Raw genomic sequence first — 47,040 nt, 5'->3', positions numbered from 1 at the left:
CGGGCGGACAGCCTTTGGGAGGGGTTTCGGGCCTGTCTTGGGGCGCGTCAGGGGGCTGCCAAAGACCGCGGCGGCCTTTGGCAGCGGTAGATTATCCCTCGATGCGGGTGAAGTCGGCGATCTGGCGGCCGGCGTCGCGGATGCGCGAGAGCAGGTTGAGGCGGTTGCGGCGCAGGATCTGGCTGTCGGTGTTGACCTGCACGGCCTCGAAGAAGGCATCGATGGGGGTGCGCAGGGCAGCGATGGCGGACATGGCGGCGGGGAAATCCTGTGCTGCCATGGCCGTGCGGATCGCCGGGCCGGCGGTGTCCAACGCGGTGAAGAGGGCGCGTTCCTCGTCCGTCTCGGCGAACTTGACGTCGGCGCCGAAGCTGTATTCGACGCCGTCTTTTTCCTCGGCCTGGGTCAGGATGTTGCCGGCGCGCTTGAGGCCCTGGGTGAGGTTTTTTCCGTCCTCGGTCCTGAGCATGTCGTTGAGGGCGGTGGCACTGTTCACCACCTGCACGAGGTCGTCATTGCCCTCCTGCGCGAGGACGGCGTCGATGATGTCGTGACGGACGCCCTGATCGCGGAGATGGACCTTGAGGCGGTCGTGGAGGAAGGCGAGGAGGTCGGCTGGCGCGTCAGTGAGCCACATTATCGTCGCATCGCGATGCGACACCGCGTCCGCTAGCTCCTTCTCCAGCGAAGATAGTTTCTCGATACATTCTTCCCGCGTTCTTCCCTCGCTGCTCAATAGCGTGGGGCGCCAGCTTTGATCAGCTAACTTAGTCTTTAGGTCCGTGACAGCTGACTCCTCATCCTTCCCAAGGTCACGGGCCAATAGGACAAAATGGTTCTCAAAGTAGTCTTCGACGAACTTCAGCAAAGGTAGCGGGATTTTGTTGTCAATTAACAACTTGATGGCACCGATACCTGCACGACGAAGAGCATATGGATCTTTAGAGCCTGTCGGCTTCTCATTAACGGCCCAAAAACCCATCAAGATGAACAGCTTGTCGGCCAGCGCCACCGCCACCGACACGGGTGCGGTCGGCACCGCATCCGAAGGCCCAAGCGGCGCGTAATGGTCGCGGGCGGCGTTGGCCACGGCTTCGGGCTCTCCGGCCTCCAGCGCGTAGTAGCGGCCCATGGTGCCTTGCAGCTCGGGGAATTCGCCGACCATGGCGGAGCGCAGGTCCAGCTTGGCCAGACGCGCGGCGCGTTCAGCTTGGGTCGCGTCGGCGCCGACCAGCGGGGCGATCTCGCGGGCCAAGGCCGCGATGCGCTCGATGCGGTCGGCTTGCGAGCCCAGCTTGTTGTGGAAGGTCACCGAAGACAGCCCCTCGGCCCACGCCTTCATGCCCGACTTCGCCTCGCGCAGGTCGTTGTCCCAGAAGAAGGCGGCATCCGACAGGCGGGCGGCCAGCACGCGCTGGTTGCCGGCCAGGATGGTGGCGCCGTCATCGGGGGTCGCGATATTGGCGACGGTGACAAAACCCTCAATCCGGCCGGTGCGGGGATTGCGGGCCGAGAAGAATTTCTGATGTTCCTTCATCGAGGTCTGCAGAACCTCGGGGGGCAGGGACAGGAAACGGTCCTCGATCACGCCCATCAGGGGGACGGGCCATTCGACAAGGCCCGCGACCTCGGCCAGCAGCGCCTCGTCGGGGACGATCTGCCAGCCGCGCGCAAAGGCCAGATTGTCGGCCTGCGACCGGATTTCAGAGGCGCGTTCCTCGGCATCCAGCATGACATGGGCGCGGCGCAGTTTCGCGGCGTAATCGTCAAAGCCCGAGACGGTGAAGGCGTCGGGGGCCATGAAGCGGTGGCCGCGCGTGACATTGCCCGCCGCGATGCCATCGACGCTCACGGGGACAATCTCGGCCCCGGCCTCATCCGAAAGGATGCACAGGATCGAATGCAGCGGGCGCACCCAACGCAGGGTGCCCGCACCCCAACGCATGGATTTGGGCCAGGGGAAATTGCGGATCGTGGTTTCCAGCACCTCGGCGACGATGGCGCTGGCGGGGCGACCGGGATGGGTGATCGTGGCGAACCAGACCTGACCCTTCTTGTCGTCGCGGGCCTGCAACTGATCGCGGGTCAGGCCGGTCGAGCGCAAGAACCCCTCCAGCGCCTTTTCGGGGGCGTCCGTGCGGGGGCCCTTTCGCTCCTCGGTCGTGGTGGGGCTGTTGGGGGTCAGTCCCTCGATGGTCAGGGTCAGGCGGCGCGGGGTCGAGAAGGCCCCGGCGCCGGCATAGGTCAGGCCGGCCTGCACCAGCCCCTCGGTCACAAGGCGCCGCAGATCCTCGCGCGCGCGGGCCTGCATGCGGGCGGGGATTTCCTCGGAAAACAGTTCGATCAGCAGGTCGGGCATCAGTCCATCACTCCGCGTTCCGGGGTCTTGTCAACATATTGGTGCCAGCCATAGACGCGGCCATCGGGATAGACGGCCAGCACCCGGTCCACATCGGGGCGGATGTCGCTGACCGACAGGACGGCGCGGGCGGTGCCATCCGCCAGATCGGCGCCGATCCGGGCCGCGTCGAAGCAGGCGAACCAGCGCGGGCCGACCAGCGGCGTGGCGCCCTCGAAGGGCAGGGCGTCGGCGGGCATGCCCGCGACCGTGGCACAGGCGCGCCAGCGCAGCGGAGAGCTGTCCGCGTCGATCCCCTCGAACCCGGTCAGGGTCAGGGGCGTCTCGCCTGCGGGGGTGGTCACCGACAGGGCGGCGCCGGGGCCGTTCGGGTCGATGGGGTCGTAATAGCCGTATTCCTGCGCATACCACATGCCCCCACCCGCAGCCAGCGCGCTGCCCAGCAGGGCCAGCGCGGCGATCCTGCCCCAGTTCATGCGGCGACCCCGCCCGCCGCATCCGTGGTCAGGAACAGATCGGCGCAGCCCTTGGCCAGCGCCCGCACCCGTCCGATATAGGCCTGACGTTCGGTCACGCTGATGACGCCGCGCGCATCCAGCAGGTTGAAGATGTGGCTGGCCTTGATCGCCTGATCATAGGCGGGATGGGCCATCGGGATGGTGCGACCGGCGCTGTCGGTCGGATCGGCGGTCAGGATGCGGGCGCATTCGGCCTCGGCATCCTTGAAATGCTGGAACAGCATGTCCGTGTCGGCCTGATCGAAATTCCAGCGGCTGTATTCCTGTTCGGTCTGGCGAAAGATGTCGCCATAGCTCAGCGGGATGGGCGCGTCGGGGGCGTTGAAGGGCATGTCCATGACATGTTCGGCCCCCAGCACATACATGGCCAGCCGTTCCAGCCCATAGGTCAGCTCTCCGCTGACGGGTTTGCAATCATGGCCGCCGACCTGCTGGAAATAGGTGAACTGGCTGACCTCCATCCCGTCGCACCAGACCTCCCATCCCAGGCCCCATGCGCCAAGCGTGGGGGATTCCCAGTCATCCTCAACAAAGCGGACGTCATGGACCATCGGGTCCAGCCCGATGGCGCGCAGGCTGCCCAGATACAGATCCTGCAGATCGGGCGGGGAGGGTTTGATGATCACCTGAAACTGATAGTAATGCTGCAACCGGTTGGGGTTCTCGCCATAGCGCCCGTCGGTCGGACGGCGCGAGGGCTGGACATAGGCCGCAGCCCAGGACCGGCCCCCAAGGGCGCGCAGCGTGGTCGCCGGGTGAAACGTGCCCGCGCCGACCTCCATGTCATAGGGTTGCAGGATGGCGCAGCCCTGTGCCGCCCAATAGGTCTGGAGGCGCAGGATGACCTCCTGAAAGCTGCGGGGTCGGTTGGGGCTGGTCATCGGGGCATCCTTTTGCGTAGATCGGGGGCAGGGCGCCCGCGTCTTCTAGGCGCGCGGTGGGACAGGGTCAATAAAGGCCGGGCAGCGGGCAGCGATCCCGCGACCAACGGGGGGCAGGGGCAGATGACGGGCAGGACGATCGCGATGGGGCGCGTGGCGGCGGTGCTTTTGGCCGGGCTCCTGGCGGGTGCAATGCCGGGCGCGGCGCTGGCGCAGGATGCGCTGATCCGGCTGGAGGCCAGGCGCGGCCCCGAGGCGGCTGCGGCGGCGCAGGGATGGGCCGAACGGTTCGACGATGTGGTGACGCTGGCGCTGCCGGGCGGCTGGACCGGCATCGCGCTTGGGCCGCTGGACGCGGCCGGGGCCGAGGCGCGGCTGCGGCAGTTGCGCGCGGCGGGTCAGGTGCCTGCCGACAGTTTTGTCAGCGTGCCCCCGGCGGGCACCGCGCTGACGCCTGTGGGCGACGGTGGCGGGGCGCTACGGCCCGCGATGGATACGGCAGGCGCGCCCGACGTTGCCCCCCCGGCGCCGCCCGCCCCGTCCGGCTTTCTGCGGCTGGAATCCTTTGCCGAGCGGGCCGAGGCTGAGGCCGCCCTGACCCGCACGCGCGAGGAGTTCCCCGAAGCCGGGCTGTGGGCCCTGCCCGATGGCTGGTTCGCCGTGGCGCTTGGCCCGGTCAGCGATGCGGCCGGGCAGGCCTGGTTGCCGGTGTTGTCGCGGGCCGACCTGATCCCCGACGATGCGATGCTGGTCGATGCCGCCGATCTGGGACAAGCGCTGGATGCGGGTCAGGCCCCCGGCCTGTCCGATCCCGACGGCCCCCAACCCTTGCCGCCGCTGGACGAGGTGCAGCGCGCCCTGCGATGGGCGGGCCATTATGCCGGAGAGATCGACGGCACCGACGGCCCCATGACCCGGGCCGCCATTCAGGCGCAGATCGCGCAAGGCCGCGCCTCGACCGATCCGGGCACGGCGCTGCGGCTGCTGATCGAACATCGCAGCGCATGGCAGGCCGAGATGGGGTTGCAGAGCCTGCCCGACAGACCCACCGGCCTGACGGTCACCGCGCCCATGCAGGCGCTACAATTCGACCGGGCGGAACGGGCGCTGTCGATCTATGGGCCGCGCGACGGTTCCGGGGCGGCGATGATCCTGTTCAGCCAGCCGGGCGGGCAACAGGAATTGCTGGATCTGGCCGGGCTGGTCACGGCGCTTGGCTGGGTGCCCGCACCCGAACGCAGCATCCGGCGGGGCCATGTCACCCTGCGCGGCACGAATGATGTCCATATCGGCGCCGCCGAGGGCTGGGTCCGCGATGGCCGGGCCGAGGGCTTTGTGCTGATCTGGCCCGCCTCGGATCCCGCCACCCAGACCCGCATTCTGGCCGAGATCAGCGACAGCCTGACCCGCCACGCACCCGGCGTGAACGAGGCCGCCCCGGCGCCCGCCGCTGCCGTGCCCGGATCGGCGACGCCCACCCCGGACGCGCCTGCCTCTGACGCACCATTGATGCCTTAGGCCCGCCAGAACCGCGGCAGCAGCAGGACCAGCACCGACACCAGCTCCAACCGGCCCAGAAACATGCCAAAGGTCATCAGCCATTTGGCCGAGGTCGGGAATTCGGCGATCGAGCCGTTTCTGGTGATCTCGGGGCCCCAGACCGGGCCGATATTGGCGATGGCGGTCCATGCGGCGGTCAGGGCCGTGCGCGGATGCAGCCCGGTCAGCGACAGCCCGACGATCAGCAGGCCAAAGGTCAGAAAGAACAGCGTGAAAAACGCCATGACCGAATCGACCACGTCCTGATCCAGCGGCTGGCCGTCATAGCGCAGCGGATAGACGCGGTGGGGCGAATGCATGCGGCGGATCTGGGCGCGGACGGCCTCGAACAACACCAGATAGCGAAAGACCTTGACCGAACAGCCCGTCGATCCGGTGCAGCCGCCGATCAGCCCGCAGATGATCAGCACCGTCAGCGACAGATGCCCCCAGCCCGTCATGTCGGTCGAGGCAAAGCCGGTGCCGGAAAAAGTCGAGATGGTGTTGAATACGGTCTCTCGTAAAATTTCCTCGGGGTGGCCGGTCTGGCCCAGCCACAGCATCCGATACGCGAGGATGATGATGCAGGCATAGGCGATCCAGCGCAGATAGGCCCGCACCTGCGTGTCGCGCCACAAGGGACGCGCCTGCCCGCGCATCAGCTGCACCATCCGGATGAACGGGATCGAGGCCAGGATCATGAACACGCAGGCCGCCCATTCCGCAGGCCCCAGAAACGCGCCGAAGCTGGCGTCGTAATTCGAGAACCCGCCGGTCGAAACGGTGCTGAAGGCCTGCACGACGGCGTCGAACCCGGTCATTCCCAGCAGCAGATAGGTGACGATGCAGGCCCCTGTCAGAATCAGATACAGCTGGGTCATCTGGCCCGCGATCTCTCCGGCGCGGGGCAGAACCTTGCCAAGCGTGTCGAAGCCTTCCGACCGGAAGAACTGCATCCCGCCGACCTTCATGACCGGCAGAAAGACCATCGCGACGACGACGATCCCAAGGCCCCCGGCCCAATGCAGGATCGCGCGCCACAGATGGATGCCGCGCGCCAGATCGTCCAGCTGCGGAAAGACCGTCGTGCCGGTGGTTGTAAAGCCCGACATCGATTCGAACATCGCATCGGTAAAGCTGGCATCGGGTGCGCCCAGCATGAAGGGCAGCGATCCGAACAGGGGCAGGACCAGCCAGATCCCCGAGGTCAGCAGGAAGGCCTGATGCAGGCTCAGATGGTCATACCGCCCCGCCGTCGCGGTCGAGATCATCACGCCCGTGACCACCGTCAGCATGCCGGATTCCAGAAAGACCACCCAATGCGGGTCGCCGGCCCACCAGTCCACCGCCATCGGCGCCAGCATGAACAGCCCGAGAACGGTCAGGATCCTTCCGATCGGGTGGGCTACGGGGCGGATGTCGATCATCGAACCTGCTTGCCGCGCCGTTGCGGTGCCGTCAAGCGGGACCGCACGGGGTGGATCGCGGCCCCCTTGGGCGGGGTGTGCGCGATGGTGCGACCACCGCCGCCCCTTGAACGGCGCCCCCGGGCAGGTTACCTTTTGTGCAACTTGTCATCGGAGGGCGTGTGTCATGACGCCCAAGCGTCCTGCGGGTGCGGACGCGGTCCCGAGAAATACGGTCGAACCGTCGGGCACCCGACATCCCGGGGAAGGGCCGCTTTATGCTGCGCTGGACCTTGGGACCAATTCTTGCCGGATGCTGATTGCCCGTCCGACGGGCAGTCAGTTTCAGGTCATCGACAGCTTCTCCAAGCCGGTTCAGCTTGGTCAGGGGCTGGAGGCTTCGGGTCGGCTGTCACGCAGTTCGATGGCCCGGACCGTGCATGCGCTGCAGGTCTGCAAGCGCAAGCTGGACCAGCACAAGGTCGTCAACATGCGTCTGGTGGCCACCGAGGCCTGCCGGCGGGCGCGCAACAGCCGCGATTTCCTGCGCACCATCCGGCGCGAGACCGGCCTGCCGATCGAGATTATCGGCTCCGAGGAAGAGGCGCAGCTGGCGGTGATCAGCTGTGCGCCTCTGGTCAGCCAGAAGACCGAGACGCTGATGGTCGTCGATATCGGCGGCGGCTCGACCGAGCTGGTCTGGATCGATCTGGAGGATGTCGAGCCCAAGGAACGGCCGCGCGCGATCATGCGGCTGTCCGAGGGGTTCGGCAATCCGCAGCCCGGCGGCGCGCGGGTCGTGGACTGGATCAGCGTGCCTTTGGGCGTGGCGACGCTGCGCGACCAGTTTTCCGATGTCGAGGACGATCAGGGCCGGTTCGCGCTGATGAGCTGGTTCTTTGAAGAGGCGCTGGCCAATTTCACCCCCTATGCCGACGGATCGCCCGATGAGGGGTTCCAGATCATCGGCACTTCGGGGACGGTCACCACGGTCGCGGCCAGTTTTCTGGGCCTGCGCCGTTATGACCGGACCAAGGTGGACGGGTTGGAGATGACCAGCGATCAGATCGACCGGGTGATCCATTCCTATCTGCAGCTTGGCCCCGAAGGTCGGCGCACGGATCCACGCATCGGGCGCGAACGCCATGCGCTGATCATGTCGGGGGCGGCGATTTTGCAGACTTTGATGCGCGTCTGGCCCACCAATAAGCTGTCCGTGGCCGATCGCGGCCTGCGAGAGGGGTTGCTTTACGCCCAGATGGTGCGCGATGGGGTGCTGACGCCGGACGGCCTGAACGGAGTGGCATGAGATGACGAAGACACCGACAAGCCGGGACGGCAAGACCAGCGGGCGGGGCGCCCGCGATCTGCGGGTGCGGGTGAAATCGGCCAAGGGGCGGAAACTGTCGTCCACCCTGTGGCTGGAACGGCAGCTGAACGACCCCTATGTGGTGCGCGCCAAGCGCGAGGGCTATCGCGGGCGGGCGGCCTACAAGATCCTGGAACTGGACGACAAGTACCGCTTTCTGGTGCCCGGCGCCCGCGTCGTCGATCTGGGCTGCGCACCGGGCGGCTGGTGTCAGGTCGCCGTGGCGCGGGTGAACGCACTTGGCGAGAAATCGGGCAAGAAAGTCGGTCGGGTGCTGGGGCTGGATCTGCAGGAGGTCGATCCCATCGCGGGCGCCGAGATCCATGTGCTGGATTTCCTGTCCGAAGGCGCCGACGATCTGGTCAAGGGCTGGCTGGGCGGGCCCGCCGATGTGGTGATGTCGGATATGGCGGCCTCATCCTCGGGGCATAAGGGCACCGACCATATCCGCATCGTGGCTCTGGTCGAGGCGGCGGCGCAGCTGGCCTTCGATGTGCTGGAGCCGGGCGGCACTTTCGTCGCCAAGGTTCTGGCGGGCGGCGCCGAGGTCGAGATGCAGACCCTGCTGAAAAAGCGGTTCACCAAGGTCGTGAACGTCAAGCCCCCCGCCAGCCGCAGCGATTCATCCGAGAAGTTCGTGGTGGCGACGGGGTTCAAGGGACGCGAGGCGTTGGGCGAGGATCTGGGCGGGGCGTTCGGCGAGGACTGACGCCGGGGTGCTTGCGTCCCGCGACGGCAGGGGGACTTTGCGTCCCCCCCAGCCCGCGCGCGGGCGTTCGGCGCTGAAAAAGGTCCACCGGACCTTTTTCCGGGCGCGCCTCACCCCCTGCAGGATATTTTCGTGAAGAAGAAGGGGCGGGGCTTTTCGGGATCAGGATGTGCGCATCTGGGTGCGGAAGGCCTCGGGCGTCCGGCCGGTGGCGGTGACGAAGGCGCGGGTGAAATGGGTGTGGCTGGCATAGCCCAGATCCTGCGCGATGCGCGCGGTCGGGCGGTCGGTGTGGCGCAGCAGTTCAGCGGCGCGTTCCAGACGCAGCTCGTGCAGCAATTCGACCGCGCGGCGGCCCCGGGCCTGATGGCAGGCGCGGTCCAGCTGGGTCAGGGTCGTGTCCAGATCCTGCGCCAGATCGGCCAGCGTGCGCCATGTCCCCATCTCGATCGCGGCCAGCGCCAGAAAGCGCTCGACCAGCGGTCGGTCGGGTGGGGATTGTGGCGTCCCGGGGCAATGGTCGCGTTCGGGCTCCAGCCGTGACAGGCGCAGCGACAGCAGGTTCAGATGGCAGCTCAGCGCGGCGCGATCGGGCCTGCGCGCGGCCTCGTCCACCAGATCGCGCAGGGTGACCAGAAACGCGGTGGCGCCAGCGCCGACGCAGCCTGCGATCATGGTCCGGGGCAAAGCCGGGTCCAGATCGGCGGTCAGTTCCGGCGCGATCATCAGCACATGCCCCCCGGCGCCCGACAGAGGCCGGGCGGTGAAGGCGGTGCCCGCCGGGATATAGCGCACATCGCCCGGCCCCAGCACCACGTCCCGGCGCGGGAATTGCAGGCGCATCCGCCCCGACGCCACCCAGATCAGCACATGATCGGGCCGGGTGCGGGGCAGGGCGGGGCTGCCGCGCAGATCGGCCGGACCACCCCATGCAAAAGCCTCGAGCGGGATCAGCCGCAGGCTGGCACGGCGGGGCGCGAAACGGCGCGAGGCGGGGGCCACCCGCACGGTCAGCGCGTCGGGCACCACCACCCGGCCCAAAGGCGCGATGCCCGCGCGCCAAGGCAGCGGGGCGATGCCATCGTCGGGGATGGTGGCGGCGGTTACGGCCTGACCGGTCGCTGTCGCACGGCCCGGGCCGTATGGCCTGAGGCGCGTCGGAGAGAAGGGAAATCCCCCCTTCCAGTCGGTGCGATCCCAAAGCGACATAGGTTCCGGGTCCGATCGGCGTTGCGGGTGACGGGCGCAGGAAGACACCCCATGCGCGAACTATTGCGACACAAGGTTAAAACACAATTAATGGTTGTCAGGTTTCGCGATCAGGGCGCGCGATGCAATCCAAAGTTGCTTGTCTGCCACATCTGCCAGTCCCGCATGCGGATCCGGAACCATTTCCGCTGCGCCCTTGCATATTGGCGCGAGGCGATGACGGCCCGGTCGCGGGCATCGGCCAAGCTGAGATCGCCCTGCAGATGGGCGATCAGTTCGGGCGCACCGATGGCCTTGGCCCATTGGGCGCCGGGAACCCAGAGGGACAGCATCGCGCGAGCCTCGTCCAGCGCGCCTTGCGCCAGCATCGTGTCGAAGCGGCTGGCAATGCGGGTTGCCAGCCAGTCGCGGTCGCTGGTGATCACGATGCGCTGGCAATCGGCGGCGGCCAGCAGCGGGGGCGGCGTCTCGGCCTGCCAATCGGCGATGCCGCGCCCGGTGGCGCGCCAGACCTCCCATGCGCGCTGGACGCGGACGGGGTTTTGCAGGTCGATCTGCGCGCGGGTGGGCGCGTCCAGTTCGGCCACCATCGCGGCCAGCCCGCCCGGCATCCGCAGTCGCGCATCGGCCTGCAGACGCAGGTCGGCGGGCGTGGCGGGGATCTGGGCCAGCCCCTGGGTCAGGGCGGTCAGATAAAGGCCGGTGCCGCCCACGACGATCAGCCGCTGCCCGGTCAGGCCCGCCACCTGACGCAGCCAGTCGCCCACCGAATAGGTCTGTCCCGGCGTGACATGACCGTACAGCGCATGCGGCGCCACAGCCTGATCGGCCGCCGTCGGACGGGCGGTCAGCACCTGCCAGCAGGACCAGACCTGCAATGCATCGGCATTGACCACCAGCCCGCCCTGTGCCTGCGCGACCGCCAGCGCCAGCGCCGATTTGCCACTGGCCGTCGGTCCCGCGATCAGCAGGTGGCGCGTGGCGTCGATCTGTGTCAGGTCGGGGTCCAGCATGGGGCATCCGGGCAGTTGATCCGGCCGCCCTTTTGCGACATTTAACGGCGCGATGAAAGCGACCGGCGACAGGAGCCCCCAATGACCACCGAGACCCCCCGTCAATATGGCCGCGTGATGCTGAAAATCTCGGGCGAGGCGCTGATGGGCGATCAGGGCTATGGCCTGCATCCGCCCACCGTCGCCCGCATCGCCAGCGAGGTCGAGGCCGTGCAGGCGATGGGCGTCGAGGTCTGCATGGTCATCGGCGGCGGCAACATCTTTCGCGGCCTGCAAGGCAGCGCGCAGGGGATGGAACGCACCACCGCCGATTACATGGGGATGCTGGCCACGGTGATGAACGCGCTGGCCATGCAATCCGCGCTGGAAGGCCGGGGCCTGCATTGCCGCGTGATCAGCGCGATCCGCATGGACGAGGTCTGCGAGCCCTATATCCGCCGCCGCGCCATCCGCCATCTTGAAAAGAAGCGCATCGTGATCTTTGCCGCAGGCACCGGAAACCCCTATTTCACCACCGACACGGCGGCGACGCTGCGCGCCTCGGAAATGACCTGCGAGGCGATCTTCAAGGGCACCAAGGTGGACGGCGTCTATGACAAGGATCCGAACAAATTTTCGGATGCCAAGCGCTATGACACGGTTAGCTATGACGAGGCCCTGCAGAAACATCTGGGGGTGATGGACGCTTCGGCGATTGCACTGGCGCGGGACAACAAGCTGCCGATCATCGTCTTTTCGCTGGATGCGCCCGGCGGCTTCCGGTCGATTCTGGAAGGTCGCGGCATCTATACCCGCGTCCATCACTGAGGCCACCCCAATGACCCTGCGCGCGCGCGTCGACGCCACCATTCACGGACCCCGTGTCCAGGCCTTCATCATGGGCGTCATCCTGTTCAATGCCCTGATTCTGGGGCTGGAGACATCGCGCACGGTCATGGCGTCATTCGGTTCGCTGATCCTGATGCTGGATGCGCTGTGCCTGACAATTTTCGTGGTCGAGATCGGGCTGAAGCTGTTCGCACGCGGGCCGCGATTCTTTCGCGACGGCTGGAACATCTTCGATCTGGTGGTGGTGGGCATCGCGCTGGCACCGGCGACGCAGGGGTTGTCTGTGCTGCGCGCGCTGCGCATCCTGCGGCTGCTCAGGATCGTGTCGGTCACGCCCCGCCTGCGCCGGGTGGTCGAGGGGTTCCTGTCGGCCCTGCCGGGCATGGCGTCGGTGTTCCTGCTGATGGGGATCATCTTCTATATCTTCGCGGTGATGGCGACCAAGCTGTTTGCCGGCGCCTTTCCCGACTGGTTCGGCGATCTGGGCAACTCGGCCTATTCGCTGTTTCAGATCATGACGCTGGAAAGCTGGTCGATGGGCATCGTGCGCCCGGTGATGGAGGTCTATCCGCAGGCGTGGATCTTTTTCGTGCCCTTCATTCTGGTCACGACCTTCGCAGTAATGAACCTTGTGGTCGGTCTGATCGTGAATTCGATGCAGGAGGCCCATCAGGAAGAGGAAACCGCCGCGACCGAGGCCTATCGCGATCAGGTTCTGGCGCGTCTGACGGCGATCGAGGAACGGATGGCCGCGACCGATGACCGGGCGGCAGGCGACGAACACAGGGCCGGGGGCAGGCGCGACGCATCCTAGGCAAACGTCTGCGTCATCGGGTTGCCGAATGTGCAGGCAAAGGCTTTGCCAAGCTGCGGCATTGTGGTTACAAGCGAAAAAAATTCAAATCAGAGGCGGTCCGGCATGGCTGAGGACATCGAAATCGACATCGACGATCTGGAACGGCGCATGAAAGGCGCGATGGACAGCCTGCGCGGCGAATTTTCCAGCCTGCGGACGGGCCGGGCCTCGGCCTCGATGATCGACCCGGTGCAGGTCGATGCCTATGGGCAGATGACGCCCATCAACCAGCTGGGCACCGTCAACGTGCCCGAGCCGCGCATGGTCACCATCAACATCTGGGACAAGGCGATGGTCGGCAAGGTCGAAAAGGCCCTGCGCGAAAGCGGGCTGGGGATCAATCCGCAGCTGAACGGCACGATCATCATGCTGCCCATTCCCGAGCTGAACGAGGAACGGCGCCGCGAGCTGACCAAGGTCGCCGCCCAATATGCCGAAAGCGCCCGCGTGTCCGTCAGGAACGTGCGCCGCGACGGCATGGATCAGGTCAAGAAGGGCAAGGCCAATGGCATGCCCGAGGATGACCAGAAGCTGTACGAGACCGAGATCCAGTCCCTGACCGATCGCATGATCGCGTCGGTCGACGAGGCGCTGGCGGCCAAGCAGGCCGAAATCATGCAGGTCTGAGGGGCATGGCACTGGCTCGGGGCGCAACGGCGGTATCGGGGACCACAACCAGTCCCCGTCATGTCGCCATCATCATGGATGGCAATGGTCGTTGGGCGACCGAACGCGGCTGGCCGCGTCTGGTCGGGCACCGCCGGGGCGCCGAACGGGTCAAGCAGATCGTCCGTGCCTGCCCCGAACTGGGGGTCGACTGGCTGACCGTCTATGCTTTCTCTACCGAGAACTGGAGGCGTTCGACCGAGGAAGTCCTTGGTCTGATGAAGATTTTCCGCCGCTATATCCGATACGAGGCGGAAGGCATGGCCGCCGAGGGCGTGCGTCTGCGCTTTATCGGCGGGCGCGATCGGCTGGACAGCAAGCTACAGGATCTGATGGCCTCGATCGAGGCGCGGACGTCAGGGAATACGCGCCTGAACCTGACCGTCGCGATCAATTATGGCGGGCGGGACGAATTGCTGCGCGCCTCGCGCAGGCTGGCCGAACGTATTGCGCAGGGCGAGATCCAGACCCCGACGCAGGCCGATCTGGAGGCCTGTCTGGACACCGCGGGCCAGCCCGATCCCGATCTGGTCATCCGCACCTCGGGCGAGACGCGGACCTCGAATTTCCTGCCCTGGCAGGCGGCCTATGCCGAATATGAATTCACCCCGACGCTGTGGCCGGATTTCACGCCCGATCATCTGGGCGCGATTCTGGATCGTTTCGGCATGCGCGAGCGGCGCTTCGGCGGCACATGAGCGAGGGACGGATCACCCGCGGCGCCGGACCCGGCAAATGGTCCGATCTGTCGCGGCGCGTGGCCTCGACGCTGGTGCTCTTGGGCATCGGCGTGATGCTGGCCGTGGCGCAGGGGATCTGGCTGCGGCTGGCGATGGCGGTGATCTCCGCGATCACCTTCTGGGAACTGGCGGCGATGACCGGCTGGAAGAACCCGGCCCGCCATGTGACCCTGTTCGGCCGGTCCCGCCCGATTGCGCTGGCCGCCATCGCGGGCGTGTCGCAGGCGCTGGCACTGACCGAATTTCACCCGCTGGCATGGCTGGCCCTGCTGCTGCCGATCCTGCTGGGTCTGCCAGGCGCCAAGGCGCAGGACCGGATCACCTATGCCCTGTTCGGCACCGCCATCCTGCTGGTCGCCTATGAGCTGGTGGTGTTCCGCGAGGCCTTCGGGCTGAATTTCGTGCTGTGGTTGATGGGGGTGATCATCATCTCGGACACGTTCGGCTATTTCTTTGGTCGGATGCTGGGGGGGCCGAAATTCTGGCCCTCGCTCAGCCCGAAAAAGACCTGGTCGGGTACGGTGGCGGGCTGGATCGGGGCCTGCCTGCTGGGCGCGGCCCTGTGGATGGCGGGGCAGGGCGATGCCTCGCTGATCTGGGTGTCGCCGCTGGTTTGTTTCGCCGGGCAGATGGGCGATATCGCCGAAAGCTGGCTGAAGCGCCGGGCCGGGGTCAAGGACAGTTCGAACCTGATCCCCGGGCATGGCGGTTTCATGGATCGTTTTGACGCAGTGACGGGCGCGGTGCTTGCCACCATGGTGATCGGGATTGTGACCAGCCTGCCCGTGGTGAACTGACCGATGCGACGCATTTCCATTTTCGGCGCGACCGGTTCGGTCGGCGCGAACGGCGTCGATCTGATCCGTCATGCGGGGGGCGCCGGGGCCTATCACCCCGTCGCCCTGACCGGCGGGCGCAACATCCCGCGTCTGGCGCAGATGGCCCGCGATCTGCGCGCCGAGATCGCCGTCACCGCATATGAGGATCTGCTGGACGACCTGCGCGCAGCCCTTGCGGGCAGCGGAGTCGAGGCTGCCGCAGGCGAGGCTGCGCTGATCGAGGCTGCCGCCCGCCCCGTCGACTGGACGCTGTCGGCCATCGTCGGCGCGGCGGGGCTGGCGCCGGGTCTGGCGGCGCTGGCGCAGGGCGGGGTTCTGGCGCTGGCCAACAAGGAATCGCTGGTCTGCGCGGGCGCGCTGCTGCGTCGGACGGGGGCGCGGGCGGGGGCCACGATCCTGCCGGTGGACAGCGAACATTCCGCTTTGTTTCAGGCGCTTGGCAATGAAACCCTCGACAGTGTCAAGGATGTGACGATCACCGCCTCGGGTGGGGCCTTCCGCGACTGGTCGCTGGAACGGCTGGCAGCGGCGACGGTGGCCCAGGCCTCGACCCATCCCAACTGGGCGATGGGGCAGCGGATCACCATCGACAGCGCCTCAATGTTCAACAAAGCCATGGAAGTCATCGAAGCGAAAGAGTTTTTTGGTCTGGACGCGGCGCGGATCAAGGTGCTGGTCCATCCCGAATCGATCATTCACGCCATGGTCACCCATCATGACGGCGGCACCATCGCCCATCTGGGCGCGCCCGACATGCGCCATGCCATCGGTTATGCGCTGCACTGGCCCGAACGTCGCCCCCTGCCGGTCGATCTGCTGGATCTGGCCGCCATCGGCAGCCTGACATTCCGCACCCCCGACGAAGGCCGCTGGCCCGCGCTGCGTCTGGCGCGCGAGGTCATGGCGGCAGGCGGTGCGGCGGGTGCGGTCTTCAACGCCGCCAAGGAACAGGCGCTGGATGATTTCATCGCGGGCCGCATCGGATTCACCGACATGGCCCCCCGGGTCGAGGCCACCCTGACCGCCCTGTCGGGCGAGGCGGGCTTTGGCCATGACCCCGACGATCTGCCGACCGTTCTCTATTGGGACGGTCTTGCCCGACGAAAGGCCGCCCGATGATCGACATGATCGCCCAGACCACAAGCACGCTCTGGACATTGGCGGCCTTTGTGGTCGCGCTGGCCGTGATCGTGACGGTCCATGAATATGGACATTACATCGTCGGACGCTGGTCCGGCATCCGGGCCGAGGTGTTCTCGGTCGGCTTCGGGCCGCGGCTGTTTTCGCGCTGCGACCGACGGGGAACCGTCTGGCAGGTCGCGGCACTGCCTTTGGGCGGCTATGTGCGGTTCTTCGGCGATGACAATGCCGCCAGCGCCGGGCCGGGCAGGGCCGTCGATCCGGCGCTGCGGCGCCAGACGTTGCAGGGCGCCCCGCTTTGGGCGCGGTTCGCGACGCTTCTGGCCGGGCCGGTCTTCAATTTCGTGCTGTCGATCATCGTCTTTGGCGGCTTTGCCATCGTGCAGGGCGTGGCCTTGGACGAGGTGCGCGTCGGCACCATCACGGATGCCCCCCCGGGCATCGTGAACGACTTGCAGCCCGGCGACCGGATCGTGGGGCTGGGAACTGCGCCCGTCGAAAGCTGGCGCGATATCGGCGCGGCCATCGACAGCCTGCCCGCTGCCTCGCAGCAGGACTGGCAGGTCGAACGCGACGGCCGGACCCTGACGGTCATCGGTCCCGACCCGATGCCCGCCCGGATCGGCGGCGTCGCGCCGCGCAGTGCGGCGGCCGAGGCCGGGATGCGGGCGGGCGATGTGGTTCTGGCCATCGACGACCAGCCCGTCGCCCGGTTCACCCAGATGCGCGAGGCCGTCGAGGCCGCCGAGGGGGCGCCCCTGTCCCTGCGCCTGTGGCGCGCAGGCAGCGAAGAGCGGGAGGTGACCCTGCGCCCGAAACTGTCCGATCTGCCTGCCGATGGCGGCGGGTTCGAACAGCGCTGGCTGATCGGGGTGACGGGGGGCGAAAGCTATTTCACGCCCCAGACCCGCAGCGCCGGTCCGCTCGAGGCGCTTGGCATCGGCGCCCGCCAGACCTGGGGGATCATCACCTCGTCCCTGACGGGGATGTGGGCGATGATCTCGGGTCAGATCGGCACCTGCAATCTGGGCGGCGCGATCAGCATCGCCGAAAGCACCGGGCAGGCGGCCAGCGCGGGCTGGGCGAATTTCCTGTGGTGGATCGCCGTCCTGTCGGCGGCCATCGGGTTTCTGAACCTGTTGCCGATCCCGGTTCTGGATGGCGGCCACCTGATGTTTTACGCCTACGAGGCCGTGCGGGGACGTCCGCCGTCGGACAAGGCGTTGAACCTGCTGACCGCCATCGGCATGGCGGCGGTGCTGAGCCTGATGATTTTCGGACTCACGAACGATCTTTTCTGCCCGTGATGCGGATGCGCTTTTGACAGGCCCGCCCTGTTCAGGCAAAGAACTAGGCAAAACGACAGCCCGAACAGGGCGCGTGCAGGCCGGAATCAAGAGGGGCTTTCGATGGAACGGAAACTGGGCAAGGGCGCCGTGGCGCTGATGACGGCCTTGGCGATCACGGTGCCGGTCGGGCTGATCCCCGGTCCGGCGCTGGCGGTGGTCTTTGGCGATATCCGGGTCGAGGGCAATCAGCAGATCGAAAGCGGCGCCGTTCTGTCCACGCTGGATCTGCCGACGGGACAGGATGTCAGCCCCGGCCAGATCAACGACGCCCTGCAACGCCTGCAGAATTCGGGCCTGTTCGAGACGGTCGAACTGGTCCCGCAGGGTGGCCAGCTGGTCGTGCGCGTCAGCGAATACCCGATCGTCAACCAGATCAGCTTCGAAGGCAACCGCCGCCTGAACGACGAGCGCCTGGCCGAGATCGTGCGGAGCCAGCCGCGCCGGGTCTATCAGCCCAGCCAGGCCATACAGGACGCGCAGGCCATCGCCCAGACCTATGCCGCCGAGGGGCGGCTGGCCGCCCGCGTCGATCCCCGCATCATCCGCCGTTCGAACAACCGCATCGATCTGGTCTTTGAAATTCAGGAAGGCAACGTCACCGAAATCGAACGAATCGGTTTCGTTGGCAACCGCGCCTTTTCCGACCGCAGGCTGCGCAACGTGCTGGAGACCAAGCAGGCGGGCCTGCTGCGCACCTTCATCCGCCGCGACACCTTTGCCCCCGAACGCATCCCGCTGGATGAACGCCTGCTGACCGATTTCTATCGCTCGCAGGGCTATGCCGATTTCCGCGTTCAGGGCACCGCGTCCGAGGTCGCGCGCGAACGTGATGCGTTCTTCGTGACCTTCAACATCTCGGAAGGGCCGCGTTATCGCTTTGGGCGCGTCGATACCGTGTCGGAAATTCCCGGCGTCGATGCGTCGGCCTTTGCCGAACAGAACCGGGTGCGGCGGGGCGGGGTCTATAACCCCTCGATCATCGACACGTCGATCCGCCGGATGGAAACCATCGCCATCCAGCAGGGCCTGAACTTCGTCAATATTGAACCGCGCATCACCCGCAATCCGCAGAACCAGACGCTGGATCTGACTTTCGCGCTGACCCGTGGCGAACGCGTCTTCGTCGAGCGGATCGATATCGAGGGCAATACCACGACGCTGGATCAGGTGATCCGTCGCCAGTTCAACACGGTCGAGGGCGATCCCTTCAATCCGCGCGAAATCCGCAATTCCGCCGAACGGGTCCGCGCGCTTGGTTATTTCACCGATGCGCAGGTCGAGACGCGGCAGGGCAGCGCCCCCGATCAGGTCATCGTCGGCGTCAATGTCGAGGAACAGCCCACCGGCTCGTTGTCGCTTGGCGCCAGCTATGGCCGGGCCTCGGGTGTCGGCTTCAACATCGGCCTGACCGAGCGGAACTTTCTGGGACGCGGCCAGACGCTTGGTCTGCAGGTCTCCACCGCCAGCGGCGACCGCGCGGCGGGCATCAACTTCATCGAACCGTTCTTTCTGGGCCGCGACCTGCGGTTCGGATTTGCCGCGAACTATAACGAGACCGAAAGCCTCAATTCCGATTTCGACACCCGCACGATCCGCATCCAGCCGTCGATCGAATTCCCCATCTCGGAGAATGCCCGGATCGAGCTGCGCTATCGCATCGGCGAAGACGATCTGAGCAATGTGACCGAGAACAGCTCGACCCTGCTGCAGGCCGAGGAAGGTTCGCGCATTACCTCGGCTTTTGGCTATACCTATAACTGGGACAGCCGCCGGACCGGGCTGGACCCGCTGACCGCCTATCGGTTCCGCTTCTCGCAGGATTTCGCGGGCGCGGGCGGCGATACCAAGACGATCACCACCACCGCACTGGCGGGCGTCGAAAGCACCGCATGGCGCGAAAGCGTGACCCTGCGCGGCGAATTCGAGGCCGGGGCGATCTATAGCTATGGCGATTATTCGACCTGGATTCTGGACCGCTTCCGCACCGGAAACCGTATCCGCGGGTTCGAGCCGAACGGCTTTGGCCCCCGCGATCTGGCAGCCGAGAACCAGGACGGCTTGGGCGGCAACTATTACTGGGCCGCCCGCGCCGAGGCGCAGTTCCCGATCGGCCTGCCCGAGGAATATGGCATTCAGGGCGGTCTGTTCGCCGATGTCGGCTCTCTCTGGGGTCTGGATCAGACCATCGGCACGGATGGCGTGGCGGTCGATGACGCCATGTCGGTGCGCGCCTCGGTCGGCGCCTCGATTTTCTGGACGACGCCCATCGGACCGCTGCGCTTCAACTTCTCGCATGCGCTGCGGCAGGAGGATTACGATATCGAACAGAACTTCGACCTGACGATCCAGACGAATTTCTGATGCCGCTGCGGGCTGTCACGGCTTTCGGGGGCACGTCTGTCTGGGTGCTGATGCTTGCGGCGCTGATCGCGCCGCCAGCCAGCGCGCAGCAGCCCCTGGGCGACGCGCCTGCCGATCTGCCCGGCCCGGGGATCGTGCCCATCGCCCCCGGTCCGGCCCTGCCGAATGGCACCATCGCCACGCCGGATGCGGCAGGGGAACGGGCGCCGATTCTGACGCTGGATCTGGATCTGCTCTATCTGTCCTCGGCCTGGGGGCTGCGCGCCCAGACCCGGCTGGAGGATGAGGGCGAGGGGGTGGCCGCCGAAAACGAGCGTCTGACCCAGTTGCTGTCCACCGAGGAACAACGCCTGACCGAACAGCGCGCGACCCTGCCCGCCGCCGATTTCCGCCGTCTGGCCGAGGATTTCGACCTGCGCGCCACCACGATCCGCCGCGAGCGCGCACAGGCGGTGCAGGATCTGAATGCCTGGGCCGAGGCCGACCGCGCCGCGTTCTTCCGCGAAGCCCTGCCGGTGATGGGTCAGATGATGTCCGACCGCGGCGCCGTCGCGGTGCTGGACCGGCGCACGGTTTTTGTCTCGCTGGATGCCATCGACGTGACCCAACAGCTGATCACGGCGCTGGACGACCGCATCGGCAATGGCGAGGGCGTGGTGCCGCTGCCCGCCTCGCCCCGTGCGGATCAGCCGGATGGGGATCAGCCGGATGGGGGCGCGGCGGCTGAGGGCCAGACGGATGGGGCCCAGCCCGACGCCAGTCAGCCGGATGCCGACGCCTCATCGACCACCCCTGCGCCCCTGCAGCCCTAAGCCGCGCCGGGTCTCAGGGCCAGGCGGGTTTCACGGCAGGCGGGCGATCCTCTCCAGCAGCAGCGCGAACAGCCCGTCGCGATCCACATCCTTCAGGAACAGGGCGTTGGACGCGCGACCGCTGACCCGCCACCAGTCGGCCACCGTCATGCCGGTGGTCCAGCGTCCCTCGGTCTCGATCTCGACATTGATCTCGCGGCCTGAAAACAGCTCTGGCTGCAGCAGCCAGGCGATGGTGCAGGGATCGTGCAGCGGCGCGCCCAGACTGCCATATTTTGCCGTATCGAAGCGTTCGAAGAAATCCGTCCAGCCCGCCACGGCAGGCCCGCAACGCCCCGGCAAGGCGCGCATCGCCTCAATCCAGGACCGGTCGGTCAGCGCCTTGTGGGTCACGTCCAGCGGCATGACGGTCAGGGGGACACCGGCCCCGAACACCGCGGCGGCGGCCTCGGGATCGACAAAGATGTTGAACTCGGCGGCGGGGGTGATGTTGCCCACCTCGAAATAGGCCCCACCCATCAGAACGATGCGTTCCACCCGTGCGACGATGTCGGGCGCGCGGCGAAAGGCCTCGGCGATATTCGTCAGCGGCCCGATCGCCACCAGCGTGACCGTGCCCGCCGCCTCCCGGCGCAGCGTCCCGATGATGAAATCGACCCCATGCTGCGCCTGCAGCGGCAGGTCCGGCGCGGGCAGTTCGATTCCGTCCAGCCCGGTCTTGCCATGCACATGCTCGGCCGTCACCAGCGCGCGGGCCAGCGGCCGGTCGCAGCCGGCAAAGACCGGCACGTCGCGCCGCCCCGACAGTTCGACCACCTTGCGCGCATTCACCTCGGTCAGCGCCAGCGGTACATTCCCGGCCACCGCGACGACGCCCAGAACCTCGATCTCGGGCGAGGCCAGCGCCAGCAGAATGGCCACCGCATCATCCTGTCCGGGATCAGTGTCGATGATGATCTTGCGCGCCATTCTGTGCCTTTTGTCTGCCTCAAGCGCGAATTTGTGCGCCAGCCATGAAAAAGGCGCAAGCCCCCGCCTGCGCCCTTCCTGCCTTTTTCTGAACTCCGCGCCGCCCTTTCATCTTGGCGGAAATATCCCGGGGGGGTCAGTCAGCGGTGCGCCATCGGTTCAAGAACCGCTGGCTGACGGGGGCTGGCCCCCCTCTGCCTTGCCCCCCTGCCGTGCCAGCCCTCAGCCGTCGAAGTTCACCCGCTCGATCAGATCCAGCGCCTGCGGGCGCAGATCCGAGATCTCGGGCAGGCTCAGATCGTCGGGGGTGAACTCGCCCCAGCTGGCGACCAGCTCGGACGGCGCGACGCCCTCTTTCACGGGGAATTCGTTGTTCGTTTCGGCATAGATCTGCTGCGCCTCGTCGCCGACCAGAAACTCCATCAGCTGCAGCGCCGCGTCGCGGTTGGGGGCCGAGGCGGTCATCGCCATACCCGACACGTTCACATGCGTGCCGCCATCCTCGAAGGTCGGGAACACGATGCGCACCGCCTCGGCCCAGTCCTTCTGCTCGTCATCCTTCAGCATCGCGCCCATGTAATAGGTGTTGCCCAGAGAGATGTCGCATTCGCCCGCCCAGATCGATTTGACCTGATCGCGGTCGCCGCCCTCGGGGCGCTTGGCCAGGTTGCCCTTGACGCCTTCCAGCCAGGCGAGGGTTTCTTCCTCGCCGTGATGGGCCAGGAATGCGGCGGTCAGGGCGACGTTGTAATCATTGGTAAAGCTGCGGGTGCAGATTCGGCCTTCCCATTTCGCATCGGCCAGATCCTCATAGGTGGTCACCTCGCCATCGGCCACGCGCTCTTTGCTGGCATAGACGATGCGGGCGCGGGTGGTCAGGGCGAACCACTGGTTGTCGTCATCGCGCAGACCGGCGGGGATCACGTCCAGCGCCTCGTCTTCGACCGCCTGCAGCACGCCCGCGTCCTTGACCTCGCCCAAGCGGGCGACATCCACGGTCAGGACCAGATCGGCGGGGGAACGATCGCCCTCGGCCTGCAGACGCTCGACCATGCCCTTGTCGACAAAGGCCACATTGACGGGGATGCCCGTCTCGGCGGTGAAGGCGTCGATCAGCGGCTGGATCAGCTCGGGCTGACGGTGCGAATAGACGTTCACCTCTTGCGCGAAAGCGGGCAGGGCGGTGGCGCTGAGAAGCGAGGCGAGGATGACGGGACGCATGGTAGACTCCTTTGGTCGGATATTTGGCGTCTTGTCTCAATTCCGACCAAAGCTGTCAATCTTTTGTGCGCCATCAAAAGGCCCGCAAGGCAGCCTTGCGCTGCGACGCATTGACCGCGCGCGGCGGGCGCGCTAGGGCGCGGGCATGGCACGCACACCCCTTTTGCAACTCTCCGAAATCTCGCTGACCTATGGCGGTGATCCCATTTTTGACGGTCTTTCGCTGAACGTCCAGCCAGGAGACCGCGTCGCGCTGGTCGGGCGCAACGGATCGGGCAAATCCACCTTGATGAAGGTCATGGCAGGCTTTGTCGAACCCGACCGGGGCGAGATCGTTTTGTCCGCCGGCGTCTCGACCGGCTATATGGAACAGGATCCCGATCTGGCCGGGTTCGAAACGCTTGGCGATTTCGCCCGCGACGGGCTGGAGCTGGGCGAGGATTACCGCGTCGACATGGCGGCCGAGGGGTTGAAATTCGACCCCGACCGGCCCGTGGCCACCGCATCGGGCGGCGAACGGCGCCGCGCGGCTCTGGCCCGGCTGCTGGCGCAGGCGCCCGAGCTGATGCTGCTGGACGAGCCGACCAACCATCTGGACATCGAGGCGATCGGCTGGCTGGAGGAGCATCTGTCCCAGACCCGCGCCGGTTTCGTGCTGATCAGCCACGACCGGGCCTTTCTGCGCCGCCTGACCAAGGCCACCCTGTGGATCGACCGCGGCGCCGTGCGCCGTCAGGAACGCGGCTTCGAGGGTTTCGAGGAATGGCGCGAGGCCACATGGTCGGCCGAGGATGACGCCCGCCACAAGCTGGACCGCAAGATCAAGGCCGAGGCCCGGTGGGCGGTCGAGGGGATCAGCGCCCGGCGCAAGAGAAATCAGGGCCGCGTCCGCGCGCTGGCGGATCTGCGCGCCGAACGCAGCAGCCAGATCCGCCGTCAGGGCACGGCTGCGATGGCATTCGACAGCGGCACCACCTCGGGCAAGCGGGTTGTCGAGGCGCGGGGGATTTCCAAGGCCTTTGGCGACAAGGTGATCCTGCGGCCCTTCGATCTGCGCATCCAGCGTGGCGACCGCATCGCCTTTGTCGGCCCCAATGGCGCGGGCAAGACGACGCTGATCAAGATGCTGACCGGAGAGATTGCCCCCGACGAGGGCACGGTGCAGATGGGCACCAATCTGGACATCGCGGTCTTTGATCAGGCCCGCGCGGCGCTGAACCCCGACCAGACCCTGTGGGAATCGCTGACCGGCGATCCCGACATGCGTGTCTCGGGGCGGGCCGATCAGGTCATGGTGCGGGGCCAGCCCAAGCATGTCGTGGCCTATCTCAAGGATTTCCTGTTCGACGATGCGCAGGCCCGCGCGCCCGTGCGCAGCCTGTCTGGCGGCGAAAAGGCGCGTCTGCTGCTGGCGCGGCTGATGGCGCGACCCTCGAACCTGCTGGTCATGGACGAACCGACCAACGATCTGGATGTCGAGACGCTGGACCTGTTGCAGGATCTGTTGGGCGAATATGACGGGACCGTGCTGCTGGTCAGCCACGACCGCGACTTTATCGACCGCGTCGCAGACACCACCATCGCCATGGAGGGCGACGGCCGCGCCACCGTCTATGCAGGCGGTTGGAGCGATTATCAGGCGCAACGCGGCGAAACCCCACCCGAAGAGCCTGTGGCCTCTGCTCCACGCGCTGCAGGCGCCGCATCGGCGCCCGCCAAATCCGCCAAGGGCGGTCTGAGCTTTACCGAACGGCACCGGCTGGAGGAACTGCCCGCCCTGATTGCCCGGCTGGAGGCCGAGATCGCCAAGCTGACCGAGTTCATGGCGGATCCGCAGCTGTTCGCCACCTCTCCGGCCAAGTTCAACAAGGCCAGCATGGCGCTGAGCGAGCGTCAGGCGGTCCTGGCGGATGCGGAAGAGGAATGGATGGGGCTGGAGGAGAAGGCGGCGGGCTGAGGCCGCGTCTTCTGCCGGGCCTTGCGCCGGTGGCGTCCTGGGGATGCCTCCGGCGGGGATATTTTTGCCAAGATGAAGCCTGTGCGGTCAGGCGCTGCGCAGTTCGGGTGTGTCGGCGCGGTTCAGGTGGTCGCGCAGCCAGCCATGGGCAAAGGTGATCTTGTGGCGCACCGGCGTGGTCAGAACGAAGGGATAGAGGTCGGTATTGTCCAGCGCGCGGTTGATGTCATTCACCGCGACCGCGACCTCGGCGGCGACGCCCAGAAGGCGGGCCGTGTCGGTTTCCAGATAGGGCCGGAAATCGGCGGGCACGCCCTGCATGGACAGGCCGGCACTGACGAAGCTGTCGGTGAAGTCGACCAGATGCAGCAGATGCGCGACGGTTTCGGCCCAGTCCTCGTGCGGGTGTGCGGTGGCATAGGGGGTGATGTAATCATCGCCCGGGTCATGGGGCTCGGCATAGTGGCGGCGCAGCGCCTCGGCGTAATCGGCGCGTTCGTCGCCGAATAGGGCGCGGAAGGCGGGCGGGAAGTCGGGATTGGATTCCGACAGGCGGTCGAACAGGAAATGCGCCAGTTCGTGACGGAAATGACCGACCATCGAGCGGTATTGTTCGCCCAGATCCAGCTGGCGCTTGAGGCGGATCAGCTCGTCCGCCTCGGTCACGTTGATGGTGATCTCGCCGTTGTCATGGCCCATGATGATCTGCAGCGCGCGGCCGCCCGTATGTTCGGACAGCATCAGGAAATGCGGGCGGCGGCCCGGATCGTCTGGCGTGAACCAGCCCCATTGCGCCAGATTGGCCAGCACCCATCGCTTGGCCCGTTCGGCCCCCGACAAGAGGCGTTCGTTGTCGCCCACATGCAGGCGCGGCACGACCTGCGACATCGCGCAGGAGCGGCAGAACGTGCCCGGCGCGGGCGCTGACCAGTTGCAGCCGATCGTGTCGCGATTGGCGCAATGCGGGTCGACCGTCGACATGGCCATGGCGACGGGATCGAAGCTGAGATCCCGCCCGCAAGGGCATGTGAGATTGTGGAAATAGGCGCGCGTCCCGCAATGGGGACAAGAAAAGCGTTGCATATGGGGAACCGGATCCTGTCTCTGGCTGGGTACAAGCCGGTTTGGGCTGCGAGGGTTCCGCTTTGAGTTGCGCAGGATGCGCGAAAGCGGGTGGCGGGACTTGACTTGGGGCTTTGGATCGGCGAAACGCCTGTCACCGGCCGGGCACCTGCCCGTGGCCGGTCGATTTTATTTCAATGACACCCTTTGACGGGGTGCGCAGTCCGACGGCGGGAATGACCCGGAAACATCTGCCGACGCGGCAGGGGCCACAGGACGCGGATGACAAGGGAAGACGCGATGTTCGCAGTTCTGAAAACGGGCGGCAAGCAATACAAGGTGCAGGCGGGCGACGTCCTGCGCGTTGAAAAGCTGAATGCCGCCGCTGGCGATACGGTCCAGTTCAATGATGTGCTGATGGTCGGATCGACCCTGGGCGCGCCTCTGGTTGTCGGGGCCTGCGTGCAGGCCACCGTGATCGAGCAGATCAAGGCCGACAAGGTCATCACCTATGTCAAGCGCCGCCGCAAGCACAGCTCGCAGCGGACCCGCGGACACCGCCAGCAGCTGACGCTGCTGCGTGTCACCGAGGTGCTGGACGCGGGTGCGGACAAGACCGGCGTGAAAGCCGCCGTCGGCGCCCGCACCAAGGTCGAGGAGGCCCCGGCCCCCGCCCCGGCCAAAGCCAAGAAACCGGCCAAAGACGCCGCAGACGCGTAAGGAGAACGACCCATGGCACATAAAAAAGCAGGCGGTTCCTCCCGCAACGGTCGCGACAGCGCGGGACGCCGTCTTGGCGTCAAGCTGTTCGGCGGCCAGTCCGCAATCGCGGGCAACATCATCGCACGCCAGCGCGGCACCACCTGGTGGCCGGGCGACAATGTCGGCATGGGCCGGGATCACACCCTGTTCGCGCTGACCGATGGTCACGTCACCTTCAAGAAGGGTCTGAAGGGCCGCACCTTTATTTCGGTGATCCCCGCCAGCCTGGAAGCTGCCGAGTAACCCAAGCGTAACATTTCGATGTTAAGGGGGATCGGCGAGAGCCGGTCCCCCAAGCCGTTTCAAGCATCAATTTTTTAAGGATCCGTTTTCCGGGGGAGGAAACATGGTGATGTCTGCACCCATGCGGGAGGGAAGCCGGTTGGATGATCTGAAGCCCGTGATGGCCGGGGCCGCGACACAGGCGGTCATTGAAACCGAGCGGTTCATGCTGCGCCCGCTGCGCGCGTCGGATGCCGGGATGATCGCGCATTATACGGCGGACCGGCGGGTGGCCGAAGGCACGCGGGCGATCCCGCACCCTCTGCCGCGCGGAGCCTCGGAGAGTTTCGTGGCGCGCGCTCTGGCGGCGGACCGGACCGAGGATGTCTGGGCCATCGATGGTTCGGGTTCCAGTCTGGACGAGTTGCTGGGCGTCGTCTCGCTGACCCGGATGGAGGGCGCGCAATCTGAGCTGGGCTTCTGGGTCGGGGCGGGGTTCTGGAATACCGGTTTTGCGACCGAGGCGGTGGCGGCGCTGGTTGCGGCCAATCCGCATGGCGCCCGGACCCTGTTCGCTGAGGCGTTTCAGGACAATCCGGGATCGGCGCGGGTGCTGACCAATTGCGGCTTCGTCTATCTGGGGGATGCTGAAAGCTGGTCGGTGGCGCGGGGTGCGCGGGTGCCGACCTGGACCTATCTGCGCAAGATGGGCTGACGGGATGCGTTGAGGGGGGCGGGGGGCGCTCGCGCCCCCTCTTGGCCGTGCCGGCCAATTCACCCCCTGAGGATATTTCGGGACCAATGCAGGGCGGGGAGGGTCTTCCCGGCATCCGGGGTCATTGCAAAACCGGGCGGGCGGATTAGATGCTGGGGATGACACAGCATCTTCCATATTCCCTTCTCGATCTGTCGCCGGTGCCCGAAGGGTCCACGGCGCAGGACGCCATCCGCAACACCATCGATCTGGCGCAGCGCGCCGAGGGCTGGGGGTATCACCGCTTCTGGCTGGCCGAGCATCACAATATGCCGGGCATTGCCAGTGCGGCGACCGCCGTTCTGATCGGGCTGGTGGCGCAGGCGACGCGGACCATCCGCGTGGGCGCGGGCGGCATCATGCTGCCCAATCATGCGCCCCTGACCGTGGCCGAGGCCTTTGGCACCCTGGCCACCGTTTTTCCCGACCGCATCGATCTGGGGCTGGGCCGGGCGCCCGGCGGTGACGGGGCCGTGGTTCGGGCGCTGCGCCGTGATCCGATGGCCGACAGATTTCCGCAGGATGTGGTCGAGCTGCTGGATTATCTGGGCCCCGAGCGGCCCGGTGCCGCGGTGCGCGCGCTTCCGGGCGAGGGGACGAACCTTCCGGTCTGGATCTTGGGCAGCAGCCTGTTCGGGGCACAGCTGGCCGCGCATCTGGGCCTGCCTTATGCTTTTGCCAGCCATTTCGCCCCGGATGATCTGGAGCGGGCGCTGACCCTTTATCGAGAGCGGTTCCGGCCGTCGCGCTGGAACAGCAAGCCCTATGCCATTCTGGCGGCGAATGTCTTTGCCGCCGACGATCCGGGCGAGGCGGCCTATCTGCGCACGACCATGCAGCTGGCCTTTGCCCGTTTGCGGACTGGCCAGCCCGGAAAGCTGCCGCGTCCGGTGCGCGACATCGATGCCGAGATCGGTGCCGGGATGCGTCAGGCGGTCGATCATTCGCTGCGCATCAGCGCTGTCGGCGGGCGGGACCAGGTGGCCGATCAACTGGGGGCTTTGGTGGACCGCTATCGCCCGGACGAGCTGATCCTGACCGGTCAGATCCATGATCACACCGCCCGTCTGCGCAGCTTCGAGCTGGCGGCAGAGGCGGCCTCGGGGTTGGTGCAGCGGGCTGCGGCCTGACGCATCCGCCTTGGGATCGCGACCATGAAAAAAGGCCCCCGGATCGGGGGCCTTTTCCATGTCGGGGTATCGCGTCGATTATTCGCGGTTGCCCATGAACTGCAGCAGGAACATGAACAGGTTCAGGAAGTCCAGATAGAGGCGCAGCGCCCCCATGATCGCGGATTTGCCGATGAAATCGGCGTCCGATCCGGACATCTGCAGATAGGTGTTCTTGATGTTCTGCGTGTCATAGGCGGTCAGGCCGGCAAAGATCAGCACGCCGATGACCGAGATCGCGAATTGCATGGCCGAGGAGGCAATGAAGATGTTCACGATCGAGGCGACGATCAGACCGATCAGGCCCATCATCAGGAAAGTACCCCAGCCCGACAGGTCTTTCTTGGTCGTATAGCCATAGAGCGACAGACCGGCGAAGGCGATGGCCGTCACCAGGAAGGTCTGCACGATCGAGACCGAGGTATAGACCAGAAAGATCGAGCTGATCGACAGGCCCATCAGCGCGGCGAAGGCATAGAACATGCCGGTCGCTGCCGTCACGGACAGCCGGTTCATCGCAGCGCCGAAGGCAAAGACCATCAGCAGCGGCGCGAACATGATCACCCATTTCAGGGGCGAGGTATAAAGCGCGACGCCAAGGCCGGTCAGCTCGCCCGTGGACGTCACCGCCGCGGTCGAGATGCCGAATGCGGCCACGGCGGTTACACCCATGCCGACCGACATCAGCCCATAAACCTTGTTCATGTAGGCCCGCAGGCCCTGATCGACCACCGCCTGGCGGGTGCCGACGCCCTGCGCGGTACGGTACGTGTTGTAATCTGCCATCGAAGTCTCCCCTTGAGGTCGTGTCGGGACTGGCCCGACTATGCTGGTAATATCGGGGGAAACGTCGTGCATTTCAATGCCGATCCTGTGTCAATCGGTGCCGTTCACAGGGTGATGACCACCTTTCCGATGCTCTGCCTCTGACGCAGCAGGGCGTAGCCTTCGGCGATGCGGTCCAGCGTCAGGGTGTCGCCCGCCACCGGGTCCAGTCGTCCGGCGGCAAAGAGGTCGAACAGCCCCTGCATGCTGGCGCGCAAAGCCTGCGGCGCAAGGCTGCGATAGCCGCCCCAGTAGAAACCGTGGATGGTGATGTTCTTGACCAGAGCGTGGTTCAGCGGCAGGGCGGGGGGACGTCCGGCGGCAAAGCCGATGGACAGGAAATGCCCGCCGGGATGCAGGGCGCGGAACGCCGCCTCGCCCGGTTCGGCGCCGACCGGGTCATAGACGACATCCGCGCCGCCCAGATCACGCAGGGCTGCGCGCAGATCGGGGCAGGCGCTGCTGTCGATCACCTGATGCGCACCCGCCGCCCGCACCGCCGCCAGCTTGGCCGCGCCGCGGGCCACGCCGATGACCTTGGCCCCAAGCGCCGCCCCGATCTGCACCGCCGTCAGCCCGACGCCGCCTGCCGCCCCCAGCACCACCAGCCGCTGCCCTGCGGCCAGCCCCGCCCGCCCGGTCAGCGCCAGATGACTTGTCCCATAAGCCACCTGAAACCCCGCGGCCTGTTCCATGCTCATGGCATCGGGGATGGGCTGCACGGCGCCCGGATCGACGGCGATCACCTGCGCCAGCGTGCCCGGAGCCGACACGACCACCCGCATGCCCGGTGCCAGCCCGCAATCGGGCGGGCAGGCGATCACGGTGCCCGCCCCCTCCAGCCCCGGCACGAAGGGCGGGTCGATCCGTTCCTGATACTGGCCCTGCGCCTGCAGCAGGTCGGCAAAATTGAGCGCGGCGGCGGACATGCGCAGCAACACCTGACCCGGTCCCGTGACGGGCGCGGGGATCGTGACCACATCTGGTTCCTGCCCCAGGGCCAGGATCTGGGCGGCGCGAATCATCTGGCTCATCTGTCCTCCGGGGAAACTGAACTGTAGGGTCGCAGCATGGCCTGCCATGTCAACGGCCCGGCGGGATGGCTTACCGGACAGCGTCCGGACCTGTCCTTTTGGGCAGAAACTGACTGGTCACTCAACTTGACACTCGAAAATTGTGCCCTGCCGGGTTACTGCCGCTCATGATTGCAGGGGGAAGAGTGATGAAGCATAGTGTTGATGTTCATGTTGGCAAGCGTATCCGCCACCGTCGCTGGATGATCGGGATGACCCAGCAGCAGCTGGCCGACAAGGTCGGGATCAAGTTCCAGCAGATCCAGAAATACGAAACCGGGATGAACCGTGTGTCGGCATCGCGCCTGTGGGATATCGCGCAGGCGGTGGACGTTCCGGTCAGCTTCTTCTTTGAAGGTCTGCAGGATGCCGATCTGCAGGGCGTCGTCGAAGGCGACATCTTTGCCGATAAAGAGGCCCTGCAGCTGGTGCGCGCCTATTACGGCATGCCCGAGGCGCAGCGCCGCCAGATCTTTGAACTGGCCCGGGTTCTGTCCGACGCGGCCTGACTGCCACGACCGGCAGGCGGCGACTGACCTTGCTGGCGTCCTGCGACGTGTGACCGTCGGACGACAGCCATTCTGACAGCGCTGGCCCCTTCCTGCCGTCCGGGTTACACCGGCGCGACCGGGACGACAGGGGGCCTCTATGCTGGACCAAGCGCAGATCATCCGCACCGCGCATCAGATGGCCGACGCCGCGCGTCATGCCATTCTGCCGTGGTTCCGCAACGCGGATCTTGCTGCCGACAACAAGCGCCCCGCCGATTTCGACCCGGTGACCCAGGCCGACCGCGCCGCCGAACGCGCCATGCGCGAGGTTCTGGCCGACGCCCGCCCCGATGACGCCATTCTGGGCGAGGAATATGGCGCAACCCCCGGCAGCAGCGGCCTGACATGGATTTTGGACCCGATCGACGGTACGCGCGCCTTTCTGTGCGGCGCGGCCAGCTGGGGGGTGCTGATCGGATTGTCGGACGGGCAGGACATCGTCTATGGCCTGATCGACCAGCCCTATCTGGGCGAGCGGTTCGAGGGCGGGCTGGGCCAGTCCCGGCTGGTCTTTCCGGGCGGCGAGCGTCCGTTGATGGCGCGGGGCGGCGTGACGCTGGACCGCGCCCTGCTGCTGACCACCTTTCCCGAAATCGGCAGCCCGGCCGAGGCTGCGGCCTTTGCCCGCGTGTCCGACCGGGTGCGGCTGACGCGTTACGGGCTGGATTGCTATGCCTATGGCCTGCTGGCGCTTGGGCAGGTCGATCTGGTGATCGAGGCGGGGCTGCAGTCTTACGACATCGCGGGGCCTCTGGCGGTGGTGCAGGCGGCGGGCGGGATCGTCACCGACTGGCAGGGCGGACCCGCCGCGCAGGGCGGACAGGTCATCGCGGCGGGATCGGCGGATCTGCATCGCGCCGCGTTGGACCTGCTGAACGGCTGAGATGCCAGACTGACCATATTCAGCGACAAAGGGGGCAAGATGGCCGAACATCCGCGCAGCGACCAGACGTCCGGTGGGCAGAACCCCGACCGCGACGATGACGATTACGGCCCCGGCGCCGAGCTGCTGGCCCGCATCGACACCGCCATCGACAACGACGATCGCTCCGCGCTGAATGCCGCGCTGGAACCGATGCACGCCGCCGATATCGCCGACCTGATCGAACGTCTGGCCCCCGCCCGGCGCCGTCAGTTCCTGGCAATGTATTCCGACGAGATCGACGGCGAGATCCTGTCCGAGATCGACGAATCGATCCGCGACGAGGTGCTGGAGCTGCTGCCCCGCAGCGTCGTGGCCGAGGCCGTCCGCGAGATGGACAGCGACGATGTCGTCGATCTGGTCGAGGATATGGACGAAGGCGACCGCGCCCAGATCCTGTCGGCGCTGGATGCCAGCGACGCCGCCGCTGTGCGACAGTCGCTGGCCTATCCCGAGTATTCCGCCGGTCGCCTGATGCAATCCGAAGTGGTGACCGCACCCGAACACTGGACCGTCGCCGAGGCCATCGAGTTCATCCGGTCCGAGGACTGGCTGCCCGAACAGTTCTATCACATTGTCCTTGTCGATCCGCGCCGTCATCCGACCGGCTATGTCGCCCTTGGCCGCCTGTTGGCCTCGCGTCGTGACGCCACCCTGCGCGAGTTGACCGAAGACAGTTTCCGCACCGTCAGCGCCTTTGCCGAAGAAGGCGACGTGGCCTATGTCTTCAACCAGTATCACCTGATCTCCGCCCCCGTCGTGGATCGTGACGACCGGCTGGTGGGGGTCATCACCATCGACGATGCCATGGCCGTTCTGGACGAGGAGCATGAAGAGGACATCCTGCGCCTCGCCGGTGTCGGCGACGAAAGCAGCATTTCCGACAGCGTGATGCAGACGGTGCGCCAGCGTGTGCCCTGGCTGGCCACCAATATCGTCACCGCGCTGGCCGCCGCCAGCGTCATCGCCTTTTTTGAAGATGCCATCGCCCAGCTGGTCGCGCTGGCGGTGCTGATGCCCATCGTCGCCTCGATGGGCGGGAATGCGGCGACCCAGACCCTGACGGTGGCGGTGCGGGGTCTGGCGACCCGCGATCTGTCGCGCGCCAACGCCCTGCGCGTCGTGCGCCGCGAGGTCATCGTGGGACTGGCCAACGGCGTCTTGTTCGGCATCGTCATGGCGGCGATCACCTGGGCGTGGTTCCGCGATCCGGGACTGGCGGCGGTGATCGGATCGGCGATGATCATCAACCTGCTGGTGGCGGCGCTGGCGGGCATTCTGGTGCCGCTTGGCCTGAACAAGCTGGGCGCGGACCCGGCACTGGCCTCGGGGACGTTCGTGACGATGATGACCGATGTGGTGGGCTTCATGGCCTTTCTGGGGCTGGCATCCGCGGTTCTTCTGTGACCGACAAGGCGACCCTGCGGGCGCAGGCGCTGGCCGCGCGCGCGGGGGGCGGTGACGATGCCGCGCTGACCCGGCATCTGATCGCGGCGATTGCCCCCTATGCGGGCGCGGTGCTGGCCGGATACTGGCCCATGCGCGGCGAGGCCGATCCCCGCCCCGCGATGGCCGCCCATGACGGCCCGCTGGTCCTGCCGGTGGTGGCGTGCCGGGCGCGCCCGCTGCTGTTTCGTCGGTGGCAGGGGGGCGATCTGGTGCCCGGCGCCTTCGGCACCGCGCATCCGCCCGATTCGGCACCTGAACTGACGCCCCGGGTGCTGATCGTGCCGCTGGCCGGGTTCGACGGGCTGGGAAACCGCTTGGGCTATGGCGGCGGATTCTATGACAGGACACTGGAATTTCTGCGACAAAGCGGACCGGTCACGGCCATCGGTCTGGCTTATGACGTTCAGCGCCTTCCCGCGATCCCGGCAGAGGCTTACGACCAGCCTCTGGACCTGATCGTGACGGATCGGGGCATGCTGACCCCCTTGGGCTGAATCCCGCCGATTGTGACCGTTTTGCATCGGCTGTGCGCAACCGGGGGATGAACGCGGGATAAGCCTGTGGACAAGCGGTGAACCCTTCTTCGCAACGCCTTGCGCGGCCTTCGAAAAACCCCCGGACCTGCCGGTTCGCGTGAACCGGGGCCCCGCCACTGTGCGCGAATCTGTCGGTGCGGCGCAGCGCCCTCTGTCAACGCCCGACCGCATCCCGGCCTGCAAAAAAACCTGTTGATCGCGAAGCAGTCCCCCGTCAGTTTGTGCGATATCGCCGAAATGGCACAAGATGTGGTGGTCTGAACGGGGCCAACCACAGGCTATGTCGCAGCAGTGCCGCTGCCGCCCGCGCCCGGTCATCCGGGCCGGGCCAAGGCGGGCTTGGGGCATCGGGCAGGAACGAAAGACAGGGGCAGGCATGAAGATCGAACGGCGTTTCACAACCCAGACCGGCGGCGCCTATGGCGAGATCGGGTTCACCACCACCCTCAGCGAGATCCGCAACCCGGACGGGACCATCGTGTTCCGCAACGACCGGGTCGAGGTGCCGCAGGGCTGGAGCCAGGTCGCCAGCGACGTCATCGCGCAGAAATATTTCCGCAAGGCGGGCGTGCCCGCGCGGCTGAAACCGGTGCGCGAAAAGGGCGTGCCGGAATTCCTGTGGCGCCATGTCCCCGATGAGGCCGCCTTGGCCCTGCTGGCGCCCGAGGATCGTCTTGTCGGCGAGACCAGCGCCCGGCAGGTGTTCGACCGGCTGGCCGGGGCCTGGACCTATTGGGGCTGGAAGGGCGGCTATTTCACCACCGAGGACGACGCCCGGGCCTATTATGACGAGATGCGCTTCATGCTGGCCCGCCAGATGGCCGCGCCGAACAGCCCGCAATGGTTCAACACGGGGCTGCATTGGGCTTACGGCATCGACGGGCCGGGGCAGGGGCATTTCTATGTCGATCACAAAACCGGCAAGCTGACCGCATCGACCAGCGCCTATGAACATCCCCAGCCCCATGCCTGCTTCATCCAGTCCGTCAGCGACGATCTGGTGAACGATGGCGGCATCATGGACCTGTGGGTGCGCGAGGCGCGGCTTTTCAAATATGGCAGCGGCACCGGCACCAATTTCTCGTCCCTGCGGGGCGAGGGCGAAAAGCTGTCGGGCGGCGGCAAGTCATCCGGCCTGATGGGGTTCCTGAAGATCGGCGACCGGGCTGCGGGCGCGATCAAGTCGGGCGGCACCACGCGGCGCGCGGCCAAGATGGTCATCTGCGATATGGACCATCCCGATATCGAGGCTTTCGTGAACTGGAAGGTCATCGAGGAGCAGAAGGTCGCCAGCCTTGTGGCTGGGTCCAAGCTGCATGAACGCGAGTTGAACGGCATCTTTGCCGCGATCCGGGGCTGGGATGGCGATATCGCGGATGCGACCGATCCGGCCGGCAATGACGCGCTGAAGGCCGCGATCAAATCGGCCAAGCGCGCGATGATCCCCGAAACCTATATCAACCGGGTGCTGCAATATGCGCGGCAGGGTTTCGACAGCATCGAATTTCCGACCTATGACACGGATTGGGACTCCGAGGCCTATGTCAGCGTCTCGGGGCAGAACTCGAACAACTCGGTCCGGGTGACGGATGCGTTCCTGCGCGCCGTGCGCGAAGATGCCCCGTGGGAGCTGATCCGCCGCACCGATGGCAAGGTTGCGAAGACCGTGTCGGCGCGCGATCTGTGGGACCAGATCGGCCATGCCGCATGGGCCTGCGCCGATCCGGGCATCCAGTTCCACGACACGGTCAACGCCTGGCACACCTGCCCCGAAGATGGGGCGATCCGGGGATCGAACCCCTGCAGCGAATACATGTTTCTGGACGATACGGCCTGCAATCTGGCCTCGATGAACCTGTTGACCTTCTGGTCGGACGGGCGCTTCGACGCGGATGCCTATGTCCATGCCAGCCGGTTGTGGACCGTGACACTGGAAATCAGCGTGCTGATGGCACAGTTCCCGTCGAGGGAAATCGCGCAGCGCAGCTATGATTTCCGCACGCTTGGTCTGGGCTATGCCAATATCGGCGGGCTGCTGATGAATATGGGCTTCGGCTATGACAGCGATCAGGGCCGCGCGCTGTGCGGGGCTTTGTCGGCGATCATGACCGGCGTGGCTTACGCGACCAGCGCCGAGATGGCGTCGGAACTGGGTGCCTTTCCCGGCTATGCGCGCAACGCGGACCACATGCTGCGGGTCATTCGCAACCACCGCGCCGCCGCCCATGGGACCGAATGCGAGGGCGTGAACGTCGCCCCCGTCGCGCTGGACGCGGCCAATTGCCCCGAGCAGACGCTGGTCGCCTTGGCCCGCGAGGCATGGACCGAGGCGCTGACCCTGGGTCAGGCGCATGGGTTCCGCAACGCTCAGACCACGGTCATCGCGCCCACCGGGACGATCGGTCTGGTCATGGATTGCGACACGACGGGTATCGAGCCCGACTTTGCCCTGGTCAAGTTCAAGAAGCTGGCGGGCGGCGGCTATTTCAAGATCATCAACCAGTCGGTGCCCGCAGCGCTGGCCAAGCTGGGCTATCCTTCGGCCCAGATCGAAGAGATCATCGGCCATGCGGTGGGCCATGCCAGCCTTGGCAATTGCCCGGCGATCAACCACGCATCGCTGGCCGGTCACGGCTTTGGCGCGCGCGAGATCGAAAAGGTCGAGGGGGCGCTTGCCGCCGCCTTCGATATCCGGTTCGTCTTCAACCAATGGACCCTGGGCGAGGATTTCTGCCGCGGCACGCTTGGCATTCCGGCCGACCGGCTGGCTGATCCGAGTTTTGATCTGCTGCGCCATCTGGGCTTTACCCGGTCCCAGATCGACGCCGCCAACGACCATGTCTGCGGCACCATGACGCTGGAAGGCGCGCCGCATCTGAAGCCTGAACATCTGTCGGTCTTTGACTGCGCCAATGCCTGCGGCAAGACCGGCAAACGTTATCTGTCGGTCGACAGCCACATCCGTATGATGGCGGCGGCACAAAGTTTCATCTCGGGCGCGATCAGCAAGACGATCAACATGCCCTCCAGCGCCTCGATCGAAGAGACGCTGGCGGCGTATGAGCTGTCCCACAGTCTGGGGATCAAGGCGAACGCGCTGTATCGCGACGGATCGAAGCTGTCGCAGCCGCTGGCTTCCGCGCTGGTCGAGGATGACGATGAGGCCGAAGAGGTTCTGGCCCATGGCTCGAACCACGAAAAAGCCGTGGTGCTGGCCGAAAAGATCGTCGAGCGGATCATCGTCAAGGAAATCGTGCGGTCGAACCGCGAAAAGCTGCCGCAGCGGCGCAAGGGCTATACCCAGAAGGCCATCGTCGGCGGTCACAAGGTCTATCTGCGGACCGGCGAATATGACGACGGCAAGCTGGGCGAGATCTTCATCGACATGCACAAGGAGGGTGCGGGCTTTCGGGCGATGATGAACAATTTTGCCATCGCCGTGTCCGTGGGCCTGCAATATGGCGTGCCGCTGGAGGAATTCGTGGACGCCTTCACCTTCACCCGGTTCGAACCGGCGGGGATGGTGCAGGGCAATGACAGCATCAAGAACGCGACCTCGATTCTGGATTATGTGTTCCGCGAACTGGCCGTCAGCTATCTGGACCGCACCGATCTGGCCCATGTCGCGCCCACCGGCGCCAGCTTTGACGATCTGGGCGGTGGCGAGGATGAGGGGCGGCCCCGCCAGCCGTCCGAGCTGAAATCCCTGACCATGCTGAAACAGATCAGCAGCGCGGGATATCTGCGCAAGCGGATGCCGCAGGATCTGATGGCGCTGCAGGCGGGGGTCTCGACCGCTGCCGTGGCGACCGGCATGGCCGAAGGCGCGGTGGCGTTCCAAAGCGGCATGGATCTGCGCACCAAGGCCCGGATGCAGGGATACGAGGGCGATCCCTGCGGCGAATGCGGCAATTATACGCTGGTCCGCAATGGCACCTGCATGAAGTGCAACACCTGCGGCGGCACCAGCGGCTGCAGCTGACCTTGCGGCGGGACCGGGGTCTTGCGCCCCGGCCCCGACCGACAGGCCCCGGCGGAACGACCGGGACATGCCTTTCGCGGCAGCAAGCGCGCGAAGACGCGTGGCGACTGGCCCCCCCAGTGCCCCGGCACCGGGGGGCTTTTTTCGGTCACGATAGCGCGGGCGGACCGTCGGATCGGGTGGAAGTTGCGAACCGTTCGGGCTAGGGCCTTGGGCATGGCTTGACGCCGGGCGGCAACTCGCCTTTGGGTGGTGGTGCAGGCTGCGACATTGTGCAAGATCGGGCGGGCCAACCCGCGGGGAGACAGGAATGAGCGTGATTACTCCGGTTCTGATGGCGGGCGGTTCGGGCACGCGGCTTTGGCCGGTGTCGCGCAAAAGCTTTCCCAAGCAATTCGCCGCCCTGACCGGGGACGAGACGCTGTTTCAGGCCTCGGCCCGGCGGCTGTCGGGGGCGGGCTATGCGCCGCCGGTCGTCATGACGAATTCCGATTTCCGCTTCATCGTGGCCGAACAGCTGGAACAGGCGGGCATTACGCCGGGGCGCATCGTGATCGAACCGGCGGGCCGCAACACCGCCCCCGCGATCCTGGCCGCCGCCCTGATGGTCGCGGAGACCGACCCTCAGGGGTTGGTGCTGGTCGCGCCCTCGGATCACGTCATCCCGGATGCGGCGGGCTTTGCCGCGACCGTGGCGATGGGCGCGCAGGCAGCGGCGCAGGGGCGCATCGTGACCTTCGGCATCACCCCCGACCGCCCCGAGACGGGCTATGGTTATCTGGAGCTGGCCACGACGGGCGAGGGGCCGCAGCCTCTGGCGCGCTTTGTCGAGAAACCCGATGCGAGCCGCGCGGCGCAGATGCTGGCGGCGGGGAATTTCCTGTGGAATGCGGGGATTTTCCTGTTCAGGGCGCAGGTGATGATCGACGCGTTCCGCACCCATGCCCCGGCCTATCTGGACCCGGTCGGGCAGTCGCTGGATCAGGCGCAGACCGATCTGGGCTTTCTGCGGCTGGCCAAGGCCCCATGGCTGCTGGCCGAGGATAAATCGATCGATTACGCGGTCATGGAAAAGGCCGACAACCTGACCGTCGTGCGCTTTTCCGGGCGCTGGTCGGATCTGGGGGGCTGGGACGCGGTCTGGCGCGAGGCGCTGGATCAGACGCCCTCGGATCAGGGCGTGGTGACGGATGCCAATTCGACCGCCATCGATTGTCATGACGTGCTGCTGCGGTCCGACAGCGACGAGATGCAGGTGGTGGGCATCGGCTTGCGCGATCTGATGGTCGTGGCGACCTCGGACGCGGTGCTGGTGGCGGACCGCGCGCGCGCGCAGGATGTGCGGCAGGCGGTGCTGGCGCTGAAGGCCAAGCGCGCCAAGCAGGCGGAATCCTTTCCCCGCGACCACCGCCCCTGGGGCTGGTTCGAGACTTTGGCGCTGGCCGACCGCTTTCAGGTCAAGCGCATCGTGGTCAAGCCCGGCGCGGCCCTGTCGCTGCAAAGCCATGTCCACCGGTCCGAACATTGGATCGTCGTGTCGGGCACCGCGCGGGTCACCGTCGATGACGCGGTGACGCTGGTGACGGAAAACCAGTCGATCTATGTGCCGCTTGGTGCCGTCCACCGGATGGAAAACCCCGGCAAGGTGCCGATGGTCCTGATCGAGGTGCAGACCGGCAGCTATCTGGGCGAAGACGACATCATCCGCTACGAGGACGTCTATTCCCGCAGCTCGGCCGACTGAGGCTGGGGCTGGGGCTGGGGTTGCAGGCGGGGCAGGGTGACCTCGACCCAATCGGCCAGCGCCGCGACATGGGCTGCGGCTTCTTGCCCCAGGGGTGTCAGGGAATATTCGGTCTGCGGCGGCACCACCGGATAGGCGACGCGGGTGACCAGCCCATGCCCCTCCAGCCGGCGCAGCGTCTCGGCCAGCATGCGTTCGGACACACCCCCCACCTTGCGCCGCAAGGCGCTGAACCGGTGCGTGCCGTCGCGCAGCGCCATCAGGATCAGCACCCCCCATTGGCTGGTGATCGCCCGCATGACCGGGCGGGACGGACAGTTTACGGCCATCAGATCGCCGCGCCGCAGATGGTCGGTCAGGCTGTCGGGCATCGGCATACTTACCTTTTTGTGCGTACTTCCTTTTGGTAAGCGCACGTCGCATATCTGGCAAGACCCGATCACAGGAGATCTGCCATGACCATCGCCATCACCGGAGCCACCGGCCAGCTGGGCCGCCTTGTCCTTGCGGGGCTGGCGGCGCGCCTGCCCGGCCTTCCCGTCATCGCGCTGGCCCGCGATCCTGCGGCCGATCCGGGCGTGCCCGTTCGCCTGTTCGATTACGACCGCCCTGAAACACTGACCCCGGCCCTGGCGGGGGTGCAGACACTGCTGCTGATCTCGGGCAACCAGATCGGGCAGCGCAAGGCCCAGCATCGGGCGGTGATCGAGGCGGCGCAGGCGGCAGGGGTCGGGCGCATCGTCTATACCAGCGTGCTGCATGCCGACCGGTCGATCCTGTCGCTGGCCGGTGAACACCGAGAGACCGAGGCGATGCTGGCCGCATCGGGCCTGTCGGTGACCGTGCTGCGCAACGGCTGGTATCACGAGAATTATCTGGGCAGCGTCCCTGCCGCGCTGACCCATGGCGCGTTGGTCGGATCGGCGGGGCAGGGCCGCATCGCCGGGGCCGCCCGCGCCGATTATGCCGCCGCCGCGGTCGAGGCGCTGCTGGGACAGGGGCACGAGGGGCAGGTCTATGAAATGGCCGGTGCGCCCGCCTATACGCTGGCCGATCTGGCGGCCGAGATATCAGAGCAAACCGGGCGCGACATCCCCTATGTCGATCTGCCGCCTGCCGATTATGCACAGGTGCTGGTCAAGGCCGGTCTGCCCGCGCCGCTGGCCGAGGCGATTGCCGGATATGATACCGCCGCCGCCCAAGGGGCGCTGGACGGATCGCCCGACACGCTGCAGGCGCTGATCGGACGCCCGGCCACGCCGCTTGCCGAGGCCGTTCGGGCTGCGTTGGTCTGAAAGGAACGGCCCCCGGGGACGGGGGCCTTTCGCTTACATGCTTTCGCGGATGCGCGCGATGGTCGGGCCGACCCCGGCCTGCGGCATCCCGCGCAGCATAGTGTCGCCGATGACGAAGGCGGGCGTGCCCTGAACCCCCATCGTCTGGCCCAGCTGCCGGTTTTCCAGCAGAACGGACGTCACCGCATCGGTCGGCATCTGCGCCATGACCGCATCGGCATCGACGCCGATATCCTGGGCGATGCCCTGCAGCGCCTCGGGCGTGGGCGAGGGGCGCAGCGTCATCAGCGCGTCATGGGCCTTGGCATAAGCGTCGTCCCCGGCGATCTGAAGGACCGCGATGGCAAAGCGGCTGGAGGTTTCGCTGTCTTCGCCCAGAACCGGAAATTCTTTCATGATCAGGCGGATGTTGCCGTCTTCCTCGACTGCGTCCAGCACCTGTTGATGGGCCTGACGGCAATAGGTGCAGCGGTAATCCATGAACTCGACCACGGTCAGATCGCCATCGGGATTGCCGCCGACCCAGGAATGGCCGTCCTGGAACAGCGCATCGGCATTGGCCGCGATCAGATCGCGGTCATTGGCGACCCCGGCCTCGGCCTGTCTTGCGTCCAGAACGTTGATGGATTCGACCAGCACTTCGGGATTTTCCATCAGATAGTCGCGCACGGCCTGGCCGAAGGCGGCCTTTTCATCGTCGGACATCGCGCCGATGTCAAAGGACAGGGCGGGGGTGGCAAGGGCGGTGCTGGCGCCCAGCAAAAGGGCGGCGGTCAGGCGTGTCATCCGAAAAGACCTTCCAGTTTTTGTCGGGCGCAGCTTGGACCGGGGCGGGCGCGATGGCAAGAAAGGCGCGAACACGCCCGCGTGACGCGAAAAGAAGCCGCGCAAAGAACTGGAGCGTGGCGCCATCCCGCGCTATCACCATGCCCAAAACAAGAGGCAGAGCCATGCGATCTTCCCTGCGCGGACAGGTAGACCCGTTCATCGTGATGGACGTCATGGCGGCCGCCGCCCGGGCCGAGGCGGCGGGTCGTCACATCATCCATATGGAGGTCGGTCAGCCCGGCACCCCCGCCCCCCAAGGCGCGCGCCGCGCGCTGGCGGCGGCGCTGGAACAGCCTTTGGGCTATACCGTGGCGCTTGGCCTGCCCGCCCTGCGGCAGGGCATCGCTGATCTGTACCGGCGCTGGTACGGGGTCGATCTGGACCCGGCCCGGGTGGTGGTGACGCCGGGCAGCAGCGGGGCGTTCATTCTGGCCTTTTCGGCGCTGTTCGATGCGGGCGACCGGGTGGCGATGGGGTTTCCCGGCTATCCCAGTTATCGGCAGATCCTGCGCGCCATGTCGCTGACGCCGGTGGGCATCCAGACGCGGGCCGCCGACCGCTATCAACCCCGCCCAGAAGACCTGCCTGAGGCCGAGGGGCTGATCCTCGCCTCGCCCGGCAACCCCTCTGGCACGGTGCTGACGGTGCCGGAACTGGCGGCGCTGACGGATGCGGCAGCCCGGCAGGGCATGGCCGTCATCTCGGACGAGATCTATCACGGGCTGTCTTACGGCGATCGCTGCCATTCCGCGCTGGAGGTCACCGACGATGTCGTGGTGGTCAATTCCTTCAGCAAGTATTTCTCGATGACCGGCTGGCGGGTGGGCTGGATGGTGGTGCCGCCCGACATGGTGCGCACGGTGGAACGGCTGGCGCAGAACCTGTTCATCTGCCCGCCCCATGCCAGCCAGGTCGCGGCGCTGGCCGCGCTGGATTGCACCCCCGAGGCCGAGGCGAACCGCGCCGTCTATGCCGAAAACCGCCGGTTGATGCTGGAGGGGCTGCCCCGCGCCGGGTTCGACCGCATCGCCCCGCCCGAAGGCGCGTTCTATATCTATGCCGACGTGTCGCATCTGACCGATGATTCCATCAGCTTTGCGGCAGAGATCCTTGAAAAGGCAGGTGTTGCCGTCACGCCGGGGGTGGATTTCGATCCCGACCGGGGAATGCGGACGCTGCGCTTTTCCTATGCCCGCGCGACTGCGGATATCGCCGAAGGGCTGGCCCGTCTGACGGCATTCATGGCGGCCAGATGAGGGGGCTGACCCTGATCCTGATGCTGCTGGCGCTGCTGGTCGGCCCGGCCATGGCCGAGGGTCCGGCGCGGCTGAGCCTTGGCGGATCGGCCCTGACGCCGGCGCCCGCGGGCTGGTGGCAGCGCGTCTTCGGCCCCGAGTCGCTGGAGCTGCAGCTGGCGCTGGACCGGCCGGTTCCGTGGCGCGCCTTTCTGGTCGGTGAACCGGCGCGGCTGGTCATCGATCTGCAAGGTGTCGATCTGAGCGGGCAGAACCCCGCGCTGCTGTTCGGCGGCGATCTGGCCCCGGCGGTGCGGTGGGGCAGCTTCCGGCGCGGCTGGTCGCGGGTGGTGATCGAACTGCCCGGTCCCTACCGTGTGGAGCGTGCGGGGATGCGCACGCAAGGGGCCGAGGCGCGGCTGCGCGTGTCGCTGGCCCCGGTTGCGCCCGCCGACTTCGCGCCCCGCCCCTCGGCTGCGGCTGCGTTGCGCAACCTGCCCGACCCTTCCGATCTGCCCGAGGCACCAGAGCGTGGGCCGGGCCTGACGGTGATGCTGGACCCCGGTCATGGCGGTTTCGACCCCGGCGCGCAGGCCGGAAACGAGACCGAAGCCGAACTGGTCCTGACCTTCGCGCAGGAATTGCGCGACGCCCTGCAGCTGCGCGGCGTGACGGTGGCCATGACCCGCGACACCGATGTCTTTGTGCGGCTGGAGGATCGGATGACCGCCGCGCGATCCTCGGGCGCGCAATTGCTGCTGTCGCTGCATGCGGATGCGTTGCCGCAGGGGCAGGCGGCGGGGGCCACGATCTATGTCTGGAACCCGGCCTCCGACGGGCGGGCGGCACAGCAACTGGCGCTGCGTCATCCGCGCGACGATCTGCTGGCCGGGATGGATCTGCGCGGCAAGGATGACACGCTGGCCATGGCGCTGATGGATTTCGCCCGCACCGACACCCAGCCCCGGTCCGAGGCCTTTGCCCGGCTGCTGAGTTCGCGCATGGCCCTGCACGGCATCGGGCTGCATGGGCGGCCCGTTCAGGGGGCGGCGTTTTCGGTCCTGAAATCGCCCGATATTCCCTCGGTCCTGCTGGAGCTGGGATTCATCTCGGACCAGACCGATCTGGCCAATCTGACCGATCCGCAATGGCGCGCCCGCATGGTCGATGCGGTGGCCGAGGCCACGACCGGCTGGTGGCGCGACGAACAGGCCCGGCGGGGGCTGCTGCGTCACTGATCGTTTTACACCCAGTGTTGCTTTGACCGGCGCGGCCCGCGCCGCTATAGACGGCGCGAACCCGCGAAAGGCCCGGCCCCTTGCTTAGAACCATCCTGTCCTTTTTTGGTGCGATCTTCTCATGGGTGGTGACGGCTGCGTTCTTTGCGGCCCTGACTGTCGGCGGGATCTTCTGGATCTATTCGCGCGACCTGCCCAGCCACGAGATGCTGGCCACCTATTCGCCGAAAACCATCAGCCGCATCTATTCCGCCGAAGGCCAGCTGATCGACGAATTCTCCGAGGAACGGCGAATCTTCGTGCCCATCGACGAGGTGCCCGACCTGATCAAGCAGGCCTTTGTCAGTGCCGAGGACAAGAATTTCTATAATCATCCCGGCTATGATCTGCGCGGCATCCTGTCGGCGGGATATGAGGCACTGGCCTCGGGCGGGACCAGCGTGCGCGGCGCGTCGACCATCACCCAGCAGGTGATGAAGAATTTCTTGCTGTCCAGCGACCGCAGCGTCGAACGCAAGGTCAAGGAACTGATCCTGGCCGCGCGTCTGGAACGCACCCTGACCAAGGACCAGATCCTGGAGCTGTACGTCAACGAGATCTTTCTGGGTCAGAACAGCTTTGGCGTCGCCGCCGCCGCCCAGACCTATTTCAACAAGTCGCTGACCGAACTGGCCCCGCACGAGGCCGCGATGCTGGCCGCCATGCCGCAGGCGCCGGGCCGCTATCACCCCGTCACCGCCAAGGAGCGGGTGACCGAGCGGCGCAATTACGTCCTGCGCGAAATGTGGCAGAACGGCTTTATCGATCAGGCGACCTATGAATCCGAGGCGCAATTGCCGCTGCGATCGGTCCAGAACGGCGATTTCCCGTCTTTCCGGCGCGAATTGCCGCCGCGCGACTATTTCACCGACGAGATCCGCCGCCAGCTGAGCCTTGAATTCGGGCAAGAGGAATTCTTTGGCGGCGGCCTGACCATCCGCGCCACCGTCGATCCCGAATTGCAGACCGAGGCCGCCTCGGCCCTGCAGGTGGCGCTGGAGGATTACGACCGCAATCGCGGCGTCTGGCGCGGCACCGGCGAGACGATCGAGCCTGCCACCCTGACCGACGAGGCCGCATGGCGCGGTGCGCTGTGGGATCTGCGCCTGCCGCGCGACATTCCGGGCTGGCACCCGGCGGTGGTGCTGGAGGTCGGCGCCTCTGACGCCCGTGTCGGCATCGAGGGGATCGAGGAAGACGCCGACGGCCACTGGATCCCCGCCGCCGATGTGCAATGGGCCCGCCGTCTGGACCGCGAGACCGGCGAGCTGGCCGCGCGCGCGCAGGTTGCAGGCGATCTGGTCGGGGCGGGCGAGGTGGTGATGGTCCGCGCCATGACCAGCGACGCCGATGGCAGTTTTCTGCGCTGGACCCTGCGGCAGGTGCCCGAGGTGCAGGGCGGCTTCATGGCGATGGACGTGAACACCGGCCGGGTGCTGGCGATGCAGGGCGGGTTTTCCTATGAAAGCTCGGTCTTCAACCGGGCCACGCAGGCGCAGCGTCAGCCGGGCTCGTCCTTCAAGCCCTTCGTCTATGCCGCCGCATTGGACAGCAACTATACCCCCGCGACCATCGTGGTCGATGAACCCATCCGCATCAATACGCCGCAGGGCCTGTGGGAACCCCAGAACTCGTCCGGGCGCCATTACGGCCCGACGCCCCTGCGGACCGGGATCGAACAGTCCAGGAACCTGATGACCATCAGGATCGCCGACGATATCGGCATGGATCAGGTCGCCCGCTATGCCGAGGATTTCGGGGTCTATGACAGCCTGTCGCCGTTTCTGGCCAATGCGCTTGGCGCGCAGGAAACCACGCTGTTCAAGATGGTCGCAGCCTATGCGATGTTCGCCAATGGCGGCGAGCGGGTCGAGCCGACGCTGGTCGATCGTGTGCAGGACCGGCGCGGGCGCACCGTCTATCGCCACGACCAGCGGGTCTGCCGCACCTGCGCGATGCAGGTGATGCCGGCGGGGCAGGGGCCGGTGATCGATACCAACCGCGAACGGGTGCTGGATGCGGTCACCGCCTATCAGCTGACCTCGATGCTGGAAGGCGCGGTTCAGCGCGGTTCGGGGTCGGGCGTCGATCTGCCGGTGCCGATCGCGGGCAAGACCGGGACCACCAATGACGCCAAGGACGTGTGGTTCATCGGCTATTCCAGCAATATCGTCGCGGGCTGCTATATCGGTTACGATCAGCCCCGGTCCCTGGGCGAACGCGCCTTTGGCGGCACCCTGTGCGTGCCGGTCTTCAACGCCTTCATGCGCGAGGCGGTGGCGGAATATGGCGGGACGGAATTCAAGGTGCCGCCGGGCGGCTATTGGGTCAAGATCGACCGCACGACGGGCCAGCGCCTGTCCGACGATGCCAGCGGCCCCAATGTCATTGCCGAGTATTTCCGCGACGGCATGGACCCCGACTGGCTGGCGCCTTATGTCGTCTCGGGCTTTGGCGATGACGTGGTGATCCTGCCATGGGAGGCTGCCGCCGGGGCCGCGACCTCGATCACCACCTCGACCGGCGAGCGTCGGGTGATCCCGGGGCGGACGGATTTCGGGACGATGTCGTCTGGTGGGTTGTATTAGGATTGCGTCCCGCGACGGCCGGGGG

At 66.5% G+C, this 47,040-nt stretch carries 40 protein-coding genes; 27 read left to right on the top strand and 13 right to left on the bottom strand.

The window, feature by feature from the left end; all coding sequences use genetic code 11:
- Positions 1–91: 91 nt before the first annotated feature.
- The 3 genes from glyS to EG885_RS12680 are packed head-to-tail and all read right to left on the bottom strand — an operon-like array spanning position 92 to position 3,758.
- The gene (gene glyS / locus EG885_RS12690; protein ID WP_131575107.1) at positions 92–2,359 is read right to left on the bottom strand and encodes a glycine--tRNA ligase subunit beta; all 2,268 of its coding nucleotides are present in this window, start codon (positions 2,357–2,359) and stop codon (positions 92–94) included.
- Complete coding sequence (locus EG885_RS12685; RefSeq protein WP_131575105.1) at positions 2,359–2,835, bottom strand: DUF6446 family protein; 477 nt, start codon at positions 2,833–2,835, stop codon at positions 2,359–2,361. The genes glyS and EG885_RS12685 overlap by 1 nt, the downstream gene beginning before the upstream one ends.
- Positions 2,832–3,758, bottom strand: a complete 927-nt coding sequence (locus EG885_RS12680; RefSeq protein ID WP_131575103.1) for a glycine--tRNA ligase subunit alpha — start codon at positions 3,756–3,758, stop codon at positions 2,832–2,834. The genes EG885_RS12685 and EG885_RS12680 overlap by 4 nt, the downstream gene beginning before the upstream one ends.
- 123 nt (positions 3,759–3,881) lie before the next feature.
- Here EG885_RS12680 and EG885_RS12675 point away from each other — a divergent pair, with 123 nt between their 5' ends.
- Positions 3,882–5,276: a peptidoglycan-binding domain-containing protein gene (locus EG885_RS12675; RefSeq protein ID WP_242679636.1), complete on the top strand. Its 1,395-nt coding sequence runs from the start codon at positions 3,882–3,884 to the stop codon at positions 5,274–5,276.
- Here the strand turns inward: EG885_RS12675 and EG885_RS12670 are convergent.
- Entirely contained in the window at positions 5,273–6,724 is a 1,452-nt protein-coding gene (locus tag EG885_RS12670) for a TrkH family potassium uptake protein (RefSeq protein ID WP_131575101.1), read from the bottom strand. The genes EG885_RS12675 and EG885_RS12670 overlap by 4 nt on opposite strands.
- A gap of 166 nt (positions 6,725–6,890) precedes the next feature.
- Between EG885_RS12670 and EG885_RS12665 the strand changes: the two genes are divergently transcribed.
- Both EG885_RS12665 and EG885_RS12660 read left to right on the top strand, forming a co-directional pair.
- A complete protein-coding gene (locus EG885_RS12665) occupies positions 6,891–8,012 on the top strand; it encodes a Ppx/GppA phosphatase family protein (protein ID WP_131575099.1) in 1,122 nt (373 codons plus the stop codon).
- A gap of 1 nt (position 8,013) precedes the next feature.
- A complete protein-coding gene (locus tag EG885_RS12660) occupies positions 8,014–8,781 on the top strand; it encodes an RlmE family RNA methyltransferase (RefSeq protein WP_131575096.1) in 768 nt (255 codons plus the stop codon).
- 162 nt (positions 8,782–8,943) lie between these two features.
- Here EG885_RS12660 and EG885_RS12655 read toward each other — a convergent pair whose 3' ends face one another.
- Together EG885_RS12655 and miaA are read right to left on the bottom strand one after the other, a co-directional pair.
- A complete protein-coding gene (locus EG885_RS12655) occupies positions 8,944–9,990 on the bottom strand; it encodes a helix-turn-helix domain-containing protein (RefSeq protein WP_131575094.1) in 1,047 nt (348 codons plus the stop codon).
- A gap of 110 nt (positions 9,991–10,100) precedes the next feature.
- Complete coding sequence (gene miaA, locus EG885_RS12650) at positions 10,101–11,003, bottom strand: tRNA (adenosine(37)-N6)-dimethylallyltransferase MiaA (RefSeq protein WP_131575092.1); 903 nt, start codon at positions 11,001–11,003, stop codon at positions 10,101–10,103.
- An 81-nt stretch (positions 11,004–11,084) separates the two neighbouring features.
- On the opposite strand from miaA, the gene pyrH reads away from it, so the two are divergent.
- From pyrH to EG885_RS12605, 9 genes are all read left to right on the top strand, one after another.
- On the top strand, positions 11,085–11,810 hold the full coding sequence (gene pyrH / locus EG885_RS12645) for a UMP kinase (RefSeq protein WP_131575090.1): 726 nt from the start codon (positions 11,085–11,087) through the stop codon (positions 11,808–11,810).
- A gap of 10 nt (positions 11,811–11,820) precedes the next feature.
- Positions 11,821–12,645, top strand: a complete 825-nt coding sequence (locus tag EG885_RS12640; protein ID WP_131575088.1) for an ion transporter — start codon at positions 11,821–11,823, stop codon at positions 12,643–12,645.
- A 105-nt stretch (positions 12,646–12,750) separates the two neighbouring features.
- Positions 12,751–13,314: a ribosome recycling factor gene (frr, locus tag EG885_RS12635; RefSeq protein WP_131575086.1), complete on the top strand. Its 564-nt coding sequence runs from the start codon at positions 12,751–12,753 to the stop codon at positions 13,312–13,314.
- Positions 13,315–13,319: 5 nt separating this feature from the next.
- A complete protein-coding gene (gene uppS / locus EG885_RS12630; RefSeq protein ID WP_131575084.1) occupies positions 13,320–14,051 on the top strand; it encodes a polyprenyl diphosphate synthase in 732 nt (243 codons plus the stop codon).
- Positions 14,048–14,890: a phosphatidate cytidylyltransferase gene (locus EG885_RS12625; protein WP_131575082.1), complete on the top strand. Its 843-nt coding sequence runs from the start codon at positions 14,048–14,050 to the stop codon at positions 14,888–14,890. Before uppS ends, EG885_RS12625 begins: the two co-directional genes overlap by 4 nt.
- Positions 14,891–14,893: 3 nt before the next feature.
- Positions 14,894–16,051 (top strand): 1-deoxy-D-xylulose-5-phosphate reductoisomerase, encoded by a 1,158-nt coding sequence (gene dxr, locus EG885_RS12620; RefSeq protein ID WP_131575080.1) that lies wholly within the window; start codon positions 14,894–14,896, stop codon positions 16,049–16,051.
- Entirely contained in the window at positions 16,048–17,379 is a 1,332-nt protein-coding gene (gene rseP, locus EG885_RS12615) for an RIP metalloprotease RseP (protein ID WP_131575078.1), read from the top strand. Before dxr ends, rseP begins: the two co-directional genes overlap by 4 nt.
- Positions 17,380–17,481: 102 nt before the next feature.
- Positions 17,482–19,782, top strand: a complete 2,301-nt coding sequence (bamA, locus tag EG885_RS12610) for an outer membrane protein assembly factor BamA (RefSeq protein ID WP_131575076.1) — start codon at positions 17,482–17,484, stop codon at positions 19,780–19,782.
- Positions 19,782–20,594 (top strand): OmpH/Skp family outer membrane protein, encoded by an 813-nt coding sequence (locus EG885_RS12605; protein ID WP_131575074.1) that lies wholly within the window; start codon positions 19,782–19,784, stop codon positions 20,592–20,594. Before bamA ends, EG885_RS12605 begins: the two co-directional genes overlap by 1 nt.
- Before the next feature lie 30 nt (positions 20,595–20,624).
- Here EG885_RS12605 and EG885_RS12600 read toward each other — a convergent pair whose 3' ends face one another.
- Entirely contained in the window at positions 20,625–21,563 is a 939-nt protein-coding gene (locus EG885_RS12600) for a nucleoside hydrolase (protein ID WP_131575072.1), read from the bottom strand.
- 222 nt (positions 21,564–21,785) lie between these two features.
- Positions 21,786–22,784: a Fe(3+) ABC transporter substrate-binding protein gene (locus EG885_RS12595; RefSeq protein WP_131575070.1), complete on the bottom strand. Its 999-nt coding sequence runs from the start codon at positions 22,782–22,784 to the stop codon at positions 21,786–21,788.
- 145 nt (positions 22,785–22,929) lie between these two features.
- On the opposite strand from EG885_RS12595, the gene EG885_RS12590 reads away from it, so the two are divergent.
- Positions 22,930–24,741, top strand: coding sequence for an ABC-F family ATP-binding cassette domain-containing protein (locus tag EG885_RS12590; protein ID WP_131575068.1), 1,812 nt, complete (start codon positions 22,930–22,932; stop codon positions 24,739–24,741).
- Positions 24,742–24,828: 87 nt separating this feature from the next.
- On the opposite strand, the gene EG885_RS12585 is transcribed toward EG885_RS12590, so the two are convergent.
- Complete coding sequence (locus EG885_RS12585) at positions 24,829–25,824, bottom strand: putative zinc-binding metallopeptidase (protein WP_131575066.1); 996 nt, start codon at positions 25,822–25,824, stop codon at positions 24,829–24,831.
- A 279-nt stretch (positions 25,825–26,103) separates the two neighbouring features.
- Here EG885_RS12585 and rplU point away from each other — a divergent pair, with 279 nt between their 5' ends.
- From rplU to EG885_RS12565, 4 genes are all read left to right on the top strand, one after another.
- The gene (gene rplU, locus EG885_RS12580; RefSeq protein ID WP_131575064.1) at positions 26,104–26,523 is read left to right on the top strand and encodes a 50S ribosomal protein L21; all 420 of its coding nucleotides are present in this window, start codon (positions 26,104–26,106) and stop codon (positions 26,521–26,523) included.
- A gap of 12 nt (positions 26,524–26,535) precedes the next feature.
- Positions 26,536–26,808, top strand: coding sequence for a 50S ribosomal protein L27 (gene rpmA / locus EG885_RS12575; protein ID WP_131575062.1), 273 nt, complete (start codon positions 26,536–26,538; stop codon positions 26,806–26,808).
- 160 nt (positions 26,809–26,968) lie between these two features.
- Positions 26,969–27,502 (top strand): GNAT family N-acetyltransferase, encoded by a 534-nt coding sequence (locus EG885_RS12570; protein WP_131575113.1) that lies wholly within the window; start codon positions 26,969–26,971, stop codon positions 27,500–27,502.
- A 149-nt stretch (positions 27,503–27,651) separates the two neighbouring features.
- Positions 27,652–28,671 (top strand): LLM class flavin-dependent oxidoreductase, encoded by a 1,020-nt coding sequence (locus EG885_RS12565; protein ID WP_242679635.1) that lies wholly within the window; start codon positions 27,652–27,654, stop codon positions 28,669–28,671.
- Positions 28,672–28,749: 78 nt separating this feature from the next.
- Here the strand turns inward: EG885_RS12565 and EG885_RS12560 are convergent, their stop codons facing one another.
- A complete protein-coding gene (locus tag EG885_RS12560) occupies positions 28,750–29,496 on the bottom strand; it encodes a Bax inhibitor-1/YccA family protein (protein ID WP_131575060.1) in 747 nt (248 codons plus the stop codon).
- Between the two features lie 104 nt (positions 29,497–29,600).
- Positions 29,601–30,569 carry a zinc-binding dehydrogenase gene (locus EG885_RS12555; RefSeq protein WP_131575057.1) on the bottom strand — a complete coding sequence of 323 codons (969 nt, stop codon included), beginning with the start codon at positions 30,567–30,569 and terminating at the stop codon, positions 29,601–29,603.
- Positions 30,570–30,757: 188 nt separating this feature from the next.
- Here EG885_RS12555 and EG885_RS12550 point away from each other — a divergent pair, with 188 nt between their 5' ends.
- From EG885_RS12550 to EG885_RS12525, 6 genes are all read left to right on the top strand, one after another.
- On the top strand, positions 30,758–31,117 hold the full coding sequence (locus EG885_RS12550) for a helix-turn-helix domain-containing protein (RefSeq protein ID WP_131575055.1): 360 nt from the start codon (positions 30,758–30,760) through the stop codon (positions 31,115–31,117).
- 139 nt (positions 31,118–31,256) lie between these two features.
- The gene (locus EG885_RS12545; RefSeq protein ID WP_131575053.1) at positions 31,257–32,042 is read left to right on the top strand and encodes an inositol monophosphatase family protein; all 786 of its coding nucleotides are present in this window, start codon (positions 31,257–31,259) and stop codon (positions 32,040–32,042) included.
- Positions 32,043–32,081: 39 nt separating this feature from the next.
- Entirely contained in the window at positions 32,082–33,488 is a 1,407-nt protein-coding gene (mgtE, locus tag EG885_RS12540) for a magnesium transporter (RefSeq protein ID WP_131575051.1), read from the top strand.
- Positions 33,485–34,024, top strand: a complete 540-nt coding sequence (locus EG885_RS12535) for a 5-formyltetrahydrofolate cyclo-ligase (RefSeq protein WP_207392272.1) — start codon at positions 33,485–33,487, stop codon at positions 34,022–34,024. The genes mgtE and EG885_RS12535 overlap by 4 nt, the downstream gene beginning before the upstream one ends.
- 418 nt (positions 34,025–34,442) lie before the next feature.
- Positions 34,443–38,048 carry a vitamin B12-dependent ribonucleotide reductase gene (locus EG885_RS12530; RefSeq protein ID WP_131575026.1) on the top strand — a complete coding sequence of 1,202 codons (3,606 nt, stop codon included), beginning with the start codon at positions 34,443–34,445 and terminating at the stop codon, positions 38,046–38,048.
- A gap of 310 nt (positions 38,049–38,358) precedes the next feature.
- Complete coding sequence (locus EG885_RS12525) at positions 38,359–39,792, top strand: mannose-1-phosphate guanylyltransferase/mannose-6-phosphate isomerase (protein ID WP_131575024.1); 1,434 nt, start codon at positions 38,359–38,361, stop codon at positions 39,790–39,792.
- On the opposite strand, the gene EG885_RS12520 is transcribed toward EG885_RS12525, so the two are convergent.
- Positions 39,768–40,163, bottom strand: a complete 396-nt coding sequence (locus EG885_RS12520; RefSeq protein ID WP_207392271.1) for a winged helix-turn-helix transcriptional regulator — start codon at positions 40,161–40,163, stop codon at positions 39,768–39,770. The two genes, EG885_RS12525 and EG885_RS12520, sit on opposite strands and share 25 nt — an antisense overlap.
- 84 nt (positions 40,164–40,247) lie before the next feature.
- On the opposite strand from EG885_RS12520, the gene EG885_RS12515 reads away from it, so the two are divergent.
- Positions 40,248–41,087: an SDR family oxidoreductase gene (locus EG885_RS12515; protein WP_131575019.1), complete on the top strand. Its 840-nt coding sequence runs from the start codon at positions 40,248–40,250 to the stop codon at positions 41,085–41,087.
- Positions 41,088–41,120: 33 nt separating this feature from the next.
- On the opposite strand, the gene EG885_RS12510 is transcribed toward EG885_RS12515, so the two are convergent.
- Positions 41,121–41,873, bottom strand: coding sequence for a DsbA family protein (locus tag EG885_RS12510; RefSeq protein ID WP_131575017.1), 753 nt, complete (start codon positions 41,871–41,873; stop codon positions 41,121–41,123).
- A 164-nt stretch (positions 41,874–42,037) separates the two neighbouring features.
- Here EG885_RS12510 and EG885_RS12505 point away from each other — a divergent pair, with 164 nt between their 5' ends.
- The 3 genes from EG885_RS12505 (at position 42,038) to EG885_RS12495 (ending at position 47,015) form a co-directional block, all read left to right on the top strand.
- On the top strand, positions 42,038–43,171 hold the full coding sequence (locus EG885_RS12505; RefSeq protein ID WP_131575015.1) for a pyridoxal phosphate-dependent aminotransferase: 1,134 nt from the start codon (positions 42,038–42,040) through the stop codon (positions 43,169–43,171).
- Positions 43,168–44,388 (top strand): N-acetylmuramoyl-L-alanine amidase, encoded by a 1,221-nt coding sequence (locus EG885_RS12500; RefSeq protein ID WP_131575013.1) that lies wholly within the window; start codon positions 43,168–43,170, stop codon positions 44,386–44,388. The genes EG885_RS12505 and EG885_RS12500 overlap by 4 nt, the downstream gene beginning before the upstream one ends.
- 80 nt (positions 44,389–44,468) lie before the next feature.
- On the top strand, positions 44,469–47,015 hold the full coding sequence (locus tag EG885_RS12495) for a penicillin-binding protein 1A (protein ID WP_131575011.1): 2,547 nt from the start codon (positions 44,469–44,471) through the stop codon (positions 47,013–47,015).
- Positions 47,016–47,040: the final 25 nt, after the last annotated feature.

It is taken from the genome of Paracoccus nototheniae, assembly GCF_004335005.1.
In the GTDB taxonomy this organism is placed as follows: domain Bacteria; phylum Pseudomonadota; class Alphaproteobacteria; order Rhodobacterales; family Rhodobacteraceae; genus Paracoccus; species Paracoccus nototheniae.
The sequence above is the reverse complement of the archived record's forward strand: the minus strand, read 5'-3'. Positions and strand labels throughout refer to the sequence as shown.

Coding starts and splice junctions, on each gene's coding strand:
- frr (WP_131575086.1), top strand. CDS start 12,751: ATGGCTGAGGACATCGAAATCGACATCGACGATCTGGAACGGCGCATG.
- EG885_RS12675 (WP_242679636.1), top strand. CDS start 3,882: ATGACGGGCAGGACGATCGCGATGGGGCGCGTGGCGGCGGTGCTTTTG.
- EG885_RS12670 (WP_131575101.1), bottom strand. CDS start 6,724: ATGATCGACATCCGCCCCGTAGCCCACCCGATCGGAAGGATCCTGACC.
- EG885_RS12585 (WP_131575066.1), bottom strand. CDS start 25,824: ATGCAACGCTTTTCTTGTCCCCATTGCGGGACGCGCGCCTATTTCCAC.
- EG885_RS12545 (WP_131575053.1), top strand. CDS start 31,257: ATGCTGGACCAAGCGCAGATCATCCGCACCGCGCATCAGATGGCCGAC.
- rpmA (WP_131575062.1), top strand. CDS start 26,536: ATGGCACATAAAAAAGCAGGCGGTTCCTCCCGCAACGGTCGCGACAGC.
- EG885_RS12550 (WP_131575055.1), top strand. CDS start 30,758: ATGAAGCATAGTGTTGATGTTCATGTTGGCAAGCGTATCCGCCACCGT.
- EG885_RS12660 (WP_131575096.1), top strand. CDS start 8,014: ATGACGAAGACACCGACAAGCCGGGACGGCAAGACCAGCGGGCGGGGC.
- EG885_RS12505 (WP_131575015.1), top strand. CDS start 42,038: ATGCGATCTTCCCTGCGCGGACAGGTAGACCCGTTCATCGTGATGGAC.
- EG885_RS12655 (WP_131575094.1), bottom strand. CDS start 9,990: ATGTCGCTTTGGGATCGCACCGACTGGAAGGGGGGATTTCCCTTCTCT.
- EG885_RS12600 (WP_131575072.1), bottom strand. CDS start 21,563: ATGGCGCGCAAGATCATCATCGACACTGATCCCGGACAGGATGATGCG.
- EG885_RS12565 (WP_242679635.1), top strand. CDS start 27,652: ATGCTGGGGATGACACAGCATCTTCCATATTCCCTTCTCGATCTGTCG.
- EG885_RS12605 (WP_131575074.1), top strand. CDS start 19,782: ATGCCGCTGCGGGCTGTCACGGCTTTCGGGGGCACGTCTGTCTGGGTG.
- EG885_RS12595 (WP_131575070.1), bottom strand. CDS start 22,784: ATGCGTCCCGTCATCCTCGCCTCGCTTCTCAGCGCCACCGCCCTGCCC.
- EG885_RS12515 (WP_131575019.1), top strand. CDS start 40,248: ATGACCATCGCCATCACCGGAGCCACCGGCCAGCTGGGCCGCCTTGTC.
- bamA (WP_131575076.1), top strand. CDS start 17,482: ATGGAACGGAAACTGGGCAAGGGCGCCGTGGCGCTGATGACGGCCTTG.
- EG885_RS12680 (WP_131575103.1), bottom strand. CDS start 3,758: ATGACCAGCCCCAACCGACCCCGCAGCTTTCAGGAGGTCATCCTGCGC.
- mgtE (WP_131575051.1), top strand. CDS start 32,082: ATGGCCGAACATCCGCGCAGCGACCAGACGTCCGGTGGGCAGAACCCC.
- rplU (WP_131575064.1), top strand. CDS start 26,104: ATGTTCGCAGTTCTGAAAACGGGCGGCAAGCAATACAAGGTGCAGGCG.
- EG885_RS12510 (WP_131575017.1), bottom strand. CDS start 41,873: ATGACACGCCTGACCGCCGCCCTTTTGCTGGGCGCCAGCACCGCCCTT.
- miaA (WP_131575092.1), bottom strand. CDS start 11,003: ATGCTGGACCCCGACCTGACACAGATCGACGCCACGCGCCACCTGCTG.
- EG885_RS12525 (WP_131575024.1), top strand. CDS start 38,359: ATGAGCGTGATTACTCCGGTTCTGATGGCGGGCGGTTCGGGCACGCGG.
- uppS (WP_131575084.1), top strand. CDS start 13,320: ATGGCACTGGCTCGGGGCGCAACGGCGGTATCGGGGACCACAACCAGT.
- EG885_RS12625 (WP_131575082.1), top strand. CDS start 14,048: ATGAGCGAGGGACGGATCACCCGCGGCGCCGGACCCGGCAAATGGTCC.
- EG885_RS12570 (WP_131575113.1), top strand. CDS start 26,969: ATGGCCGGGGCCGCGACACAGGCGGTCATTGAAACCGAGCGGTTCATG.
- rseP (WP_131575078.1), top strand. CDS start 16,048: ATGATCGACATGATCGCCCAGACCACAAGCACGCTCTGGACATTGGCG.
- EG885_RS12530 (WP_131575026.1), top strand. CDS start 34,443: ATGAAGATCGAACGGCGTTTCACAACCCAGACCGGCGGCGCCTATGGC.
- EG885_RS12500 (WP_131575013.1), top strand. CDS start 43,168: ATGAGGGGGCTGACCCTGATCCTGATGCTGCTGGCGCTGCTGGTCGGC.
- EG885_RS12590 (WP_131575068.1), top strand. CDS start 22,930: ATGGCACGCACACCCCTTTTGCAACTCTCCGAAATCTCGCTGACCTAT.
- EG885_RS12640 (WP_131575088.1), top strand. CDS start 11,821: ATGACCCTGCGCGCGCGCGTCGACGCCACCATTCACGGACCCCGTGTC.
- glyS (WP_131575107.1), bottom strand. CDS start 2,359: ATGCCCGACCTGCTGATCGAACTGTTTTCCGAGGAAATCCCCGCCCGC.
- EG885_RS12685 (WP_131575105.1), bottom strand. CDS start 2,835: ATGAACTGGGGCAGGATCGCCGCGCTGGCCCTGCTGGGCAGCGCGCTG.
- EG885_RS12665 (WP_131575099.1), top strand. CDS start 6,891: ATGACGCCCAAGCGTCCTGCGGGTGCGGACGCGGTCCCGAGAAATACG.
- dxr (WP_131575080.1), top strand. CDS start 14,894: ATGCGACGCATTTCCATTTTCGGCGCGACCGGTTCGGTCGGCGCGAAC.
- pyrH (WP_131575090.1), top strand. CDS start 11,085: ATGACCACCGAGACCCCCCGTCAATATGGCCGCGTGATGCTGAAAATC.
- EG885_RS12555 (WP_131575057.1), bottom strand. CDS start 30,569: ATGAGCCAGATGATTCGCGCCGCCCAGATCCTGGCCCTGGGGCAGGAA.
- EG885_RS12560 (WP_131575060.1), bottom strand. CDS start 29,496: ATGGCAGATTACAACACGTACCGTACCGCGCAGGGCGTCGGCACCCGC.
- EG885_RS12520 (WP_207392271.1), bottom strand. CDS start 40,163: ATGCCCGACAGCCTGACCGACCATCTGCGGCGCGGCGATCTGATGGCC.